Source organism: Paraglaciecola sp. QJM3NY_14 (assembly GCF_056173245.1).
In genome coordinates, this window is the sequence record NZ_CM149664.1 from 1,211,100 (window position 1) to 1,268,770 (window position 57,671).

The following is a 57,671-nucleotide window of genomic DNA, read 5'->3' on the forward strand; positions in this document are numbered from 1 at the left end:
CTTGGAAAACGTGAAAGGTAAAGCGAGTTCAATGAACAGCTATGAGCTGGCCATGATGTATAACTTCTATGGTTTTATTTACTATAACGTTGAGCGCTTTGATGAAGCGATTGCCTCGTTTGAAACCGTGGTAGAGCAACAGCCAATCCCAGAGTCATTTGAGCTAAGCACCTTATTTAGTTTGGCGCAACTGCACATGATGCGCGGCAATTTTGACAAAACAGTGGCCTTTTTAGAGCGCTGGGAAACGTTAAATGCCTCGGTTAATCCAAACTCTGAAATACCCGCTAAAAACTACGTGTTAAAAGCGCAGGCTATGTACCAGCAAAAGTCTTACGATAAAGCCGCGAGTTATATCGAAAAAGCGATTGAGATTGTTGAAGCACAAGACGATATTCCAGATGAAAATTGGTATGTATTGCAACGTGCGGTGTATTACGAACTAAAGCAATCTGAAGACGTGAAAGACGTGCTGCTGAAATTGGTCAGGCATTTTGATAAGCCCAAATATTGGGTGCAACTTGCTGGCATGTACGGAGAACTAGACGAAGAGCAAAAGCAATTAGCCATTCTTGAAACCGCCTATCAGCAAGGCTACATCGAAAGCGGCTCTGATATGTTTAACCTCGCGCAGCTTTATTACTACCACCAAATGCCGTTTAAAGGTGCTCGTTTAATTGAAAAGGGCCTTGAGAGCGGCGTGCTTGATAAGAACCTTAAAAATTTGAAGTTCCTTTCCCAGTGTTGGGTGCTCGCTAAAGAAAACGAAGAAGCGGTACCTGTTATGAAGGCTGCCGCTGATTTGTCTGATGATGGCGAACTAGATGCGCAGTTAGGGCAAATTTATCTCAACATGGAGAAGTGGCAACAAGCTATTTCAGCGTCAGAGGCGGCGTTAGGAAAAGGCGGTTTACGGAACGAAGGTACGGTGCATTTAGTTAAAGGCATGGCATTTTTTAACGTAGGGCAATACAACGAAGCATTGAATGAATTGGCCGAAGCCGAGAAATTTAATAGCAGTAAGGGTATGGCGCAGCAATGGTCAAAGTTTGTAGAAACTGAAAAAGCCAGCGCTGACCGACTCACTGTTTCACTTTCTCAGTAATGTTGTTTTAAGCTTTGAAATAACAAAGCATTAGGTTTTGCTCAGTATAATAAAATCTATAATTCTAGCGTGTCTTTCGCGCTAGCATAGAACCTCTCACCGCTCATACGTTGTCTTAATAGGCAGTGTTGAGCGGTTTTTTACGTTTAACCTCCCGTGACAAAACTGCCGTTAAAACTCACCCGCACATCTAATCTGAAAAATAGATTTCAATAATCGATTTTAATTAATTTAAACTTATCATCCTCCGTCATATTATTTTCCTCGAAGTCACCCACAATCAAATGAAACGAGGAATATTTCAATGACACAATCTCTTATCAATACCAAAGTTTTACCGTTTGACGCAACAGCATTCAAAAATGGCGAGTTTGTTGAAGTGTCAGAAAAGGACATTGAAGGCAAATGGGCAATCTTCATGTTTTATCCTGCAGACTTCACGTTTGTTTGCCCCACAGAACTAGGCGATTTAGCTGACCATTATGCGAAATTACAAGAACTAGGTGTTGATGTTTACTCTGTATCAACTGACACCCATTTTACGCACAAAGCATGGCATAGCAGCTCAGACACCATCAACAAAATTGAATTTGCGATGATCGGCGACCCAACAGGCAAAATTACTCGTAATTTCGGTGTCATGATCGAAGAAGATGGCTTAGCACTTCGCGGCACTTTCGTAGTGAACCCTGAAGGCGAAATCAAAATTGCTGAAATTCACGATCTAGGTATCGGCCGCTCTGCAAGTGAGCTTCTGCGTAAAGTGCAAGCTGCACAATACGTAGCAAATCACGACGGCGAAGTGTGCCCAGCAGCATGGCAGCCAGGCGAAGAAACATTGACGCCTTCACTTGACCTAGTCGGCAAAATCTAACAGTAGGCGTGCGTTAAGTAAGGGCTGGCTAGAGTGTTCAAGCCAGCCAATTACCATCAATTAGCAAACAATTGATGGCAAAAAAGACACCGCCCATCATCAGTCTATTGGAGTAACCTATGTTAGACGCAAAATTAAAAGGCCAATTGGCGACTTATTTAGAAAATTTAACTTCACCCGTGGAGTTACGCATTGCTGTTGATGAGCAACATCAAGCTAAGAAATCCGCAGAACTCACAGATTTGGCGAATGAAATAGCTGCGTTATCGCCGTTGGTCAGCGTTGTGGCGCAAAGTAAAAGCGACATTCGAAAACCGTCGATGGAAGTGGTTTCCATAAAAAATAGCACCTCAATTACTTTTGCTGGTGTACCTATGGGCCATGAATTTACTTCATTAGTGCTTGCGCTACTAAACAGTGGCGGCCACCCGGTGAAAATAAGTGAGCAGCAAGTGGCTGAAATTAAGTCGCTTTCAGGTTCGTACCAATTTGAGACATACGTTTCGTTGAGCTGTCAGACATGCCCTGGGGTAGTGCAAGCATTAAACGTGTTGTCTGTTATCAACCCAAATATTACTAATACCATGATTGATGGTTCACTGTTTCAAGAAGAAGTGAGCCAGCGCAATATCATGTCAGTACCAAGCGTGTATTTAAATGGCGAGCTGTTTACCCAAGGGGCAGTGACCATAGAGAAAATTTTAAGCAAAATAGACCCTCAGGCAGACGCCAAGAAAGCCAGGTCACTCAATGACAAAGCACCTTATGACATGCTCATTGTGGGTGGCGGTCCAGCGGGTGCAGCCGCTGCGATTTACGCAGCAAGAAAAGGCATTCGTACTGGTATTGTGGCCGAAAAGTTTGGTGGGCAAGTGACTGACACCATGGCTATCGAAAACTTTATTTCCGTTAAAGCGACTGACGGCCCTAAACTTGTGTCAGGCCTAGAACAACATGTTAAAGATTATGATGTGGACATCATGGCGAATAATAAAGCCGTGAAGTTAACAAAAGACGGCTTGCTTAATATCGAGCTTGAGAATGGCGCATTGTTATCCAGTAAAACAGTGATGTTAGCCACCGGCGCAAGATGGCGTGAAATGAACGTGCCTGGCGAACAACAATACCGCGGGGCAGGCGTTGCTTATTGCCCACACTGTGATGGGCCGCTATTTAAAGGCAAACGCGTCGCGGTGATTGGTGGCGGTAATTCAGGTATCGAAGCGGCTCTTGATTTAGCCAATATCGTTGAGCATGTCACCGTACTCGAATTTGATACAAAATTGCGTGCTGACGAGGTACTTCAGCGTAAAGCGAAAGCTGCTAACAATATCGACATTATCTTAAATGCCATGACGACAGAAGTGCTAGGCGATGGCAAACGTGTTACCGGTCTAACCTATCAAGACCGAGCTAGCCAAGAAAGTCATCAAGTCGAATTGGCTGGCATTTTTGTGCAAATTGGTTTGGTGCCGAACACCGAATGGTTAAAAGGTGATATTGCCTTAACTGCTCGAGGTGAAATTGAAGTAGGCCAGCGCGGTGAAACCTCGATTGAAGGTGTATTTGCCGCAGGTGACGTAACGACTTCGCCTTACAAGCAAATTATCATCGCCATGGGCGACGGAGCAAATGCTGCACTCGGTGCGTTTGATTACTTACTTAGAGCGCCGGCTGACGAAAATGCCCCGTCAGTTGAAAGTAATATCGGTGAAAAGGCAGCTTGATCGGCGAACGTTAGATGTAAGTGTACAACTCAAAGCGCTAATACCTAACACCTAGCTCATAACACCAAGTTTATTGTGTGACACCCTTTGCCGAGCATATCTGAGATATGTCTCGGCTTTTTTACGTTAGCAAATTCCCTCTGCGTACTTCTCTACGTCTATCGTTAGTTCGCTCCTTGAGCACTTTTTCGGCACGTTTCGGTGCTCTGTTCGGTATTTTCCTCAGCTTTTTCCTCGCTCGGTTTTTACGCAGTCTTACTTACGTTTTATGAAATATTTCTAAATGTAAAGTTTGTGTTAATAGCGGCGGTTTCTTTGTGTAGTCTTAATGACCATAAGGCGAGGCGAATGTTTGCTGGAGTAAGTAGACCAGCATTTTCAGCACCGCTTTACGCGCAATGCTCATACGTACACAACGCCGTTAGGCATCACCAGCACACTGATTACCTAATACGGCGACACAAAACACAACAAAGATAGAACATAAGAGGAAGCCGATGAAGACACTACTGATACTGACCTTATTATTCAGTTGCTTAAACGCCCATGCACTCATCATTAATACTGATGTAACCAAACTAGGCGAACAGCAATATCAAACTGACTATCAATTTTTTAATGATAGCCAAAATGCCATCGATGGGCTCACTGTGTATTTTCAATATGGTGTGTTCGACAATATAGGGTTGCTTTTTAGCCCTGCTGATTGGGACGTATTTGTTGCGCCGGCACAAAGCATATTTGGCCTAGAGGAAGACGGATTCGTCGATGCCTTAGCATTAGCCAGCCCGTTACAGGCAGGGGAAACATTAACCGGGCTATCGGTTGTGTTCGATTGGACCAATAACGCAGAGTTAATCAGCACCACACAGCGCTTCGAAACGTATGACGCCAACTCTTTCGACATAACAAGCGAAGGTGAGTATCAACTAAGCACAACGCGAGCCGTTAGTGCGCCAATGAGTGCATTATTCTTCATCGCGTTAGTTGGTGTAATGTGCGGTTGTTGGCGGATGAAAACAATGATTATTGGCATCAGACCGCTGCCATCAGTCGTCAGTATTTGGCGAAATCAGCTCATCCAGTTACGGGCCTATTCAGTGACTATGCTAGTCACGAAGGTGAGCCCCAGACGACTAGCTTCAACCCTGATAGTCATAAAAGTGCCTACGATTCATTCCGGGTGATGGGCAACATGGCTATGGATTATCACTGGGTAAGTCAGTCACCTGTTTTGCATTCTCTGGTCCAGCAGCAAGTTAACTTTTTTGCAGGCGAAGTTGAGCAGTACGGTGATTTAATTGCTGTGTATGAGGTCGGCGGAACACGTGAGCCTGGTATCGATTACCGTAGTCACGGGCGTACTGCAATGAATGGGGTAAGGGCCACAATAAGTGAAAACCCGTTTTCTACCGAAATGCTGAATTACTTATGGCAACAAGACGCGCCCGCAGGAATGTATCGCTATTACGATGGGCTACTGCATATGTTTGGGTTATTGCACGCAGGAGGCGAGTTTAAAATCTATAAGCCAAATGAAAACGAGCCCGAATAACATGCGCCTGAATAAGATGAGTCAATTAAAGTGTGGTGCACTCGGCTGTCGAATTAGGGGAGCATCAATTAGCTAAAGTCAGCTCATAGTAGACACAAAAACGCCGAGCAATTGCTCGGCGTTTTTTATTTAACTAAATGACCTATTAATAAACCCACGGGTAACGGTGGCGAGTATAATTCGAATATCCATCCACACTGACCAGCGGTGTATATAATCCAAATCGTATTCCACACGCTTAATCATTTTGTTGATGGTTTCAGTCTCACCACGAAAGCCGTTGATTTGCGCCCAGCCAGTGATGCCAGGGCGTACTTTGTGACGCAGCATATAGCCTTCAATCAACTTTCGATATTCTTCATTGTGCGCAACCGCATGAGGGCGAGGCCCAACGACTGACATACGGCCTTGTAACACGTTGATAAATTGTGGCAATTCATCCAACGAAGTTTTACGTAAAAAGGCACCAAGGGGCGTGATACGTGCATCATTTTTGGTCGCTTGCTGCACTTTATCGCCGTTGTCTTGCACCGTCATGGAGCGAAACTTATACACTTTGATTTTCTTGCCATCTAAACCGTATCGGTTTTGCTTGAAAATCACAGGGCCTTTAGAGGTTAATTTCACTGCCATGGCAATAAATAGCATGGGGATGGCGATCATCGTCAAAATTAATGACGACACAACAATATCTTCTAAACGCTTAGTGATATCGCCTGCACCTTGAAAGGGCGTATCAAATACGCTCAAGGTTTGAATCGAACCAACACTCTGCCAGCGAGCATTCAATAGGTTATACATAAAGAAGTTAGGGATGATATAGACCGTAGCGGTAGAGTCACTGCACATGTTTAAAATTTGCATGATACGCTTCTCGGCGCTCATGGGCATGGCAATATAGATGTAATCTACCTCGCCTTCTTTGGCTAGTTTAATGGCATCTTGAATGCTGCCCATCACTTGGTGCTGAATTTCATGGGGGATACGAGCCGGAGCACGGTCATCGTACATACCTTTGAAAATGATCCCTAGTTGATCATTTTCCATAATCTGGGTTGCTAAGTTGTATCCTGATTGCGTCGCACCAATTACAATCGCTTTACGGGTATTGTGTCCTTTTTTACGGTGCCTAAACAATATTTCACGAAACGCGACGCGCCAGCTAACTAATGTTGGTGCACAAAGCACTAACCAACTTAAAATAACAAAATTAGATGCAGCAATACTTTCTGGAAAGATAAAGGCGTAGGTCGTCGTCACCAACGATGATACTCCCCAGGCAATCATGGCCCACTTTATCATTAAGGTGTTTGGGGCGGTCCGCCAAGAGCGATATAAATCAACTGCTTCTGCGCACAACATATAAGAAATGATGCTGACAAAAAGTAACAATAAGTCCGAGGAATTAATCGGCAATCCTTGATATAACAACACAAGAAAATACACTAAGGTGATAATAACCATATCGACTAAACGATAAAGTGTAGAAAAACTACTTTGGTTACTCTGAATTATGCCCCCGGGGCTTTTATTATGCATGATGTCTCTACCATTAAAGTTGCGTACTACATTTAAATTTACAGTGCTTGTAAAAGAAATTACTCCAATATCGAGCGGAGTCTTAATTTTGCGACAGGTTAATGTCGCTAATTCCCAACATCTAAAAACCTATAAACCTAAAAAATTCCCTTTAGCTTCAATATCTTGAGTTGATATAGAAGTTAGTCTGCTCTGGACCGCAAACATTATATCACGCTATTCTGTTGTATAATTACGACATATTTTTGTTTTTTTTGTGACATTCAGAGAAATATTCGATATTTCTGAATGTTTTTGTTTCTGCACTTTTAGATATTCAGGCATTCCAGACTCGTTTAAGTCAAGCTACCAAGGTTTTTAAGCAACTATTAGGCCACTATTTTGCGACAGATTTAATCCAATTATTTCGTTAAAGGACATGATAAAAAGCAGTTGTTCGGCATGACTAACCTACTGAAAGTAGAGCGCTAAAATTGAAATATATTGAATCTCCATCTTGCGAGGGAGTCTCAGGATTAACATAATACGAGATTAGTGTATTAGCGCCGGAATGCGTTGAATCGACCGTATCTCATTGTACTTATTCCTGTAATGTCTTTGTGGAATGATCAAAATGAAATTATGCAGTGAGTACAAATTAAAACCCACACGCTTTACATGGTGCGAGCTTGGTTTAATATGCGCAGCTGAACAACGAACTAAATATCTAAAAATAGCACTTTAGTCATCACGGAATGGCACAAAATTCGCTTAGTAACGCCCTCAGCTGATTTTTATAGGGGTGTTTCACTGGGTTATTAGTAACTTTTTTTCAATTTAAGTTGTTAACTTTACGCTAATTTCATCAGATAATTGATACACTTAGATTAAGTAAAATCATATTTTAACTTTTTAGACAGAGATGATTGAATGAGTAAGACTAAATTAGCAAGCGCTATAGGAATGGCATGTGTATGTTCATTTTCATTTGCTCAAGACGAAGCCGGAATTGACCTTGGTGTTTTTGAATTAGTACCAACCTTAGCGACAACGGTTGGTTTTAACGATAATGTTACGCGCTCGAATGTAGAAGGAATAGACAGCTGGTTTAGTATTGTTACGCCAAAACTTACCTTGGTAAATAACTTCGGCTTGAACAGTCTACGTTTCGGTTATCAACTTTCCCGCGGTGATTATTTTTCAAGTTCGGCAGATAACTACACAGACCATTTAATATTTGCCTCAATAGATTATGAACTAAGTAGTCGCCATCGCATTAAAAGTTCTATCGAGTTTGAAGATGGACATGACGATCGCGGCGAGCGCTTTTCCTTAGGAAGGGGCAGCGAGCTTACGTCACCTGATGAATTTAAAGAAAGCGAAGTGGACTTTACCTATTCCTACGGTGCATTGAGTGCTCAAGCCCGATTAGATCTCAATGTTAACTATCGTGATTTGGACTACAAGCGTGACACAGAAGAATACTTAATTCGAGATAGGACTCATTCCGAACTAGGTGGAACGTTTTATTACAACATCGGTGCTGCAACCGACCTACTTTTCGAAACCACTATTACTGATGTGGAATATGCTTTTTCAGTAGATGAAGTAAACTCGTTCGATAGCGTAGAAACCAGCTATTTGGTCGGTGCTCAATGGCAGTCTACAGCATCTACTCAGGGGTATGCGAAAATCGGTTACCAAGACAAAGACTTTGATGCAGCCGGCCGTGAAAATTTTTCTGGTTCAACGTGGCAGGCGGGTGTCATTTGGGAGCCATTAGAGAGAGCAACCTTTCTGTTAGATACCCAAAATGAAGCCCGCGAAACCAATGGCGAAGGAAACTTTATTCGTCGTAAGGACGTATCTTTGCGCTGGCGCCATGAATGGTTGCAGCGTTTGCGTACTGAAGCTGGTATAGCTGTAGGCAGTGATGATTACGAAGGCAGCGGTCGTAACGACGATATACAAGACTTAAGTTTTGCAGTTATTTACGAGTTTCAACGTTGGTTAACTTTTAATTTAGGTTACACCTACAGCGAGCGAGACAGTAATAGAGATGTTGTAAACTATGACCAGAATATTTATCGCTTAACAGCGGAAGTGACCTTATAGTTATTATTTTATTTGGAGAATACATGAAAGCAAAATCCGTATTTTGGCTGTGGCTTATGCTTTTTAGTAGCGCCGCTTGGTCTTTGGACGCGAGTTTGAGTCAATACAAACTCGGCTCAGGTGATGTGATCAAGGTTACTGTTTTCGGGCAGCCAGACCTTTCGTTAACCACTAAATTACCTAACCACGGTGTGATTAATTATCCGTTTTTGGGTGATTTAAGAGTGATTGGATTGACGGGGGCTGAGCTAGAGGCAAAGTTATATTCGGGACTCAAGGGTGATTATTTGGTTGAGCCTTCTGTGTCGGTAACCGTTATTGAATATCGCCCTTTCTTTATCGACGGTGAAGTTAAGCGACCAGGTGGTTATCCGTATCAACCCGGACTGTCAGTCAATAAAGCCGCTGCGTTAGCAGGTGGTTACACTGAAAGGGCGTCTAAAACCAAAATATTCATTCGCCGAGACAATGAATCAGGAGAATCGGAGCAATTAAATGCAGATTCGAATGATGTGGTTTTACCCGGTGATATAGTTACCGTTCAGCAAAGCTTCTTTTAAAGGTATTCAGTTATATTATGTCAGCGCAATTAAATGGACAATTAGAGGCGAAACTACTGGACTCAGAAACGATCGACTTAGGCCAATATTGGCAGACAGTCCGACGTTATCTTTGGCGTATTATTAGCTTAGCTATTTTTATTACGGTATTGGTGGCTCTCATTGTGATGTCAATCACGCCGCAATACACAGCAACTGCCAAGTTATTGATTGAATCTAAACAGGCCAAGGTACTTTCTATAGAGGAAGTATATGGGCTCGATTCTTCCAGGAAAGAGTACTTTCAAACTCAATATGAAATACTCAAGTCTCGCCAGATTGCAGAGAAAGTTGTTGAAAAGCTCAAGCTTTATGAAAACCCGACTTTTGCACCTGGCTACGAAGCGAGCCAAGCTAACTTTGTAAGTAAGCAGTTATCCGCTTTAAAATCTGGAATCATCTTAGCCTTGCCTTTTTTACCACAAAAGGAAAAGACCGAACTTACTGCAGCTCAGCAGCTTAACTCCCGAAAAGGATATGCTACTTGGCAGGTGATGAAGTCCCTTAAAATCACACCGATCAGCAACACGCAGATTGTCGAAATTAGTTTCGAGCATGAAGACCGCAAATTTGCAGCTATAGCTGCAAATGCTGTTGGCGATGTTTACATTGAAAACTATCTCGAGTCAAAGCTCGATATGACGACTAAGGCGACTACTTGGTTAAACGAAAGTTTACAAGGTTTGCGCGCTAAACTAAGTACTGCCGAGAAACGACTATCTGAGTTTTACGAGACTGAAAAGTTAGTCAATATTGATGGTGTTGTTGGCCTAGCTGCCGAAGAATTACAGAAGTTGAGCCAGCAGTTGCTGGAGGCTCAGACCGCTTATAACCGCGCTGAAACACTCTACAATCAGGTTAATTCTGGGGCTACAATTTCAGAGCTAGGTGACTTGCCTGAGGTGATTAATCACCCTGCAGTACAAAACGTAAAACGCGAACAAATTGGCGCTCAAAGCCGAGTGTCTGAGTTGAGCAAAGTATACGGCCCTAAGCATCCAAAAATGATTGCAGCTCAAGCTGAGTTACGCTCGATACAAGACAGCCTTAATGATCAAATTCGGTCGCTAGTGTCAGGCGTTAATACAGAATTCAACACAGCCAAGTTAAAATTAGCTGCACTTAAGGAAGAAGTAAGCGTCAACAAAGAAGATTTTCGTAAGTTGACCAATCTTGAAAGTCGCCATAAGGCATTGCAGCGTGAAGTGGATATTAATCAGCAACTTTACAGTTCGTTTTTCACTCGCTTAAATGAAACCTCTGAGTTGGGCGGCTTTGAATCGGCCAATGCACGTATGTTAGATTTAGCTGTTCCCCCTGGTGCGCCATCTAAGCCGAGGAAAGGTTTAATAATCGCTGCAGCCTTTATTGTGAGTTTAGGCTTCGGAGTGTTTTTAGCTTTAGCCATGGACGCACTAAACAGCGGTATTCGCTCTGTAGAAGATGTTGAACGCAAACTAGGGCAACGCATGCTCGGACTTATCCCATGGGAAGCGCATAGCAAGAAGAAAAATTTATCTGTCAGGCACTTTTTCGACGGCAAGCATCATAGTTTTAGCGAGGCTGTTCGTACTCTCAGAACTAGCTTACAGTTACTGAACATAGATAAACCCTCAAAAACTATATTAGTAACCTCTAGTGTTCCCAGAGAAGGTAAAAGTACGGTATCTATTAACTTAGCGTTCGCGATGGGGCAGCTAAGCAAAGTATTGTTGATTGATACTGATCTACGACGCCCTACGCTTGCTAATCAATTCAGCTTACCTGGGTTTCAACCGGGCTTGGCCAATTTAATTGCAGGCACGCATACCTTTGAAGAGTGTATCGTTACTGACGAAATGTCAGGTATAGACTTGATATGTGCTGGTACTGTTCCTCCTAACCCTCAGGAGTTGTTGGCTTCTGATAGCTTTAAAGCCTTAATGCAAGACTTGAAAGGCAGGTACGAACACATAATTGTAGATAGTGCGCCAACTCAGGCGGTTAGTGATGCAATTGTGGTATCAAAAGTATGTGACTCTGTGGTCTATGTGGTCAAGGCGGATAGTACGAGCGACAAACTTATAAGCAACGGCTTAAGCCGTTTCTTGCAAGTCGGCCACCGCGTTGACGGCGTCGTGTTAAACCAAGTCGATTTGCGTAAGGCGAAAAAGCACGGTGAATACACGGGTTTTTATGACCAATACGGTTATAACAGTTATAACTATGAATCTAAAAGCAAGGCTGGCAGTAACAAACAATCTTGATTGATCTACATAGTCATATATTACCAGGAATAGATGATGGGGCCCCTGATTTGGCGGCCTCATTAGCCATGGCAGAGCAATCGGTTGCGGTTGGGGTAACACATATGGTGTGTACCCCACATATTCATCAGAGCTATTTCGACAACGACATGGCTACTATTTCTAAAACCTACCAAGCGTTAGTCGCGCATTTAGAACAAGCAGGTTGCCCTCTTAAACTTTCATTTGGCGCTGAAATCCGCATTACTCCAGATATCATGATCTGGCACAAACAGGGCCAAATCCCGTTCATAGGTAAGTGGGAAGACAAAGATGCAATGTTACTAGAGTTACCCCACAGCCACATTCCCCCTGGTACTGACAATTTACTGCGTTGGCTAATTAAAAATCAAATTCAACCAATTATTGCTCACCCTGAGCGTAACCGAGATATTATTGCTAGCCCAGATAAAGTTATCGCGTTGAAGCGGACAGGATGTTTATTTCAAGCCACGGCGGGAGCTTTCACTGGTCGTTTCTCTAAGCCAGTAAAGGATACTGTTGAACTATTATTAGCACGCGATTTTATCTCTTATGTTGCTTCAGATACTCATAGTATCAACCGGCGACCAAACGATATGGCGGATGCTTTTATTGCAGTGACTGCACTTAAAGGTAATGAATACGCAGAGCGTCTGTTTAGAACAACTCCTTGGCTACTCTCTCAAGGTAACGCATGGCAATAGCGTTTTTTGATAACATCTCACAAGTACGCGTCTTTATTAAGCAATATATGGCAGTGGTGAGTTTCGCAGTTATTGCACTGGTTTGCTTGTTTTTCGCAATGCGCTTCATCAGCGCCAGTTTCGACTTTTACAAAGTGCAAAACATAGTGACGTCTTGGCAAGAACAAGGCAATACGCTGACTATCGAAGAGTATCAGTCCGCCAAAACGGCCATAGAGTCTGCGGTTGATAGCCAACCAAGCCATCCGCTATACCAAGATTTGTTAGCGCAAATAGATGAGTGGGGGGCGATTGCTGGTTATGTGCCGACTGAACCCGCTCTTGATGCCGCGAAACAGCACTACCTACGCGCTACTCAGTTGCGCCCATTGTGGCCAGTGACTTGGGCGTCTCTAGCAATGGTCAAGTGGCGATTACAAGAGTTCGACGATGAAATGCTATTGTATCTACAACGAGCGAGTGAATTAGGGCCGCAAAAGCCGGAGGTGCATCTTTTATATGTACGATTAGGTATGGCGTTATACGCTAGTAATCATCCGATGTTGTTGACTATTAGAGAAGAGTTCTACCATCGAATCGCTCTTGGTTTACGAGCCTCTCAAAGCAGAAAGAAAGTACTCGGGTTGATAAAACAATACAAAGCAGGAAAGCGGGTTTGTCGATGGTTACGAAATGAGCCTGTGTCAGTGCAGCGCATGGTACCGAATTGCCCCCCTCGTAAGGCTAAGCGCTAGTAGATGCTAGCAATACGCATATAAATGCTGAAAATTTGTGGAGCTGGCTATTCATCTTAGCTTTTAAACCAATCCCATACGCCGAATGAATAGTCTGGTAACAAATCAATTCCCAGGGCTGATTTGAATAGATATATGAGTAATACACCAATCAATGCTGAAAACGTCATGAAGCCAGCGAGGAGAAACGCATTAATAAACCGGTTGGCCCGCAACTGTGAGCGCGTCATGCTGCGATGGTTCTTTCCCGCCAACAAAACATAATAGTAACGATATTTAAACCAAGGAATAGTACCTCTTAAGTCAACAGGGTGGTGACCCCACTGACGGCTACTCACAGCATTTCTGAGGTGAGATAGCTGCTCTTCACTAAATGATGCTTGAACGGATTTTGGCATGCGTTCTAGCAAGTTTACAATCGCCGGGTCTTGCTCTATTGGCCCACTAAACTTCTTGCTCATACCGCTACCTTTTTATTTGAATGTCGCTTTTTACCCCTTGTTATTTTTAACTGATTGATGGCTAAAGACAAAGCTAAAAAAACGACAAAATAACATGCATTCGCAGGTGCTTGCAGCGGGAAATCAACCGTCATGTGTAATGACATTCCCAGGATAGCCATACAGCACGCGAATGCGGATCCCTTTAAAATAGAGGGGCGACGTTTGCGCATAGCGCGCACGCTCTTAGCAAAACACCATAAAACAAGCAAAGCTAAAAATAGTGTCGCGGGGACTCCGTATTCAATCGCCATTTGCAGATAATCGTTATGCGCATGGTCGTAAAACGAGTGAATATTAGATATCTTGTAGCTAGGAAAGGTACTATAGAAACTACCACCACCACTACCGAATAAGGGGAAGTCTAAGAGCATAGGCATAGCGTCCGTAACAACATCACCTCTGCCTTCTTGAGATAGGTTGGTGCTCTCTAAACGCTCTTGCACTTTATCGAGTCCAAACCATGCGCTGACTATAAAAACATCAATCACGAACATACTAACAATTAAAATGGACAAGCCTCGGCTGCGGTTTTTAATTATCACCAGAGCCAAAACTCCTATCAGGGTCATAGCCGCAAAAAATGCTGCGTTCCCCATCCGTGAGCGAGACATAACCAGCGCAATTACCATGATGGCCAAACTAATGCGAATCAGTGCCTTACTCCCCAGTAATGTCGACAATATTGAGCGCATAATATCTCTAGGACTGCCACTTTGGTTACCTTGCAGGCTGGCTACCATTAAGCCTATACCAGCTGATAAAGTCAGCACCAAGAAATTAGCAAAGTGATTTTTGTAAACAAAGCTACCCGTCGCCACATCACTGACAGGTAAGCCGAAAATCATGCTGTACTCGCTGCCAGCTAGAATTTCTAGTGTGCCGTATAAGGCTTGAATCGCGCCACTGGCTAACATGGTCAGCAAAATCAATCGTAAGCGCTTTTCAGTATCCACTAACACTAATACAATAATGAGCAAGCAGAAATAGCTAAGGCTTTTGAGCAAATTGATATAGCTTTGACCAATATCTAACGATAGATGAAACTGCTCAACACCATAATGTAGTTGAGTTTCATAACTCATCGGGCTCAGCGCATTTATAATGGAGGCGGGTAAGGGGATAATCTGAATGATGGCGAATCCCAAGAAAACCAACCAGAGACCTATTGGCAGCCTGTAAGCACGTAACCCCATCCAAGGTCTTGTTCTTCGCAAATACGCGCACGCTAGAGACAATGATAAAATAACGACTTCCATCAAGCCCCAAGCCCAAGGACGGTTTGAGCCTAATGGGATAGGTAACCACACAAGCAAACCTAACAAGATATAAAACGAGTAGCTATGAAGTTTGGTATTCAAAGGATCCCTTTAGCTATTTTTGAATGCGTGGTAAACGGAATGAAAGTGACAACTGAATGATTATAAACAAAAAAGCCAGCGAAAATCGCTGGCTTTTAAAAATACTAAATCATTTAATTGGTTGAGGCAGTGGTATCCCCGCCGCCCGTACCACCTGCGCCGACACCTGTTCCAGCTGGCGTAGCTGTTACAGCAACGTTAGCACCTGCTGCGGTAGCTGCTGAGACGGTTGTTGGGTCAGCACCTGCCGCAATTGCGGCTAGTAGTGCGTCGTTAGGTTCAATTTCACCGGTCGTAATGGCTGAGTCAATAACGTCTTGAGCAAAGCTGGGGTAAAGTGTGACCGCCAATCGTACAATCTCACTAGCGTCACCAGGAAATGCTTCGATTGAACCTTTGGTTGAGTCGGTTAACGTGTTCAAATCAACCATGTTGCGCATGAAGTTTGCAGTAATTTTTGTGTTTAAACCAACGACTAATCTCACTGTGCCACTGATCAAAGCATCGTCTTCTCGCGTCACATTTGCAATGGTTTGACTTACCGCCTCGTCCAACGTCGCTCCGCCTTGAATCAAAGTGAGTATCGCGCTATGAATAGCGCGCCCAGGTTGATCTTCATCTCCGAAGAGAATGTTTTCCTGCTCAGTTAGAGCCGCGTCATTTGCACTCACCTGTTGAGTGGATACTGTCTGTTGAGCATGGGCGGGTGATAAAACCATCACGCTAGACAAAAATAAATAGGTTAAAAAATGTCGCATAAAAACTCCGAAAAATAGAGGAGTGAGTTTAAAACTCACAACGAACGCTGCAATCATAAGTTTAGACTGTCGAAAAAGCAATACTAGACTAAGGTCGACCAGGTAAAAAAACGAGTCTTATCAGTATTTTGCTGATGTAAGTTAAATACTCATTGGGTGAGGGGTAACTGACAACTTATGCCTTGTTTATATTGACTTAAGCGCAATTGAAACCCTTTAACATTACTACACTCATTTGCTTATTTAGTATCGACCGGCATACCAATGTAATAGCCCTGTAAATGGTCAACGAATAAATCAGACAAACATTTCGCTTCAGCTTCACTTTCCACCATTTCAGCGATGACTTGAATATTCAGACCGTGTGCGATATTGACCAAAGATTGAACGAATAATTGGTTGTCAGGCTCATTGTGAATATTGCGCACGTAACGCCCATCTAGCTTTAAATAATCAGGGCGAATTTTGCGAAGGTGTGTGATTGCAGCTAATTGTGCGCCAAAGCGCTCTACTGTGATCCTAACGCCGCGCGACTTCAGCTGCTGAATAAAGCGCATTAAGTCCTGTGTGCCATTAACCAAAGCCCGTTCTGGTATTTCAAGCACTAATTTAGCGCAGGCTGCACTATCTTGGGGGAGGGCGCTAATAAGCCACTGGTGAAAACTAGTTTGGCTGAGTGATAAACGAGATACATTAAGGCCAATCGCATGCTGCTGATTAGGCAACTGCGCCAATGCGCTCGCGATTAACAACTCATCAAGTTTTTGCGCGTAATTGAGCCTGACCGACGCGGGTACCAGTTGGCCCATGGGTAAGTAATCGTGAGCTTTATTGTCGCTATCAGTCTTATTATGTTCTGAGCTATCAGCCTTATTCGCAGATGCACCAGTACCTGAACTGAAACGAGCAAACCACTCGGCGTATAGTGTCTCGCCTTGCTTATTCTGAATTGGCTGAGCGACAAAGTCCGCGTGATTTTGCTGTAAAATGGTGTTCAGCTGTGCTCGCCATTCAGTGTTGCTGTGCTGTACGTCTTCCTGCTGCGCTAACTGCCATCTATCTGTACTAACACTCGCGCCAGAAAGAGCATTATCTGCTCGCTCCAATACATCCGTGCGGGTGTCGCCAAAACTAAATGAACCTACACCGACATGAGCAGTGCCTAGTCGATACTCGCTTTTTTCAATAGCATTGAGTTGGCTAATAATACTTTGCGCAAAGTTAACACTGGGTTGCTGTGCGGTATCTTCTAATAACACCACAAAATCAGCCCCTGAAACCCTAAACAGCGTGCCATTCAAGTCGTGTTGAACAAGCGCATTTTGCAATTCTTGGCTGACAAGTGCGACATATTCGTCCCCCGCTTGGTAACCCAAACTACTGTTAACCTCATTTAGGCTAGTTAAACGGATAAGCAATAAATAACCCTGTGAGTGTTGCTCGCTATCGGCGAGAAGTTGCTCGAATGCCAGTTCAAACGCCCGGCGGTTAGCCACCCCTGTAAGCGTGTCCTGATAGGCAAAATCGCGGTAACGTTCAGCTTGGCTCGACAGCTGAGTAAACAGTTTAGCTAGCTGAGCTGACATTCTATTTACCGCTAGCACGATACGTTTCAATTCAGGGGTGCGGGGGATCGTCGCAATTTGTTCAAATTGCTGTTTACTGATGGCGTCAGCCTGTTTCACCACAGCCAATAAAGGCGTAGTGATCATTTTGACCAAAGCATATAACAGGACTAGAGCACCGATAAATACGGCCAATATCATCCAAAAAGACTGCACCGCATTTTGCCACAATTGTTGATACCCAAACCCAGGGTGACTTTGCACTGCTAAAGTGCCTGCCATCGTCCAGCCGTCATTCAAATCAGTAACGCTTTCTGGTGGGGTAAGGGGCAATAACTCCCGAAACCACTTAGGCACACCTTCAACCGTACTTGGGTTGTGTTTTTCGAGCAATATATTTTGGTTGGCATCACGCAGCACCATGCTTTGGTAAAAACCACGGTCAAAAATAGCATTCATCATGGTATCTACCACAGGCAAGTCTTCCTGCACTGCCACGTAGGGGGCAATGGATAAACCGAGCGATGTCGCCGTGTCTTGTGCGTGTGACGCTAGTTGCTGGTCAACAAAATCTCGCGTGTTGTTAGTATTGATCCAAAGTGTGCCTATAAACACGAGTATCAACACAGCGAGCAAGCTTAAGCTCAATTGTCTAGACAGTGGCATAACGGGTTTCCTCAAGCATCATTAATCGCCTAATTGCATTCGTTGGTTTAAATCGTTCCATAAATTATTATTACCCCCTTGCTGTACTTTCTGGCCTCGGCCTTGTTCTTTAGCCAACCAAAGGCCGTCACCGTTAAAGCTGTAAACGGGTAATAAGTCGCGGCGGCGTGAAGCGGGTAAAATACGTCTATTAATATTATCGAGTACCAAAGGCACTGAATTTGATTGTTCGTAATAGGCCAGCACCATATGGGCTTGGCGCAGGCGGGTTGCAGTAACATACATCAAGCGTAATTTTTCGGCGGGAACGCCCAATTCTTTTAAGCTGAAATACTTAGCTATTACAAAGTCTTCGCAATCTCCGCCATCGGAGGCTAAAAACTCGACTGGCGTGGCCCAATAATCGTCTTTCCCCCAATGCTTGATGTCGTCGACAAATTCAAGCTCATTGAAGAAATTGTTCACCCTGTAGAGTTTTTCATCAACGGGAATATCGAGGTTATCGCTGAGGAGTTCCTGCCATGCTCTAACACGCTCTAGTGCTTCATTGTCGTACTCGCTGCGTACTTTATTAAATAACGCGTCGTTAAATACAATATTGCTATCGGCTGCCGCGCGTAACATGAATAAAATCAGCACTATCGTAATGAAATAACAAAAAAAACGCATGAACGAAATGAAATTCCTTGCTTGAACATAAAAACAAGTGGGCAATGTGAAATTACGCATAACCTCAATAGTCAGCGCGACAATGGCCAATCACTCATGTCATAATAATAAGATGATGCCATATTATGCTACATATTAAATAAAAGTAATTTTTGATGCGAAATGTCCTGTATGAGACGGAATTCGCCAATAAGTATCAAAGACGTTATTTTAAATGAACTCAGATACAAATGATTGGATTAAAAAGTCAATCTGAAATTTATTGATTCTCCTTGTTAATTGCAAAGGTAAAATATCCAGAACAATAAACAATTTTCCTTTTCAACTAACTTAAAGAGCACTTAAATATGAAATATCTAGTCACTGGCGCTGCAGGATTCATTGGGAATTACGTTGCTGAAAAACTGTGTTTACAAGGGCATGAGGTCATAGGGCTGGATAACTTAAATGACTATTATGACCCCAATTTAAAATTAGCTCGGCTAAAGCGTATAGAGCATTTAACCGGGTTTACGTTTGTTAAGGCCGATATCTCAGACAGAGATACAATTGCCACTTTGTTCGCTCAAGAAAAATTTGACCGCGTGATCCATTTAGCAGCGCAAGCTGGGGTGCGTTATTCGATTGAAAACCCAATGGCGTATATAGATTCAAACCTAACGGGTATGGCCACCATTCTCGAAGGTTGTCGTCACAACAATGTCGAGCATTTAGTTTATGCATCTTCTAGTTCTGTTTATGGTGCAAATAAAAAAATACCGTTTGCCGAAGGTGACCGTGTAGATTATCCGGTTTCACTTTATGCAGCGACCAAGAAGTCGAATGAACTCATGGCGCATACCTACAGCCATTTATATTCGTTGCCTACAACCGGTCTGCGCTTCTTCACTGTGTATGGGCCCTGGGGCAGACCAGACATGGCGCCATTCTTGTTTACTGATGCTGTGGTAAATGACAGAGCGATTAAAGTTTTTAATGACGGCAAAATGCAGCGAGACTTCACTTACATTGATGATATCGTCGAAGGAATTTTACGTATCCAAAACGTAATACCGAAACCGCGCGAAGAGTCAAACAGTAGCTCTGAATCTTCGCCTTTCTACAAGCTATACAACATCGGTAACAACACGCCTGTCGAATTAGAAGCGTTTATTGGCTGTATAGAGAATGCGCTAAGCAAAAAAGCGGTGAAAAATTACATGCCAATGCAGGACGGCGATGTCGTAAGAACGTTTGCTGATATTACAAATTTAGAAAGCGAAATCGGCTTTAAGCCCCAAACTGAGCTCCAAGATGGAATCAATAACTTTGTAGACTGGTTTAAGCAGTATTATTCGTAGCGTGTTGAATAATGAGCGTTTAGTTAGGAAAGGCCACTGGATTGCAAGACGATGTAACGGCCATGTGTCATAATGGCGGAATATCACTTTGCTAATGTGGCCGTTAATTGACTTATTCCAGATTAACCCAAGTGACAGTTTAAAATTTATTAGCTTTGGCGTTATTATTGCTTGGGTGGAAAAGAGTTAATCAAGTTATGCTGGGCACGCGATAGTGAGCCTAGCATCAATTTGTCAGCGATCAGGTGGCTCTCTCGTTATACAAAGCAGGGAATCGTATTGAAATAGTTAAACGAGATGAATCAATGAAATTAGAAGAAGTAGTAAGAACAAATGTCGGCGGACTAATTACCGCATGTGTTGACCGCAAACAGTTAGTTGATTTGATGGTGTGTCGCGTTTTGGATACACGGGCGGGTGATATCAAATCGCCTCTCGTTATTTTTTCATCAAATGGCCACAGTATCTCTATTGCCAATAGTGATCCTGAAATGGGCCGTATGCTTAATGAAGCCGATATACTGCATGCCGATGGGCAAAGTGTAGTGAGCTTTTCACGTTGGTTTAGTGAAAAGGAGATACCGGAACGCAGCGCTACCACAGATACCATTCATGACGTCCCTATGATGTCACCAGAAACCGTTAAACATTTTCTTCTTGGGGCGAACCAAGCAACCATTGAAAAATGCGGCAATATTATGTCAGAAAAATATAATAACTTTGACGTTGTCGGCACCCAACATGGGTATTTTAGCGAAGCAGACGAAGATGAGATTGTCGCCAAAATTAATGCTTCAGGTTGCGAAGTGCTGTGGGTCGGGTTAGGAAAGCCCAAAGAGCAATTGTTTATCTTGAGAAACAAAAGCAAGTTAACGGTTCCCGTCATTATCTCGTGCGGCGGCTGCTACAATTTTGTCACGGGCGATTACAAACGTGCTCCCGCCATCTTTCAAAAGCTAGGGTTAGAATGGCTACACAGAGCCATGACCGAACCTAAGAAGCTGTTATGGCGATATATCACGACCAACCCCCATGCCATATATTGTGTCATTAAACATCGCTACTTTGTTTAGGGAATAAACATGAGCCGTAACAATGTACTGTTTTTACACAAGTGGTTTTCGTTATCTGGTGGGGTTGAACGCGTTCACCAAAACTTATCGAATGCGCTGGCTAATGAGGGTATTTCCTCAGAATTCTACGTATACGATATAAAAGGCGATAAAAAAGCCGGTTATGACAAACTGATCGACTCCAAGAAGGCGACGCATCCGAATCAATCTGATAGTTTCTTCAAAAAGTTAAAGCACTTATTTGCTCATATTAAAGCTAACGATATCGATGTCATCATTGCCGCGACGGAAACGGCAAATATTTTAGCCGCATTCTGCGCGTTAAGATTTCCAAAATTATCGGTGGTATATACCAGACATTGCGCTTTCGATGTGAGCGATCAAAAGCTATCACCCGCGAAGATAAAATTGCTTTATAATTTCTACTCGTTGACGGGCGGGGCAATAGTGACCGTTTCTGGGTCACTTCAGCAGGAACTACTTCGCAACATTAAACTTGGCAGAAAGCACGTCGAATTTATTCCCAACGCTGTGGTCGACCAACAAGTGATAGCGAAATCTTTGAACAATACCGACGCATTTGAATCAACCGATTACTTTTGTGCTGTGGGGCGGCTAGTAGAGCAAAAAGGTTTTGATATGCTCATTCAAGCTTACGCGCAAGCCCGTCAGGCGAATAACAACCTACCAAAGTTGCTCATCGTTGGCATTGGTGAACTAGTAGATGAATTAACTCAACTAGCAGAGTCACTGAACATTAAAGAGTATGTTGAGTTCTACGGCTTTACTGAAAACCCATATTACATTATACGCAACGCCCAAGCGTTTATTTTGTCATCTCGACATGAAGGTATGCCCACGGCGCTAGTAGAGGCGATGTATCTAAATACACCGGTTATCGCTTTTGATTGTCCTACTGGGCCTTCTGAGCTAATCGAAAACGGTGTAAATGGCTTCTTGGTTGAAACTAACAATGTTGAAAAGTTGGCTGACGCGATAGGGCGTTATAAACAGCTCATTGGTAAAGATATTGCTGATAGCGTGAGCGCGTTTGAGTACCAAAGTGTCGCACGTCGTTACATCAAAGAATTCAGTAGGTAAATAATGGCGAAAATCAGTATTGTGTTGCATGATTTGCGTGGTGGTGGCGCAGAAAAAATGATGGTGCGCTTAGCGAACCAGTTAGCGCAAAATGGTGATACTGTAGAAATGATACTATTGACCGCAGGTGGGGTTAATAAATCATTTTTAAGTGAATCGGTAACACTCGTTGAGTTGAATTCGGCCCGCACTTTGTCTGCTTTTGCGCCCTTGCGTAAACACCTAAAGCAGTCAAATCCAGATGGCATATTATCCGCTCTCACGCATGTCAATGTCATTACCGCTGTCGTTTGCGCCAGTTTAGGTTGGTCAAAGCGATTATCTGTTAGTGAGCGAAATACGTTTTCACTCGATCGCAAAGTAAACAATGGCCTAGTGATGCGCATAACCTATGGCGTTGCGCCCTACATTTATCGCTTAATTCCCAACCCTGTTATCGCTGTATCAAAAGGTGTGGCTGATGATCTTGTCGATTGCTCAATTGCTAGGCAGCAAGATGTATGTACTGCATCAAACCCAGTGATCACAGAAGACACGCGAGAAGCGGCTAAACAAGATGCGAAACATCCTTGGTTAGTTAACCAAGAGTGCAAAACTGTCGTTGCAGTGGGTCGCCTTAGCGATCAAAAAGGCTTTGATATGCTTATCGATGCATTTTCTCTCGTATCAAAAGAGATAAAAGCACGATTAGTCATTTTCGGTGAGGGTGAACTAAGAACTGCGCTACAAGCGCAAATTGATCGACTGGACTTAACCGCACACGTTGACCTCGCTGGTTACACCGACAACCCCATTGCCGAAATACAACAAGCCGACTTATTCGTGTTGTCTTCACGTTTTGAAGGTAGCCCGAATGTATTGGTTGAGGCGATGTCAGTTGGCTGTAAGGTGGTTGCTTTTGATTGCCCATCAGGGCCAATGGAAACGCTCAAAGGCGGTGAAGTTGCCCCCTTGGTTGAATATAAGAATATATCAGCACTTGCAAAAACGATGGTGAATGAGCTTTCTACTGATAATTCTCAAGATAATCGTGACCGAATCATCCGTGCCGTAACGCGTTTTACTGCGGAAAATTCAGCTAAAGAATACAGAACGCTGATTTTCGCCCAGCTCAACGTCAAGTAAGCGATCATTTATCATGCAAATTACCCTGGATACTTTAAAACGTGCTTATCTGTTTACGACCATATTCTATTACTTAGGCTTTTTGGGTTTTACCTCACGGCTGTTAAAAGGGGGGCGAGCGGATGATCTTATGAGTGCCAATGCCTCTGGCAATGTAGCAAAGCAAGTGATTGGCATTTTATTATTATTGGCGGGTATATATTTACTTCTCAAAATAGACAAAAAATTATTGTTCGCAATGATCATGCGAAGTCTGTGGTGGTGGGTATTAATCGCTTTCTTTTTAGCTTCTATGTATTGGTCATATGAGCCTAGTATTACCCTACGACGCTGTATTGCTTTTATTACTCTGGTAGTCGCAGCATTTTGTATTGTAACTAACTTTAGTGCCGAATCGCTGATGTATTTCATCGCTAAGAGTATTTTTGTAATAGCATTATTGGGCTTGTTATATTTGGCTATTTCACCGAGTAGCGCCCTAGGGGGGCATGGCGAACGAGCAAACATGTTTGTTGGGATAATGGGGGATAAAAATGGCGGGGCTAGGCTCTATGCCTATGGCATTTTGCTGTTGGTCGGTCTAGGTAAGTATCACAGCCGAAACAACAGAATTATGCTAGCCATATTAGGTATTTGCTTAGTGTTTGCTAATTCAGCTACTGCCATTGTCATGGTGGTGGCTGGTACAGGGTTAATTTCACTGTTTAAAGTTATGCGCACCCGAAGCCCTAATATTAATTTGCGTCGAGTTATTATCATTACCTTATTATTATGCGCAGCAGCAGTTGCGATTTATTTCTTATATGCTTTCTTACTAGGTCTTTTAGGTCGAGACCCGACACTGACTAACCGTACGATAATTTGGGGCTTGATGGAACAATATATTGAAGCCGAGAGTACTCTCGGCTACGGTTTTGGCGCTTTTTGGGTCAGCGATGCCGTTCTAGGTTTCGTGGACCGATGGGGCTACATAGGTAACGCCCACAGCGGTTATTACGAAGCGTTATTAAACGGTGGGGTTATAGGCTTAGCATTGGTGATCATTCTTTCTCTAAAAATCATAAAAGATTTGGTGGCTGGCTATATTACCAGTCACAATAGCGAACTATTAGCCGCATTATTAGCCGTTATTCTATTGCAATGTGTAGTGAATTATATTGGTTTTATCATTATTAATCACAACAGTGCGGATATGCTTATCTATACAGTCATTTCTTTCATTGCATCGATCTCGCTTGTAAAACAAAACACACCGAGGAAACGTATTTAATGCCAGAGTTATATGATTAATAATAAAAGTGACTACAAGTATTATAAAAGTCAAGATGCTGAAAACAACTCCTTTAAGGATAATATTAAAGAGTTTATTTTTAATGATATTTGGCGTTTTACAAGGGCGCTACGATGTGCGGAGTATATTCTTAATTCTAAGAGTGGGCCGCTTTGGAAGACATACAAATTATATGTGAAATACAGATATAAGAGTATTGGTAAGAAGCTAGGTTTTAGTATACCCATGAACGTGTTTGGCCCCGGCCTGACCTTGCCCCATTTCGGGAATATCGTTGTCAGCAGTTATTCAAAAATAGGGGCGAATTGTAAAGTGCACGTAGGTGTCAATATCGGCTCTGCTTATAACAAACCCAAGGATGCCCCTGTGCTGGGTGACAATTGTTATATCGGCCCAGGCGCTAAATTATTTGGCGTCATCACATTGGGAGACAGTATTCAAATAGGGGCTAACGCAGTGGTGAATAAAAGCTTTATAGAAGAGGGGGCCATTCTTGTAGGCGTGCCTGCTAAAAAGCTAAATAAATCAAATTAGTTTGTTAACATTAGAGCGAAGAAAATGTCCAATACCCCTTTAGATATCTCAGTCATTATTCCTGCGTACAATTGTGCTAAGAGCATAGAAAATGCGCTTGCATCTGTGTTCACACAAAGCGCTGCACCTAAGGAAGTTATCATTGTTGATGATGGTTCAACAGACACCACGCAACAAGTGATTAAGAAAAGCAAATACGCTTCGCTCGTAACCTACGTTAGGCAAGAAAACGCAGGGCCTTCAAAGGCGCGTAACCACGCAATTTCGTTAGCCACCTCAACCTGGTTAGCCTTTCTTGATGCTGACGACCTGTGGGTGCATAAAGACAAACTGCGCTTACAAATGGAATTAGCGTTGCAGCACCCTGAAGCATTATTGATAGATAGTTATGCCACCGTTGATTGGCACGGCGAGCGAGAAATCACTATTTCGCGTGATAAGAAGGGCAGGGTTTTTAAGCAGTTTTTATACAGTAATGTCATTAACGCTACTTCATCGGTACTGGCTAAGCGAACTAGCGTGAATGAAATCGGTGGTTTCGTAGATGACCTCCGATTTGGTGAAGACCGTTTATTATGGGCGCAATTGGCAAAAGCGGGTGATGTACATACGTTACCAGTTGTCACTGTACGTAAATTTAATGAAGAAGGAAATTTAACCTCAAAGGGAGATAAAAACTATCATCACCGTGTTGATCTAGTGCATCGTTTATTGAACTTAACAAATGTTTCCGAAAATGAATTAGCTGATATTTGGTTTATGAACGTTAAAGACTTTTTGAGGTTAAGTTTTAAAGTAAATGATACGAATAGTTTTCTTAGAGTGTTTTCAGCTACATTAAAGTATTCAAAAATGAAGCTTTGGTTCTCAAAATATGGCGTTCTAGCAGTGTACGCAAAAATATTTAAAAGTTTTAAGCCGTTAGTTTGAACCGCAGTAATTTATTTAGGATTAGCATAACCAGAGGTCAATTGTGAAAAAAGTCGATATCACCATTTTATCTTGGGATAGATTAGAAGATACAAAGCAAGCCATGTTGAGCGGCTTAGCGCAGCAGAATGTAGTGACAAAGGTTATCGTTATAGACCAAGGCTCTCAACTTGAAAATGTCGCCAAATTACGAAAATTCTCACAGGATAAGAATAACTTAACCATCGTTTATAATAGTTGCAATCTCGGCGTGCCCGGGGGGCGTAACCAGGCAGCTCTGCAAGGGGATGGCGATTATATTATTGGCTTAGACAATGACGCAGAATTTGTTGACGAGTTCCAAGTGCAAAAGGCTGTAGAGATTATGGAGGCTGACCCCTCGATTGGTGTGTTGGGGTTTCGGGTATTACGCTTTGGTACCCAAGAAGATGATCGTAGTAGTTGGTATTACTCAAAAAGTGTTGATCAATATGGCGACAAGAGTTTTGCAACCACTCACTTCGTCGGGGCTGGCCATATGATACGTCGTAGTGCCTTTGAAGAAGTGAAAGGCTACGACGATATATTGTTTTTTATGCAAGAAGAAATCGATTTGTCAGAGCGTATAATCAACGCCGGCTACAAGTTAGTGTATTCCCCTGAAGTCGTTATAGGCCATAAAGTGTCAGCCGAGCATCGCGTCAACTGGACTGGTATGCGTTGGGAATACAACGTACGTAATGCTTTTTACTTGCATGTAAAGCGCGGCACGCCTATCCCTAATTTAATTTTTCATACGTTATTACTTGTTCGTAGAGGGGCAAAAGCGGGTATGTTTTTCAAGTCTTTGTCGGCTGTATGGCAGGGCGTTAAGTTAATACCGACGGCAAGACGAGAGCGTAAACATAATTCAAGTAACATTATAACGCCGATGGCGCGTGAGTATAGGGCCTCATGTTCATCTAGTAAAAGTAAATCAAACTGGCAGCGCTTTAAAATGCGTATCACTGCATCAAACGTAGCACCAGGCGAAAGTGCAAAAAAATCTAAGAAAGAGGCAGCAAAATAAATGAATGGATTTATTGCAGAGCGTAAACACCTAGAAGGCTTAGCTGCCTTAGTCAAAGACAGTTTTGCTGAAGATATAGCGGGCAAAAATATCTTATTTATGGATTATCCCCTTCATAACAATGTTGGTGACTGGCTTATTTATCATGGGACGATGAATTTATTAAACAAGCTTGGTTGCAATGTAAAAGCGCAATACAGCACACACAACTATAAGAATGCGTTCAATAAAAAAGTACCAGAGGATTGGATTATTTTGCTTCACGGCGGTGGTAACTTTGGTGACATTTATGACGTTCACCAAAACTTAAGACGAGATGTGATTCAGCACTTTACTGAGCATAAAATAATTGCGATGCCACAATCTGTGCACTTTAATGACCCGAAAAACTTTGAGCAAGAAGCGCCTTTGTACCTGCAACATCAAGATTTAACCGTGCATATTAGAGATCAAGAGTCTTACTCTTTTTTAAAGCAGTACCTTCCTGAAACCATGTTACGTTTAACACCTGACATGGCGAGTACCTTAATCGGTCATTGGTCTTGGCAAGCGGGGGCCAAAGATACCTTATTTTTCAGACGTAAAGACAAAGAAGCCCCCGCGATTCAAAATAATTTAGAAGATTCATTCGATTGGGTCGATATGTTTTCAGGTTTAGATCGCAAAATAATGGGTAAAATAATGCGGTTAGCGAGACTTGAAGGGAAATATGATAAGACGTTTGGTGCCGCTTTCCTTTGGCAACACTACACTCACTTTTTACTTAAAAAGGCATGTTCAACGTTTGCACCTTACCGTAAAGTCGATACTGACCGGCTTCACGGAATGATTTTCGCTTTGCTATTGGGTAAAGAGGTAATATTGCGCGATAATTCCTACGGTAAAATTAAACGCTATGTGGGCGTTTGGTTTAAGTAAACTCGCCGAGGCTTAGTGAATAGTATGTTATATATACAGGTAAAGGGAATTTGTGAGTAAACACAGAGTAGTTCGACTGTTATGGATTTTTTTTGAGAAATTTGGTTTAGTTTTTCTTTCGATTTTTTCGTTTTTCATTTACGCACATCTGCTATTGCCTGAGGAGCTAGGGCAAGGAGCGCTTGTGCTCGGGGTTGTCGAACTTATCACTTTGATTTTTACTTCAACTGTTGACAGCTCATTTGTGCGTTTAGATAAAACAAGCATTAAGCAAGATGCGACTCTCTTTTGGGCGGGGAATATATTTAGCATTAGCTTCATGGCGTTTATTAATATAGGTACCTACTTATACACTACTGATGCAGAAACGCGCTTATTGATGAGCGTGGCCAGTTCACTATTGCTGTTACAAATGGCCAGCCGCGTATATGTTGCCCATATGCGTCGCAATGGCAATTTTAAAGCCTTAGCCATGAGAACTTTGTTGGGTAAGATAGTCGGTATGGCTGTTGGTATTGGGGCAGCATATAAAGGTATGGGGGCCTGGGCTATTATTTTGCAGGCAATATCCATGCAGTTTGTTTCGACTGCTATGTTAATGCTCAGTGATAGGCGTTCTTTACCTTTTACTATGGACATTAAGTTTTTTTGGGGCTTAGTGACGGTAGGGGCCCCTATTGCCTTAAAAGCGGTTAACGCGAGTGTCTTAAGTAAGGGGATCATTATTGTGTTAGGTATTGTTGCTGGGCCTGCTGCCGTTGGGTACTACAATATGGCGAACCGCTTAGTCGATTTACCTCGAAGTGCTATCTATGGCGGGATCATGAGTTATGCATTGCCCGTATTATCAAGGCGGAAACATGATACAGGCCTATTAAACCTATTCTACCAGCACGCTACACTAATTTCATTCTTCCTGTTAGCACCATTATTTGTTGGTCTTTCAATTTTCGCCAGCGACGTCATTTTGCTTATTTTTGGCGAAAAGTGGCGTCAGTCAATTCCGGTCTTGCAGTTACTATCAATCAGCGCAGCGTTGAGTTTTCTGTTTTTATTTACCAGTAGCTTATTGGCCGCAATGAATAAGGCCAAGTTAACGGTGAAAGCTGAAGTACTAAGCACAATTGTTGGGTTGTTGTGTGTTTATATTGGGGGCCTTGAGTTAGGTGCCATTGCAGGGGGGATAGCAGGGCTTGTCAGGTTATTAATCGTTGCTCCAGCCAATATATGGGCGCTAAATAAGGCCGTTGGCTATTCATACATTGAGTTCTTGATGACGTCATACCGCTGCGTTATTGCATGCGCTTTGATGTATGCTTGCTCGCTGCTTATGGATTTTTATTTGCCGTTGTCGGGTTGGCTGCATTTGCTTGTCGGCGCGCTGCTTGCTGGGTTTTGTTACACCGTGAGCTATAGCTTGTTGCATCATACTTGGGTGAAAGACATTCAAAATTTCATGAAAAAAAGCTAATGAACTCTGTCAATCTATACTGTGGGTCGCCTTATACGAATGATTTAACAATGATGAACTACCCCACGTGAGCTTCAGCGGATTTTTAAAATTTAAAATTATAATCCCGCTGAGAAATGGATTATTGCGATGCTGCTACAAGCTTAGCCTCTTTGATGAAGTTGTTTGGCTTATTGGTGATGCTCGCAGTGGAACGACGTGGGCAGCCAATTTAATAAACCATCATGGGCGTTATCGCGAGTTATTCGAGCCTTTCAATCCCTTCTTAGTAAAAAAAAGCAGTTTTTTAAAACCGCATCAATATCAAGCGGTAGCTTCAACAAATAAGCAGCTTGAAACAGTCGCAGGCGATATCATTCAAGGAAAATATATTGACAAAGGCGTTGAGCAAGATAATTCCTTAAAACGATATGTAGGCTTACTTATTAAAGATGTTTCAGCTAATTTGTTTGCTTATTGGTTAACCAATAAGCATCCGCACATAAAGGTAGTGCTATTGCTACGAAATCCTTTTGCTGTAGCCTTATCCAAATCGAAAAAGTCTGATTGGATGTGGGGGGACGACCCCTTGATGCTCTGGGAGCAGCTCGCGCTAAAAAATGATTTTTTACAGCCATACGAGCAGTTGCTATTTCGAACATTAAGCAAGAAGGATTACATTCTCAATCAAGTGTTGATATGGTGCATTATTAATTATGTTCCACTTAGACAATTTTCCGCAACGAATTTACACGTTGTCTTTTATGAAAACTTATTCACTCAGACAAATAGTGAAGTCGCTAAAATTGAAGGTTTTATTGAACCAGCGGCAGCGATGGGCGTGTCTATTTCACAAGACGTTATTTCTACGCCAAGCCGAGTAGTGGGTAGTCAAAGCAATTTGCTTTCAGGTAAGTCACCTTTAACCTCTTGGAAAAATGAAATTACACCCGCGCAGCTTTCTGAGGGGAAAGAAATTATGGCTGCATTTGGCTTTGCAGATTTATACAGCGATGATGGTATGCCTAATATGTCAGTTATTTCAGCAATAATGAGTAAAAGCAAGGAGACTACAGCTGTTTGTGGTTAACCCGCAGACGCCCTGACTGTATGGATATCTCACTTATTATTTGTACTAGGAATCGTGCAGACTGTATAGATAAATGCCTAACTTCGCTGGAGAATTTGGAATTTACTGGCGATTGGGAGTGTATATTAGTTGATAATGCATCAACTGATTCGACCTTTTCATTGTTACAAGCATGGGCTGAGTCAGTTCAGTTTCCGGTGCGTGTATTACACGAACCGAAAGTGGGTGTGTCGAATGCTAAAAATCTAGGGGTTGCACATGCGCAAGGAGAATTAATTGCCTTCACCGATGATGATTGTTACCCCGCCATGGATTATCTTGAGCGAGTATGTGATTCATTCAATAACAACGCGTTAGCATTCGTTGGGGGAAGGGTATTACTGTTTGATAAAAGTGACTACCCCATAACTATACAAACCTCTTCTACTTATAAGGAAATTCCGCCTCGAAGTTTTATTCGCACAGGCTTAATTCATGGCGCTAATTACAGTTTCCGTCGTGAGGTGTTAATTTCAACTGGCGGCTTTGACACTGATTTTGGCGGTGGTACACCTTTCCCATGCGAGGACGTTGACATACTGGCTCGGATATCAGCTAAGGGCCTTGGTGGCGCGTATGATCCTCGCCCTTTAGTTTGGCACCACCACAAACGTAAGTTAAAAAAGGATGCTGATAAGTTGATGACCTATTACGATGTGGGCCGCGGTGCGTATTACGCTAAATGTCTGGCCAACCCACATATTCGATGGTCTTACCTTAATAACTGGATCCGACTAATTCATAAAAATTACTTCCGATTTTTCAGAGAAATAAAAGGTGCGTTCTATTTTATTTTTTTTAAATTACGGCAAAAAAAGTAATCAAACCTATTACATTGACGAATCACATCAATTAGACCACTTCATGACATATTTTACGTTCCACAGTTTATAAGCAAATTTTAAGTTACTTCGAGATACTCAGGAGAATAATAATGGCACACACCCAAAAAGTGAGGGAAACATGGATCGATATTGTAAAGGGGGCCACTATTGTATTGGTGGTGTTTCACCATGTGTTTTCTGGGATAAGAACCTCAGTGGGTTTCTCAGATTTTATCAATGAACTATATGTTTTAAGTTCCCCCGTTCGAATGCCGCTATTTTTCTTGGTTGCGGGTTTGTTTGCTAAAAAAGCGATACACGGTCGGCTATCTAATTTTATCGATGGTAAGGTACTTCACTTTGCTTACTTCTATATACTTTGGAGTGCAATCAGTATAAGCATAAGGGCCGCTCTTGGTCGTTTCACTAACAATGAAGTAACGTTTAGTGATTTTTTTACTATCCTTTGGCAACCGACTTTTACCTTGTGGTTCTTATATTCGTTATTACTCGCGTTTGTGTTGGCCAGGCTCATGCGAAATATCCCGTTTTTGCTTCAGCTATGCTTTGCTGTGGTTGCTGCTATTTATGTTATGTTAACGATTCCTGAGAATGAACTCATACTCATCAAGCGTACGTTACGTTTGTTCCCTTTCTTTTTAGTTGGGGTGTATTGTTCCGTCAATATCAGGACCTGGGTAAATCGAGCATCTCTTCTGAGAGTCATAATACTAAGTCTGGGCTTCTTAATTTGCGCTGTATTGGCATATTTATACGGCTCCAGTGGCCATCCTAGTTACTTCTTTCCAATGTCGTTCTTCGCCATTGCAGCAATAATGTCTGCTATGTACTGTTTGCGCAAAACTTACTTCGCACTAATCCTGACTTACATAGGGGAGCGAAGTTTGTATATTTATTTAATGCAATTTTTACCCGCAGCCGGTTTTCGTGTCATTCTGCTCAAATTAGGTCTAAATATACACCCATTATTGCTGGCTATAGTATGCACAATCGCTTCGGTCATTACTTGTATAATCGTTTATGAGCTTTTTAAAAATACGCGATGGGTCAAATACTTGTTCAAACGCCCCAGTGTTCTTAAATTGAAATTAAGCAAAGAGTAGTCGCATTGGAACGCGACTTATTAAGTGCAGTAACGCAGCCGTAAGGCAGTGCTATTCGACATACGTAAATAATAAAGCTTTACGGTTGTAACTGGCCAATACGCAATAACACATTAGCGTCATTTGTGGTGTTTAACTTTTCAACAGTGACAGTATCTGACTTGTTATATATTCTGAAGTTGCTGAAGGAAGCCGAAATATCGGTAGTGGGCTTTTCGTCTTTATCGAGGATAAAGACAACACGATCGATTCTACCGGATAAGTGCTTACCTAATTCAATTTGATATCTGGTTTGATACTCTTGTGCATCGAAGTTATCAATTTCTTCAAAAGCATGAACTACACCGAAATTAGTTTGCGTACCCTCAATTATGAATGTGCGAGAATCTGTAATGCTATTGTTTGTTTCAAAAGCGATCCCTAATATCTCACTTTTGCCAAGTGAACTGATTTGAACTTCAGCGATAGTATCGTCTTGGATCTGATATCTAAAGGGGATTTGCTTCCATGTGTTGCCTTTTAGAGTCAACGTTCTACTTTCATTTTCGACTAGATATTTCCCATCACTATCCTGATTTGAAAAGGGATTGATAAGCACGGTTCCAAAATTAATGAAGCGGGGTAGTTCGTTATTTTTTATAGCTTTATCATAAGAATTCGATGTACTAGAAAAGTTCGGAATAAAATAGCGTGCAGGAGTGCTCAGCTCTACAACTGTATTCTGTTCGGTCAACTGATTGGCCACCTCAGCATTAACTAGGCTAATATCCCAATAATCCTTGGTTAATACTGCATTGTGGCGTGAATCATTTGTTACGCTATTAAAAATATAATTATTGATAAAGGTTGAACCGCCATAATATTCAAAGTCGCGAATACCTTGTCCCATATTTGCCCAAGCTACATCGTGGAGCAGGACATTGTTTTGAACGTTGACCCAGTAGGTGTAATCACCTTGAAAGCTTGAAGCGGCAATGCCATTACTACTTGTCTTAATAAAATTATCGAAAATATTCACTAGTCCTGCTGGGGCTGACATTAAACCCCCTAGCTTTATTGCCGCCCATGCCTTTTGCCGTTCATCGCCTAAGTTGTGAATAAAGTTATTAAAAATATAGCTAGGGCCAAGCATATTAGGTATTGCGCTGACGCCGACATAGCCTTGCTCTATGTCATTGTTATAAAATAATACATTGCTCTGCCCACCATCTAGCTCGATAATATCATCGTTGGCGTATGCTAAATAATTATCATGTATTGCGGAGTCGCGAACGAAGCCTCCTGTTGAGCGACCATTTGACAATCCCTCGATAACATCATTGAACCTGTGTTGGTCTGTTCCATAGAAGCGGTTGTTACGTATCACGATTTGGCCGCTATAAGCTTCGTTCTTATGGTTACCAGATGCCATAAATGCAGTTGGCCCTTGCGGGTGACCAAACTCCCAACTATTCGCATTGCTATTCGGCGAGTGAACATTACAGTTTTCTACCACCACGACGCCTGTTCGCTCTAAAGAAAATGCGGCATCGTAATTTATTGGCTTAGAATCGCTCTCTTTCTCATAAGCTTTGCCATTTTTAATGAAATTTGGTTGGCGCCCCCACTTGGACACGTCACAACCGTTGAACCATAAATGGTGAGCGTTCTTGCTTCTAATTGCCGACCAACTACCACCCTGAACCGTTATATTTTCGAAATAAATATATGCATTGTCACCGATATATAACGCTTGTCCTCCTGATTGAGGCCCAATTATGGGAGTATTGCTGTCGCCAATAATTTTCGCCCAACCCTCTTTAGTACCTTCTATACCTAAAGCTTCAAGATCGAGGGTACCCCCATGATATATGTCTCTTAGGTAATATATTCGCTCAGGATCGATTGGTGGAGAATTTGAGCGCGTCTTAAATGTATGCAATTGTTCTTCAATTACATCCCCATTATCAGAAAGCGTAAGTTTTAAGTCGTACTGCATATCTGGCGCTAGATGCACAACGCTGCCAGACTTGGCGCTATTGATTGGATCCCATTGTAAAGGTAACCCGTTTTGCCACTCATGCTTATTCATCGGTTTGAACAAAACACCTACCTGAGTGCTTTCATCTAGGTCATACAGCGTGATGCTAGCTGAATTAAATAATGGTGTTATTCGAATGTTTTCGCCAGCGGCGGTCGGCGGATAAATTATAGCGGGATCAAACCCAGCCCTTAAACTTGCGGTCGTAATAATGTCCGTTTCAACACGATTTTCTTTATAAAGCGTTTTTGTAATTTGTTTTGCATCGATCGGAAACAAAGTGAGTATTAAGTATAGTGTGTTTTCTTGCTTATTATTTAAAGCTTGTATGTAATCAATCAGATTACGTGTGGTGATATTTTTTTTGGATAAATCGAGCAGTAAGCTTGCAGCTTGGTTAGGGTATTTTGCCAGTGCACTTCTGGTTCTCTTTGGGAAAAAGGTTGATTCTTCAAATATGTCTATAAGTGGCAGTGGTTTGGTTATTGTGTGGGTAATTATTTCTTGAGATAGATAATGTCCTGGCTGCAACTTTACTTGTTGAACTGGAGCATGAAAGATACCACAGCCCGATAAAGTGAAAATGATGAATATATTTAAAATACGTCTCATGATGTCTCCTAAATTAGAGCTACACCCTAATATCAAGGGGATGTTTGGTGACATAAAATCTAATTCATTTTCTGTCCTACTTCAGTGTAGCTCAACTTTACGGGTAATTATATGACCGTAAAGTTGAGGCTTTATCGTCTAAATTCACGAGAGTGAAATCAATGGCAAACTAAAACTCCGTGTCTCGTAAAAATGCAGCTACAAGAAACTGGCTACCGGCATGAGACAAATGACCGCGGTCAACCACCATTAACCTGCCATTTTTAAATATACTGCACGCATCCGTTGGACAAAATAATTTGAATGCATTAAAAATTTTTGTGTCAGGCAGGACCCGCAAAATCTCATTGCTCATGGCTAAGCCATCATCTGGTTTTATAAAGTAATCGTTATTCGGCTCGTCTCTGCTAGCTAAGCGAGCGGCGAGGTATTGTGGATTGCTAACGGGATAAAGAGGTAGCTGATTGATTAAGATAGCGGAGACGCCATTTTTCCTTAATGTTTCAATGGTTTCAGGTAGCTTGCTAATTTCTAATTTGTCTACTTTTTCAGAATACGCCCAATTTCCAGCAAGAATAACTTTTTCTATATTCAAGTTTTTAATGATATCAAGCACGTGAAGGTTGTTCCGCAGACAATTTGGTCGGGAAGGGAGACTCTGCTCTAGAATAGGAGGGCAACCAGCAGAAGAATATAACAAAACGTTATAGGGGAGGATATCGCTATTTGCTTTTAAGCCAGCGACTAAATGATTGGCGTGAGAGTCGCCCCATAACAAAACTGTTCGGTCTGATTTTGACGATTTAATAACGCATTCCTTTGCATCCCAAAGCGTGAAATCTTCTTCAGTATTCAGGAAGCAGTGATTTTGACTACTTTCTTTTCTGGTGTCTGCTAAGGTTTCAATTTCTAGATTTGGGAAGCGCTGCGGCAAACCACTTTGCTGCCAAACAATTAGGCCTACTACTAAAATTATCACCGTCGAACTGAAAGCGTAGCCATAAACTTGCTTAGGTTTGAATCCTTCTGCTTTTGTAAGCCTGAAAGGTGACTCTATGTACCGCCAAGATAGCCATGATATTAGAAAGGTTACGGCCATCATCGCAAATTTTTCCCATATTTCGAACTCTCTAATGGTCCAATAACCATAAAATACAACAATGGGCCAGTGCCAGAGGTAGAGAGAATAAGAAATTTTTCCTGTAAATCGCATCGCTGGCAGAGTGAGAATTCTATACACGATAGTATATTTGTCTTGTGTCCATAATAGGAGTGCAGCGCCTATACATGAAGGCAGCGCAGCGAAGCCAGGAAATTGACTATGCTCATCAAGACTAAAAATAGGAGCGACGACGAGCAGTAGGCCTAGGTATTCTAAATATGGACTGAGTTTTTCGCTTGGGGACCAACTTCGTCGCAGTGCTAACGCTACAATCGAGCCAATAAGTAACTCCCAAAACCTGAAGGGAGATAAGTAAAAAACCCCACTAGGAATCGCGTTAATTGATAATACAGCGAGTAGAAATGAAACAATAAATAAAACAATTATTGTTGCGTTCATCGCTAATCTACTGTGTTTATAACTTAACCAAAGTATGAAAGGAAATATAAGATAAAACTGTTCTTCTACTGAGAGTGACCATGTGTGTAGTAAAGGTTTTAGCTCTGAAGGGCCTGAAAAGTAGTCACTTTTATACCAAAAAAATACATTTGATAAATAAGTAATGGTGCTCACCATACTTTGGCCAAACTCTTTGAATTCGTCAGGCATAAAGATGAAGTATGCAGCAATAAATGACACAGCAACGACTGCAATCAATGCAGGGTAAAGGCGCCTAATTCGCTTTTCATAGAATTGTAAAAAGGAAAAGTGCTCGTCATCGATTTCTTTTAGTAGAATTCCTGTAATAAGATAACCAGAAATTACGAAAAATATATCTACTCCTGCAAAACCGCCTGACAAACTGACAAAACCGAAATGAAACAATAAGACGCATAAAACTGCGATGGCACGTAAGCCATCGATATCTTGGCGGTAACGCATTTAGAACTCCTAGGGATATGCGATCTGTTGAATACTATTTTGAATATAAATGCTTCATTCAAAGCTATAATTAAATAGTTCTATCTCTTCACGATAATACTGCGCAATAAAGTCGATACTTTCCTGATCAAAATCCTTGCTAGGATCGCTTTTCTGGCCTTCAATTTTATGAGGTAGATCTATATTACTTAAGCCTAATTTCGGACAGAGTTGATGAAAATCACTGGCTAGTGTTTCGAATTTACCTACAAAATCCATAGGAATATTGCCTTTATAGTCTTTCAACCAATACGTTTGTGGGCGTAAAAAACCAGTTCCAGCAAATTTCTTCATAAACTGTGCAAATGTTAACGTAGGATCTATTTGGTAGTTCTTCTGATGAATAGGATCTCGCATAGCGTTTTTGTACCATGAGTGTGCACGGTGCCAAGGGTTTCTCACAAACGTAAACTTGACGTAAGATTCATATTGTCCTCTGTTTACGGTCAAGCCATTGTTTGGGTTTGCGTGACTTCTAAAATTTTCTCTAACACGACGTATATAGTCTTTTACATTCTCGCTACTTTTGACTACGGCAGGCTGTAGCCCCGGTTGCTGAATCATTCTAATACTTCTATGGTCTTGTCCTGAACGGCCTTCATGTCCGTCAAAATGTCCGAGAACATTTTCGATACTCGTACCTGCACATTTAGGTATATGTATGAAGATGCATTTGTGTTGATGAGAAATCATCGGTAATCCTTTTCAAAATAAGTAGATTCAAGCAGTAATCAGGCCAAATTTTTGCAATTAAATAATGTCTGTGTGGCGGAAGTTCTTAATAAATATAAGAAACAGTATCAAGGGTATTATTACTTTTTTACTTAGATAAAAAAAGTGAGGGAATAAATTAAAGGGCTATGCGTTTTGATTTGTGGCGGTTAAAAATCCAGTTGAAGTATACATTCAACTGGATTTTAGTATTTGTTTTTGTTTGCGCGCATAGGTGATGCGCAAATAGCCAGCTTATTTACGGCGCAATCTAAATGCGGCAGCCGCAGCACCTAGCAATACTAGCAATGTACCTGGAGCCGGAACGTTAGTTGGTGCGGCAGGGGTAGCAGCAACGAAAGTGAATCGTACCGCATCAGCAATGATGTTTTGGCTTGATGTGGAATTGCTGTCGTCAATCTTCACTGAAGCACCAGTAAGATCAAAACTGTACTCACCTAGATCATTCCAAACCGCACCATTAAGCAACTGATTGATAACCAAACTAGCGGTAGCTGAACCTGAGTCAACGGTTACAGCAGCGTTATTTGCTCTTGTAGCGCCAGAGGTCCAAAGCATTTCTACTTTCCAAATACCAGCAACCCACTCACTGTCGCCTGTCGGGTCCCACATTCCGAAATCACCCAAAGAGTTGCGCGAATCGGCCATGTAGTTAGCGCCGAAATAACCTGTCTCGTATGTACTAAAGTTGAGTCCACTAGAGGTGAAACCAGCATCAGTGTTGTCGACTGTAATGACCGCAGCGTTAGCAGCAACTGATACTGTTAATAGCGCACATGTAGCTAAGCGGGTAAATAAACTTCTTAATTCCATATTCTAGTGTTCCTACTGGGTGAAAATACGATACTTCTCATTTATCAAATCATTTGAGATTACTAAATTTGACAAAATTATACTTTAGTCTAGGAAAGCAAAATTCAGGCCGATAATATTTAATTGTTATATTTCAGATGGATACTGGTTTATCAAACGATACCTAGAATTACATTGTAAATAAAGCTGACACTTTTTTATTGCAGTGTATGTAAATTGATATTGAATTGAGTAGTAAAGTACTCGTTTCATTTGTAATGAACGTAAGCGCTTTAATTACAGGCTCGCTCTGCTATTGACTTAAAGCATGGTTCAGATTAATTCAACTCTAAGCGAGTCATTTGTGCTCTTTTAAGGAAAGGCTAACAATTATCTTTGTCCACCCGCTGTATCTAATACTGACGTATTCACTTCAATCTAATACGCCCACCGTATATTGGCTTCTGAGCTGCTGGTGTCAGTGCATTTAGCGTAAAAAGAGTTCTGAGCAAAGGAGTTACTGACTACAGGGCTGGTACCAGCTGATATGCTAGGCTCAGTGATCAGTAACAGGCGATTATTCGAATCTCTTAACTTTTTTAAAATTGTAATACAATTGGTGCTGTGTGATAGTTGCGTTCTAACTATCTGAATATTCGGGAATTTATATGGGTGGAGTGAAACAATATCTAATTATGATTAAAGTTGTTGCTAGTCTCTACTTTATTCGTCTATTAAGCAAAATTACGCCTATACGTTTTACATCACCCTCTATTTTACTATTGTCTTACCCTAGAAGTGGCTCTTCATGGGCGGGGGAAATTCTGGCTACATCAAAACAATTAGCCTATTTGAGGGAGCCCGTTACTCAGCCTTACTTAAAACGATTTGGTGGTGAACAAGCGGTGTTTAGAGCTGAAGATAACCACAAAGACATTAGTATTTACCAGACATTGGCTGATGACGCCTTTGGCGGTATACCGAGTGTTCACAGAGGCATTGTGGACAATAAAAGAGATTTTCTGCCGTTTTCAAATTCAACACCGCAAAAATTACTGATTAAAGAGGTGAATCCAGCAGCGGCCAGTTTTTACTGTAAGCATTACAAGCCTTTTCTATTAATATTGTTGCGTCACCCTGCGGCGGTGGCGTTAAGTTTTCACGAAAGAGGTTGGTTAACAAGACACGCTGAGTTACTAGATGGTGAGTCTGAGCTTGATGAATGGGGGCGTTTCGGTCAGTTATACGGCACTTTTTTGGCTGAAGCTGTTGATGCAGTTCATCATTACCAAAATGCAAAAATCATTAAATACGAAGCGCTAGCGAATGATCCTAAGCAACAGTATTTGGATATTTTCGCAGATTGTGGCGTTCAAGCACCGGATGATTTTGATTCAGTTATCGAGCAATACTGTTACTCAAAAGTTGATTTAAGCAGTGGTTATCAAACCGAGCGGAATTCAAAACTAACAGCCGAAAAGTGGAAGAATAAACTCTCCAATGAACAGATAAATTCCCTGCGTAAAGGTTTTTTAAATACTCGCTTGGATTTCTACCGAGAGCCTAGTGATTGGCTTCTTCAACGGTATTAAACGTTAATCAGAACGTTTTGGTCAAATAGAAGAGCTTCGAATTTAAAGCTCTATTGATTACCTAATCGTAATAGTGATGAGTAGCTTAGCGGCGCTTACACTCCGATTTTTTCAATCAGCTCAAGTTTCATCATTCACGTGTGCACCGAAGAAGTTCTTAGGTTCTAGTTGGCGATAATCGCGCAGGCTATACCCTATGTTATTGAATCTTTGTTCCACTTTATCAGTAAGCGGAAAATGCATTCGCTTAATTAGGTTTGCTCGGTTTCGTTGCCATCTTGCATAGTATTGGTCATTTACTTCGGTCCGAATTTTATGCTTGACGGTCAACGGGGCTAAGCCTAAAAAATCAAATATGCTGTTGATCTCGTTTTGGGGATTTTGGACAAAGTCTTCGTAACGCAATACATATACGTTTTTTAAATGGGGTAAGTCGTTTAACAGTGTTTCGTACCCCAGAAGTGTATGTTCTATCAATGACTTGATCGTCGTTTTGCTCCACTTCTGTGTCGCATACCCAACCGCTAATGGATGGCGGAATATTACGACAAACTTACTGTCTGGATATAATTTTTGAAAAAAACGTGTTCGCACAATATTCGGCGGGCTTTTTTCAATGTAGTGAGTACAGCTGTTATCCAAATATGCTTCCCACTGAGTTAATATTGCTTCAGCTGATACGGGGGTTGCAAGAGGGTGGCTTTCGTTCATATGAGATTGTTTGTCGAAAATATACTTTCCAGGCCCCCCATAGGCACGAGCGGGTTGATATACATTCTGCAAAAACATGCCTTCATCCTCGGGCACTCCTGTGTTAGAAAAACCACTAATCGCATCATGCTCTCTGATAATTTCATGCAATATAGACGTGCCACTTCTGTGATGTCCAGCAAGAAAAATGAATTTTTTATCAGTCATGTTACAACCATATATCGACGCATGTAATTCACCTTATTATGTTTTTGTTAGTCAGGCTGAGATAACGAAGTTAGGTCTATAGCCCTATTTATTAGGGACTATTAACCCTTCTTAAGCATTAAATTGTCATTCATATCGCTAGACTGTTAGCGGTAGAGAATTCTCTTCGCTACCCTATCGATCATGGTATCAGGCAGGATTTTTTTGTTAAATGAATAATTATAGTAATCTTCGGAGAACCTCTGTATCCATTCATCATTGATATTTGTTGACTGTTTTTTGATTGTTTTTGAGTCGTCTTTAGTAATGGGAATGATCAGATCATTTATTACGACGTCATTGTTTGAAACGAGCTCTTCATAAGTTAGCAGTGTGTACTTGCTTTTGGACTTACAGAGAAAGGCTAGTATTAGGGCGTTTTGTGCTTTTATTCTCTCGAGTTTTTCTAGTATCAGCCAAAAATTGTATTTGGGCTTATTTAAGGAAGAAAAAAAACTGCTCCATTTACCCGTTTGATCTGCTATGTCATAAGACACCGCTTGGGCTATTTCATCATTACGTTTCAAAAATACATATCTGACATCTACAGAGTCGTCAAAATTTCCTTTGAAGGCTTCGAATTCATCTAGATGGCTACCATGTAAATTGATTCCAAGTATGCCTTTGTCGCTAACGCGATGCTTTATCAGTTGCGCTACATATTTACTTTTGTTTATGAATCCGTCTTCAATACACTGCCAACGAAATGCTAGGTATTGTAGGTATTGATAGGGCTGAAAGTACTCATGTGCATTACATATATTTTCTTGTCTGAGTAAATCGCATAAATATGTACTACCGCTGCGCTGGGTGCTTAAAATAACAAGTAACTGTTTAACTTGAGTTGTTTTGACGGGATTATTGTCATAATCCTCTGAAGCAAAATCACCCGTTGGAAAATCACTCACTAACTGCTCAAGCTTATTCATATTTACTGGATGGGATTCACCGTTCAAATTCATGCTACTACAACTACGCTAATCACTAATGCCATTATGTTACGTGGTTCTTATAATATAAGGAAGCGAGTATAACTTCCTAAAACTGATTGATAGTTCCGATAATAAAAACCTAGCACATTAAAGCAAGTTTTTTTTATAAAATATAGCGGCTTAATTTTTAACTTATTGAATTTTTGTATTATTTACAGATATAACGTTTTAGTTATTGGTAAATAAATGCACCTTTTATATTTGCATTACGCTTAGGGTCTTAGCGTATTACCATTATAGATATCTTATTGTGCAATTTGTATAAAATTTAGCATGGTAGCCTCAAGTTCATGTAGCGGTTATAGCACTATCAGGTGACGCAAAGTATCAGTCATAGGGAAATTGCTCGGATAACGCGCCGATGGAAAGAGTATTTAGAAGCTTGAAGTCAGAATGGTTCCACCTACTGGCTGTAATTCTCTTGAAGAGGCAAAGTATAGTATCAGGCGTTACTTGATAAATTACTAATTAATACTAATAAATCAATAGCTTTTGACGTTCTTTCAACCCGCCACACCCGTTTGATATCACCCCGAGATCTACTTTATTAGTGATTGGTTTGTATCGATTACACGTTCACTGCGACGGTTCAACTGACTAATCGATTTAACGCGAGTGCTTTAATTCAATTTGATCTTTCAAGATCCACATTGCTTTTTGTTTACATTTAATTAACAATCTTGATTCGCGTTATCGTTTCAAGGATTGAAATATGTCTACCCAGCTGCGATTTTCTAAGCAATTTTTACTTTCATCTACACCGGTTTTAAATCCGTTTCTCGACAATTGGATTAAGACTACGCTCAGTTCGAACTATTTCTTTTATGCTCACCCAAAGTTGAATGTGACTCAGGTTATCAGAGAACATCAACAATACATTGCGATGGGGGACTTTCTTGATCCCGTTCATGTAAATGCGTGTAACGAAGACGTAATTCAACGTCTCGCTGATGAGTGCGATAGTTTTGCTGCCTTAGAGCTAGCTTTGAACTCTTTGAGTGGGCGGTGGGCTTTGATTGCCACAATAAATGGGTGTAGTCGTGTTTACCACGATGCTGCGGGGCAAAAGTCGGTTTTTTACCATACATCTGTAACCGGCGATCGCTTCATTTGTACACACCCTAGTTTATTGAGTTCATTGGAAATCGTGGTCAAAGATACTGAATTACAAAACGAATTTGAGTCTTTTACCCACTCTGGCAGCTGGCCAATTTATGCATTGCCGTATCGCGATTTACATCAGTTATTACCCAATCATTACCTTGACTTGCACGAGCTAGCTGCTGAGCGCTATTGGCCGAATGGTCAGCTTGAGCCACTGACGGTAGAGGCGGCTGCGGAGAAAATGGCTCATTTGGTAAAGGGGGCTACCGAAGCTGCAGCGGCACGAAATAGCTGCGTTTTGAATCTAACCGGAGGGTATGATTCTCGGCTTATTTTAGCCAGTGCGATGAATATTTGGGAGCAATGCGAGTTTTTCACAGTGAAAAGGACGGATTCACCTAAACACGATCAGTCGATACCGATTAAGCTAAAAAATAAGTACAAACTTAAACATCATTTTGTGCAATCTTCCGTGAAATCTGCCGCAACTGCAAAGCAGAATGATGAATTAAATAAGCAGTTACAAATCAATGTTGGCGGAATGCGTTATGACCCATCGTTACAAGCGACGCTAGCGGTTAAAAATACAATAAACGATAAAACGCATCTTCTTGGTTTGATTTCCGAAGTGACACGTTGCTATTACTACGAAGATGGCGTGCATCCTGATCGTCTTACACCTGAATTTTTAGCGCAGCGCTCGGGGTTCGGTAGTAACCCGATTGCGATAAAAGGATGTAAGCATTGGCTCGACAGCTTACCTGATGACTTACCTGTAAATATATTGGACCTGTTTTACTGGGAACATCGTTTAGGTGTTTGGGCGGCTTGTGGTATGGCGTTTTCTGAGGCGGTGATGGATCAACTGTCTCCAATGAACTGCAGAGCATATTTGGAAGCAGGATTATCGACTGATGTCAGTTATCGTAAATCACCTTATGCGCTCATCACTAAAACAATTGAGGTGCTAACCCCCAGTTTACTTGAGTTTAAATTCAATTATGACTTGGCGGATTACTTACAGGAATTAGGGGTAGGCAAATGGCCGCTCCCTTGGCGTATCAAAAAGGCGGTTGGTCTGGTCTAGTATCCATTTTTAAGCCCTCCCACGCGCTGAATCAGCGCCATGGATCGCGTTCAAAATCTCACTTTTAAGGTAGTAGCTAACGGATTTGCTAGCTAAGAGCGAAATGCGGTACGCGTTCTGATATAAAATTTAGCCATCTTTTAGAGCCAAGATACTTATCTTTTTTTGCAGAAGCGAGTGTTGAGTGTGTTGACTCATCGCAAGGTTTTACGACTTACTTTTAATAAATCTGCACGCATTTCTCTCATGACGCTTTTGATAAAAGTAAAAACTCGCTAATGTATTGCCAAGAATAACTATAAAATCAAACCAATAATTATATTCATGTTCATGTTCATGTTAAAAGGAGCGCAGATGCTGTTATTAAGGGGAAGGGGCGTTGTTTTTTTATTAAGCACGCTAATGTGTTTAATGGCTGGCGCGGCGAACGCACAGAGTATTGCTGAATTCACCGATGGGATGGAGCACAAAGCTGGCTTTTTTGATTTTTATTACGACGGCGAGAACGACAAGGTCTATCTACGCATCGATAAGCTGTCGCAGCCGTTCTTATTTCAAAGCAGCATGCCCCAAGGCATTGGCTCGAATGATATCGGCCTTGATCGTGGTCAGTTAGGCAAGACGCGTTTGGTCGAGTTTCAACGCTTTGGGAACAAAGTGATGCTCAAACAATTAAATACAGCGTATCGAGCGACATCGACTAATCCCGCCGAACAGGCCAGTATCGATGAAGCGTTTGCTGACTCCGTATTAGTAGGATTGCCTGTTGTCGCCTCTAACGCAAAGATTGTGCTGGTGGATTATACGGATTTTCTACTGTCTGATATTCACCAGATTAGCGATCGTTTAAACACGACCAAGCAGGGCAGCTATAGCCCTGATGCTACCCGAAGCGGTGTATATTTAGCGCGCAGCAAAGCCTTTGTGGATAATACCGAGCTTGAATCACTGGTGACGTTTGCTGGTAGCCAGCCCGGGGAGTATGTAAAACAAGTGACGCCTGCGCCAAAGAGTATTTCGGTGCATTTGCACCACTCGCTTGTTCGCTTACCTGACAATAAGTACCAACCACGCGAGTTTGTCCCGTTTTCAGGGTATTGGGCGTTGGGTTATCAAGACTATTCAGCGCCGCTTGATCAAAGCATGACGACGCAGTTTATCCCTCGCCATCGCCTAAGTAAGAAAAACCCCAAGGCTAAAACCAGTGAAGCGGTTGAGCCTATCGTGTACTACCTAGACCCAGGTATTCCTGAACCCGTTTTAGGCGCATTACTTGACGGTGCGCGCTGGTGGAACCAAGCCTTTAGTAAAATTGGCTACAGAGATGCGTTTCAAGTGAAGGTGCTACCAAAAGGTGCTGACCCAATGGACGTGCGCTACAACGTGATCCAGTGGGTACACAGAGCCACTCGCGGTTGGTCTTACGGCAGCTCAGTGGTTGACCCTCGCACCGGGGAAATCATCAAAGGCCACGTAACGCTTGGTTCGTTGCGTGTTCGCCAAGATTATTTAATCGCTCTTGGCTTAACCAGCCCCTTTACCAAAGCGGAAGGCGTTACTGACACGCAAGCGCAACAAGAGATGGCGCTGGCGCGTATTCGTCAATTGTCTGCCCATGAAGTGGGGCACACCTTAGGTATTTCCCATAACTTCGCTGCCAGCGAGTATGGCCGTGAGTCAGTAATGGATTATCCGCATCCGCTTATCACCTTAAAAAACGACAGAATCAGTTTAGAAGGTGCTTACGCGACAGGCATGGGTAAATGGGATGACTACGTGATTGCCTATGGCTACCAAGCCTATGCCAATACTCAAGATGAAACGACAGGCTTAAACGAATTGGTGACACAAGCACGTGCCAGTGGCATGCGTTATCAATCCGATCCCGATGCTCGGCCTCTACACGCGGCTAACCCATCAGGCAGTTTATGGGATAACGGTGAAGATGCCGTGGCTGAGTTAAAGCGAATTAGCGATGTTCGCAGCGTTGCAATGCAGCAGTTCGGTATTAACAGCATTCCTACTGGCGATACGTTATCTTCATTAGAAGAGCGTTTTGTACCAATATATTTACTTCATCGTTATCAGTTAGATGCAGCGGCAAAACTGATTGGCGGGGTGGAATATGAGTATGAAAGTAAGGGTGATTATAATAAAGCTAAAGGTGCAAAGCCGGTTGACGGTAAAGCGCAACAAGCAGCATTAAATGCGATTTTGGATACCATGCAACCTGCCTTTTTGAGTGTGCCTGAACATATCGTAAAATTAATCCCGCCTAAAGCCTATGGTGAATCACGCAACCGTGAGAGCTTTAAAGGCCGTACTGGGCTTACGTTCGACCCGGTATCGGCTGGGGAATCAGCGGCAAATTACAGCTTGTCCTTGTTACTGCAACCTCAGCGTTTAAATCGATTGGCGCAGCAACACAGTATGAATAAAGAAGCCCCGAGCGTTCATAGTGTTATCTCCACTTTGTTGGCACGCAGCTTAAAACAAGACAGCGCTAACCAACTTGCACAGCGGATCAATTATGTGGTGCTCGACGGTTTAGTCAAATTGTTGGCTTCGCCTGAATTAGCACCGGAAGTGGCAGGCGCGATTGAATTACAACTGCGCGATTTAACCCAGTGGTTAGGCAGCTTGAAAAAGCGTGGGCAAAACCGCGTGTTAGCGGAACAGTTTAATCAGTTTTGGCAAACTGGAAAATGGCCAACGCATTTTGAACCTAAGCCTTTGCCACCAGGCTCACCCATTTAACACCTCTCGCAATAAGCTATTAAGTGCGCTTAATAGCTTATGCTCAAGTCATTCGTACTCAAGTCATTCGTTCTCAAGTTAGAAAGGAGAGGTTGATCACTGCAAGTAAGGCAAGGTGTAAAGGATTTGCGTTGTCGATGACTTCTAAAGCGTCAACGACATATGCATTAAGGGGATTTATTTAAAAGCTAAAAGCGCAGGTTCTACTGTGACTGGGCTGCGTTTAATTCTTCTTTCAGCCATTTTTTAGCGGATGTTTCATCGTCAAAAAATGCGTATTTTAAGGAAGTACGTTGATATATGCTTTCCCAAAACTGCTCTGCTATAGATTTGTATTGTACATCATCAAACACAATTGCTGTGGCCACAAGGTTCATATGCTCAGCTTGCTTGATTGATTCAACCATCATCCCTGCCGCTTCAGGTGGCAATAAGGGCTCACCACTCAGTACAGTCAAACTGGTCCATGGTTTGTCACATAACTGCTCTCTGTATTGATTTATTTCGCGCTGGTATTGCAACACCATTTCAGTGTTAGCTGGGCCGCGAGCACGAATAATCATTAACTCTAGTTCTACGCATATATACAAACTTCCATGAATAGGAAAACTTCTGTTGACCATCGAGTCTATTCCTTTGATTTAACTCAAAATACACCTAAGGTATAACACAGATCTTCCTTGATCACATAGCGTAGTATTTTACTATATCGTCGCTGAAAACTTCTGCTGTGTATCGAGACCCAGATAGGCATCAAATGCCATGCAAATGCTGCGTAACAAGAGTTGGGCTTTTGGCTGAACGTAAAGTGCGTGGGGTAAATTTAGCATCAAACCATCTTGAATAAACATTGTTAATCCGCGCAATTCGCTAGCAAAGTACTCATCAAAATCTATATCAAAGCACACAGAGATTGCGGTTTTATCAACCATGGAATTACACATAATGTCGCTAATCACTCGGCGTCGAATACGGTCGTCTTGGCTGAGTTTCAACCCTTTCTCAAGGGCGCATTTCTGGTGTTCGATGGCGTAGTAGTAATCAGCAAGTCCTTTTTGGTTCTGGCTGTAGCTCTCGCCCACGGCGCTAATTGCAGATACTCCTAACCCTAGCAGGTCGGTATTTTGCCCTGTGGTATAGCCTTGGAAGTTACGCATTAAACTGTTGTTTTGTTGGGCTAGCGCTAATTCATCATTCGGCAAAGCAAAGTGATCTATGCCAATGAATTGATATCCAAATTGGGTAAGTTTATCCACAGCTAGATGCATTAACGCCAGCTTTTGCTCTGTGTCCGGTAGGGCGTCTACTGACAATTTTCGCTGTGCAGCAAAACGCTCTGGTAAGTGGGCATAGCTAAATAGTGACACCCGCTCCACTTGCATCGCATGTACGGCGTCTAATGTATTAGCAAAACTTTCAGGGGTTTGAAAAGGCAGGCCGTAAATAAGATCTAAGTTGACTGAACGAAAGTGACGCTCTTTGGCACGAGCCACCAAAGACGCTATTAGTTCCGTCGACTGCACCCTATTGATCGCTTTTTGTACTTTAGGATTTGTATCTTGTAAACCGATACTCAAACGGTTGAATCCCATGTCTGCCATGGCATCAATACGCCCAACGGTCATATCTCTTGGGTCTATCTCGATACTTATTTGTGCGTCAGTGGTGAAATAAAAATGCGTTTTGAGCTCATTCATCAGTTGCAGTAACTGATCGTCAGTTAGAAAATTGGGTGTTCCGCCGCCGAAGTGTAAGTGAGTAACCGCTTTCGCCCCAAAGTGCTTGGCTTGCTGCTTTATTTCTTCAATTAGATGCTTAAGGTACACATTTGCTTTGGTTTGTAACTGGGTCACAATTTTATTGCAGCCACAGTAGTAGCAAAGATAATGGCAAAACGGGATGTGTACATATAAAGAGAGGTTTTTGTTATCACTTTGCTCTGCAGCGTTTAAGAAATCGGCTTGCTTGAATAAGGGGGTGAAGTTTGGCGCTGTCGGATAAGACGTATATCGCGGTCCACGAAGTGGATATTTTTCAAGTAAAGCAGGATCTAACGTAACAGATGGGTGCATGAAGTGTGCTCGCAAGTTAACTCAGTGAAATAAGGGGTAACGAGCGCAGTATAAATAACGTACAGAAATCAAAATTGATCTAGAACAATAAACCACAAGGCTGAAATATGAGTCAGCCTTGTGATCTATTGGTAGGCGGGAATTAGAATTTAACCTTTAAATCCAAAAAAGCTATTTTTCATAATTTCTTCGACCGCGCCTTCAGGCAGGGCATTTTCCCACTCACCTCTACCTTTGGTCACCTGTTTCAGTACGTCTCGGGAGAATATCTTGAACAAGTTGGGGTCGCTGCAATCGATGCCCTGAATAAAGTTATTTTCTAATAAGTGGCGATATAAAAAGCGCAGATGATCAGGTACTTTCACCGAAGTAAAGTCGTTTAATTCACCTTCGCTATCCAGTTCAGGGTAAACAAATAGTCGGGTGTTATCCGGGAATAATTTACCAAAGCCCTCTAGAATTCCGCCTTCAACCCCGCGGTAAGATTCCTCGTCAAAAATTTGTTTGATGTTGATCATACCCACCACTATACCAATCTGTAACTTGGTATATTGCCTGAAATAAGCACGTAGCGAGAAGTAACGGGTGTAATCCGAAACCATCACGTTGTAACCCAAAGAGTTAAGCAATTGCACTCTGGCGATAATGTCTTTAGAGGGGACTTTTGCGTCATTTCCTCGGCTGTCGTTCAGGGTGATTTCGGCAATAGCAACCGTATTGCCTTTTTCAACCCCGGGTAGCTTGCCAAAAGCCAGTTGCCCTTGCTCTATCATGTCTACATTCAGTTTGGTGACTGGCCTAAACGAACCACGAATGGTCAGTACGTTCTTTTTGTAGAGCATTTCAGCAGGAACCGCCACGGTACCATCAGGTTTAAACATGATGGCGCGGGTCTTCCAGCTTCTGATCAGATGAATGTTTTTCGCGCGGTTATCAACATCTTCAAAGTAGGGGCCCTTGAATTCAATTGAGTCTATTTCGATTCGATTGGCTTTGATGTTATCCGTTAACGAGTCGATAATTTTTTTCGGATTTTCAAAATAGTAGTAAGCAGCATAAATGAGGTTTACACCGATTACACCTAACGCTTGCTGCTGGGCTTCCGCGTTATCGTCAAGCATGCGCACGTGAACCGTGATATCAGATGGTTCAGCACCAGGATACATTTGTACGCGAACACCACACCAAGCATGGCATTCATTCGCACGATTGAAACTCTTTGCCGCAACAGTGGCGGCATAGGCAAAATAACGAGACGAGCGAGAACGGGTATCGCCGACGCGATCAAGTACCAGCTCGAACTCCTGTTCCATCATGGCTTTGACTCGGGCTTTACTTACGTAACGTCTGTCTTCTTGTACGCCGTAAATAGCATCAGAGAACTTCATATCATAAGCAGACATGGTTTTAGCGATGGTACCCGCCGCCGCACCCGCTAAGAAAAACTGCCTCGCGACTTCTTGGCCTGCGCCAATCTCTACGATCGTGCCGTACTTTTTCTCGTCTAGGTTTAGGCGTAATGCTTTGGCGCTGGTATTTCGCGAACTGGTCTGTTTGTCCATGGTCTCTCCAAAATTGTAGGGGATGTACCAACATGGTGATTGGTTTGTTAGTTGCCATTATACGCAATAAAACCCTTATTGCGTAAGGTGTTAGCGTTTTTAGCCTAAGCTAACTCAGCGTTCTGCCAAGCATGATTGTTTCTCGGCACTTAAAATGTGTCGAACATTCGACATCTTGCCGTCGTTTTGGGCGGGTTTTATGCCCAGCGCACAAGCAATTAAGTTATACACTTCGATGTTATCGAAACGAGTGGAAGTCGTCTGTTTAGCAAAAGCTGGGCCGTTGGCAATAAAGGTCGCTGCCATTTCTGGTGCTTGGTTATCATAACCATGGGTTGCGGTGTGTGTTAATGTCGATGCATTCGGTTGGCTTTTATCTTGACTGGCATAAATACTCCAGCCAGGGTCTGCTAACAGCATAAGATCAGGGCCGCGTTGAGGATGATTGAACTGATATTTTTGTGCGAGTGCAGGGCGCTTTATCACGCGTAGATGCGCAATGTGGTTCATCGTTAGTGCTTGATATGCACTGTCTACGTGCGAACGTTCACCATATAAGTTCAAGAAGGGGGAAAATACTGAGGAAGTGTCTTTATGCCAGTCTGAAACGACAAACTCTGACCAGTTTACCAAAGCGTCTAAGTTAATGACTCGTTCAGAGCTCAAGTCAATCATGCCGTGATCGGAAACCACCACCACATTTATGTCTTGATAAGCCTTTAGTTTCTGCAGCCCAGCGAGCAACTCCGCAATATGTTGGTCAATGCGTGCAAGTGCACTTATTTCTTCTGTAGAATTGACGCCGAAATCATGAGCCGCGCTGTCCACTGCGGAAAAATACAAAGTAACAAGATGTGGTCGTTGCGCTTCGGGAAGCGACAACCATTGCAACACTTCAGTAACTCGCTCAGCGTAATCCTTGTTTTGATTGTAGGTCTTTCGATAAGAAGGGCTGACTCCATTAATATCCACTTCTGAACCGACCCAAAAATACGTGGCAGCCTTCAGCCCCTGCTTTTCAGCGGTGATCCAAATGGGCTCTCCTCCCCACCAGTAAGGATCTGTTGCATCCGTATTGCGCGAAAATTTGCGATTGAGCGGCCTGTCAAACGGGTAGTTAGATACTATCCCATGATGCTTTGGATGCAGCCCGGTGGCGATAGAATAGAAATTGACAAAGGTCTTCGTTGGCATCGCTGGCGTCATGCTTTTTGCAGTGACGCCTTGCTGCCCAAGGGCGTATAAATTCGGCATATTTTTTTGGGTAACGCTAGCAGGGCGCAAACCATCAACACCCACCATGATGACATAAGGCTTGGCTGCTTGAGCATGGGCAAAACTACTCAGTGTCAGTGAAACCAGAGCGATTAACCAGCGAGAAAGGGGCATACAATTTCCTACAAAGTGGTAACTGAAAGTTGTTAAAACAGGTATTTTCACAAGCTAACGAATAACACGCTTAATAGCCTCATTTTCAGGGCTCACTATAGCGGATAAATGCTGACGACTACACAAAGGTGCATGAACTTTTCATGGCAATGTATACCTTGCTCGCTTGAATGGAACGCGGTGTAGCAAAAGTACGCCGAATTTTTAACGTCATTGCACTTTCAATTAACGGCTCCTTAAATTAACGGCTGCTTAAATTAGCTGCTCCTAAAATTCACTGGGCCAGTATTAGTAATCTTGCTAGCACGCCACCGTACTTTCCTTTCATCGTATTTCTAGATTGCCACAATCTTGTTTAATCATTTTATTGATTTTCCCTTTCTCAGCATACTTCAGTCCAGCCCAGAAATAGGCCGTTAAAAGTAGTTCGCAACAACACATAGCGGCTTGCTTTCAACTCACGTAACCAGAAGTACTTGCCCTTTAAGGCGTCGTCTTCTGGTTATAAAAATAATAAAAGTTGATTAAGTACCGAACACACAAAGGCGCTTGGGATACTTAAGATTTCCTCGGAGAACTAAAATGAAAATAAAAGCTTCACTTCTTATTGCGGCTACGCTTTTTAGCGTTGCTACCATGTCCAGCGCAGAAACGCTGACTCGCCAAAATGGTGCGCCAGTGGGCGATAACCAAAATTCACAAACTGCTGGACCATGGGGCCCAGTGTTATTACAAGACAGCCATTTAATTGAAAAATTAGCTGCGTTTGACAGAGAGCGCACACCAGAGCGCGTAGTGCATGCCCGTGGCACCGGCGTTCACGGCTACTATGAAAACTACGTTGACCTGTCAGACATAACGGTTGCAGCACCGTTTCAAAGCGAAAACAAGAAAACAGACGTATTTGTGCGTTTCTCTGCGGTTATCCATGGTCATCAATCTCCTGAAACCTTGCGCGACCCTCGTGGATTCGCAGTCAAGTTTTACACCGAGCAAGGTAACTGGGATTTAGTCGGTAACAACTTCCCGATTTTCTTTATTCGTGATGCAATCAAATTCCCAGATATGGTGCACAGCCTTAAGCCGTCACCCGTGACGAACAAACAAAGCGCAGCACGTTTGTTCGATTTTTTCTCTCATGTGCCTGAGTCCACTCACATGCTAACGCATTTGTTTTCAGACATGGGTACGCCAAAGAGCTACCTGAATATGGATGGTTCAAGTGTTCATGCCTTTAAATTTGTGAATGCCAAAGGCCAAGTGAAATATTTCAAACTAACGTGGAAAACCAAGCAAGGTCAGAAGAACTTTACCGCCCAAGAAGCGCAAGAAATGCAAGGTAAAGACTTTCAGCCGATGACGACGGATATTTACACCCGTATTGGTGAAAAAGGCGAAACCGCTTCTTGGGATCTGTACTTACAAACGATGGAGCCCCAGCAACTTGATGACTTCGACTTTAACCCGTTAGATACCACCAAAATCTGGCCTGAATCGCTTATTCCAGCCAAGAAAATCGGCAAGTTAACCCTTAACCGAGTGCCTGATAACTTTTTTGAAGAAACAGAACAAGCCGCGTTTGCACCAAGCAACTTGATCCCTGGTATTGAGCCATCTGAAGACAGAATGCTACAAGGTCGTTTATTCTCTTATGCTGATACGCAGCGTTACAGAATCGGCGTAAACGCATACCGAATTCCGATTAATGCACCACGTAATGCTGCGATCAATAACCACGAGCAACACGGTAAATTGCGCACCACCAACAGCACACGTGATGTGAATTATCAACCAAGTCGCCGCGTAGCATTAGATGACGACAACCAGTACAAATATGCACAAACGCCTTTGTCGGGAACGACTCAACAAGCGCCGTTCTACAAACAGCGTAATTTTGCCCAAGCCGGTGAGAAATTCCGTTCATTTAGCAAAGTCGAGCAGCAGCACTTGATTGAAAACTTAGGCACAACCTTAGCGGGTGTTCCTGAAGAAGAAATCCGCGTGATTATCAGTGCATATATGTACAACGCTGACAAACATTACGGAACAGGCGTGGCTAAATTAGCCAGTGCACCAATAAGCAAAGTGAAAGCGACCGCCAAGCAATTGATGGACAACCAAGCTGCACTTGAAAAGCGTGCCAAGAAAGTCGCTGATGATTTCAGCCGTATTTCATACAAGGCTGAGTTGTAAGCCGTTCACATCTAGCATCTAGCCGCTGATTGCATGTCATCACAAATATGCGCTCAAGCAAGATGCGATGTGTAAAAGCAAGGCTCAGGTAAAATCAGTAATAATGGCGTGTTAAGGCTAGAACACCCGGCACGCCAATTTTTTTGCTAAACATTATATTTTAGCAAGCATAAGAGGAATAAGGCATGAATCGCATCATCCATTTACCACTAAAAATTTTAATGACATGCTGCTTTTTGATATTAGCGTCAACATTAGCCTTTGCGGGCCAAGCACAGCCTGTTGATGGCACACACCTACAAACGATTTACTTTGATGCAGCACGGCAAGGTGATATCCCCACTTTACGTGCGTATTACACTGCCGGGCTAAGCCCAAATGTTGCAGACCAAAAAGGCTACACCGCGCTTATTCTAGCGGCCTATCATGGCAAAACCGATGCGGTAGAATATTTGTTAGCTCATGCTGATGTAAATGCTTGTCAAGAAGACAACTCAGGAAACACCGCTTTGATGGGCGCTATCTTCAAGGGGAATTTCGGTGCGATAAAGGCACTTATTAGCGCTGATTGCGATATTGATCAAGCCAATAGCAACGGCCAAACCGCCGCTATGTTTGCTACGCTTTTCAATCGCACGGATACTATCTCAGCGTTAACCGAAGCGGGAGCCAATTTAACGGCCAAAGACAGTTCAGGCAATAGCTTGGTGGATATAGCGTTAAGCCAAGGTAATTATGAATTGGCTGAGGCGTTGATGGAAAAAAGAACAACGAACTAAACCTGTCGAACAGCGCTGTAAGCCCTGTGTATACTCACTCGCTGTAAATATAGGTCTTACCAGTTTATATGTGTGCTTAATAGTTAGGCATAAATGCAACTTAGTTACATTTTCTTGTGATCAACGTCTGAAATAGTCTCGTTTATCATGTTTTGTTTTAACGGACTTTGTTATTATCTCGCGCTCAAATTAACGTTCTGTTAATCAATGAAACAACTTCATGGAATGAAAAGCGGGGTGCGCTGGGCGCGCTCTAATTCGAATCACTTTGAACAGAGATACGCGCTGTTATGATCATTTTTTTTATTTGTATCACTATCTTGATCCTCGGTTATAAGTTTTATAGCCCCTTTGTTGAAAAACAAGCAGGGATCGACCCCACGGTTGCCACGCCACAAACTCGCTTTAGCGAAGGCGTGGATTATGTGCCTATTCACCCGGTACGTGCGTTTCTCATTCAGTTTTTGAACATCGCCGGTGTTGGGCCTATCTTCGGGCCGATATTAGGTGCTTTATACGGCCCGGTCGCATTAGTGTGGATTGTGATTGGTAATGTGTTAGGCGGCGCTGTGCATGATTATTTCTCAGGTGTGATGAGCATCAAAGAAGATGGCAAGAGTCTGCCTGAGATTGCTGGGCACTATTACAATGTGGTCTTTAAGGGATTCATGTTGATATTTACCGCTATGCTCTTATTTTTTGTGGGGGTGGTGTTTATTATGAGTCCGGCGGGTCTATTAAGTAACTTAGACTCGTTTCAAGGGACCATATTGGCGGACAATACCTTCTGGGTATTAGTGATTTTGGGTTACTACTTTTTAGCGACCTTGTTACCTATCGATAAAATTATCACTAAGTTTTACCCAATCTTTGGTTTATTGATGATTGTAATGACCAGTATGATTGCCGTGGCCCTACTGATTGATGCGCCGCACCTGCCGGTTACCGGCGATTTCTGGGCATACTTCGAAGCGGATCATGCCCATGATTTCTTAGCTCCTAATCCTGATGGGTTGCCAACTTGGCCCCTGTTATTCGTTACTATCACCTGTGGTGCGATCAGCGGTTTTCACTCTACCCAAGCCCCTATTATTGCCCGTTGTTTAACTAACGAAAAGTACGTGCGTCCAGTCTATTACGGCGCCATGGTGTGTGAAGGTATAGTGGCCTGTGTTTGGGCACTAGCAGGTATTGCGGCCTTCCCCGAAGGATACGCTGGTCTCAAAGCTATGCTTGATACAGGCGGACCAGGTTTGGTCGTTAATCATGTAGCCAATAGTTACTTAGGTGTATTTGGCGGAATCATGGCTATTGTTGCGGTCGCGGTGTTCCCGATCACTTCTGGTGATACTGCGTTTCGCTCGCTTCGTTTGACGGTGGTTGACGCGTTTAACATTCCCCAAAGTATCCGTAACCGCTTGTTGCTAGCACTGCCTATTTTGACCATTGCCTATTTTATGACAAAGTTAGACTTCACGGTGATTTGGCGTTACTTCGCGTTTTCCAATATGTTGCTTTCAACCAGCGTGTTGTGGTTAGCGACCAAGTACTTGTTTGACAGAGGCACCTTCCATTGGATTGCGAGTATTCCAGCTGTGATCACCACTGGCGTTACCATTTCTTATATTATGACTGCGGCTATCGGCTTTAACTTATCACCAGATTTAGGCAAGCCAATCGGTGCAGTCGTGGTGGTGATTGGTTTGATTTTGTTAGTGCTAGCACATAATAAACATAAACAGGTTGCGGCTTAGCTGCCTCGTGCATAGGCTTTAACTAACAATGACTAATTAACAAAGCTAACCCGAAACGGCTAGCTTTTTTTTATGGGAAGCTAAGGCTGATTTGGACAAAACTAACCCTTAAAAAAGGGATGCCGCGGCATCCCTTTTGAGTTAGATAAAACGTAAATGCTTTTCAATATTCAGCGATTAAAACTGGTACTGAGCACCAATGTAACCCGCCGCACCTGAGGTGTTATAAGCTGCAATATCTTGGTAGTTCGCATCAAAGGCATTTTCAATACGGGCGGTCAGGCTTAAATTTTGATTAACCGTATAACGTGCGCTGATATCCATCACTTCATAGCCTTTGAGTGCTACGCCATCGACCGAATCATGAGATGAGCGCAGGCTAGCGGCTAACTTCCACGTGTTATCGTCGTAATACACGCTGACGCTACCTGAGTTACGCGGGCGACGGCGGCGCTGATCGCCAGCGGTATCTTCAGTATCGTTGTAGGTATAATTAGCGGTGACACCAATAGTATCGGTAACAAGCACGTCTGCAATGAGCTCGATACCCTTGGACGAGCTTTCGCCTAAGTCTTGTAAGTAACCTGAAA

The 57,671-nt window shown here is 42.5% G+C and carries 46 protein-coding genes and 1 pseudogene (2 of these 47 cut by a window edge); 30 read left to right on the forward strand and 17 right to left on the reverse strand.

Annotated features, from left to right (window positions below; translation table 11 throughout):
* From AC0VYA_RS05120 to AC0VYA_RS05140, 5 genes are all read left to right on the forward strand, one after another.
* Window positions 1–1,105, forward strand: partial view of a tetratricopeptide repeat protein gene (locus AC0VYA_RS05120; RefSeq protein ID WP_475490261.1) — the 3' portion only. It extends 239 nt beyond the left edge of the window; 1,105 of the gene's 1,344 nt are visible here — the last part of the coding sequence; the start codon falls outside the window, past its left edge; the stop codon is at window positions 1,103–1,105.
* Between the two features lie 304 nt (window positions 1,106–1,409).
* Complete coding sequence (gene ahpC, locus AC0VYA_RS05125; RefSeq protein WP_475490262.1) at window positions 1,410–1,979, forward strand: alkyl hydroperoxide reductase subunit C; 570 nt, start codon at window positions 1,410–1,412, stop codon at window positions 1,977–1,979.
* A 119-nt stretch (window positions 1,980–2,098) separates the two neighbouring features.
* Complete coding sequence (gene ahpF, locus AC0VYA_RS05130; RefSeq protein WP_475490263.1) at window positions 2,099–3,706, forward strand: alkyl hydroperoxide reductase subunit F; 1,608 nt, start codon at window positions 2,099–2,101, stop codon at window positions 3,704–3,706.
* A 497-nt stretch (window positions 3,707–4,203) separates the two neighbouring features.
* A complete protein-coding gene (locus AC0VYA_RS05135; protein WP_475490264.1) occupies window positions 4,204–4,893 on the forward strand; it encodes a hypothetical protein in 690 nt (229 codons plus the stop codon).
* Between the two features lie 8 nt (window positions 4,894–4,901).
* Complete coding sequence (locus AC0VYA_RS05140) at window positions 4,902–5,261, forward strand: hypothetical protein (protein ID WP_475490265.1); 360 nt, start codon at window positions 4,902–4,904, stop codon at window positions 5,259–5,261.
* 129 nt (window positions 5,262–5,390) lie between these two features.
* Here the strand turns inward: AC0VYA_RS05140 and AC0VYA_RS05145 are convergent, their stop codons facing one another.
* Window positions 5,391–6,800: an undecaprenyl-phosphate glucose phosphotransferase gene (locus AC0VYA_RS05145; RefSeq protein ID WP_475490266.1), complete on the reverse strand. Its 1,410-nt coding sequence runs from the start codon at window positions 6,798–6,800 to the stop codon at window positions 5,391–5,393.
* 909 nt (window positions 6,801–7,709) lie between these two features.
* Between AC0VYA_RS05145 and AC0VYA_RS05150 the strand changes: the two genes are divergently transcribed.
* Genes AC0VYA_RS05150 through AC0VYA_RS05170 form a run of 5 tightly spaced genes read left to right on the forward strand, consistent with a single transcriptional unit; the run spans window position 7,710 to window position 13,198 of the window.
* On the forward strand, window positions 7,710–8,894 hold the full coding sequence (locus tag AC0VYA_RS05150) for an outer membrane beta-barrel protein (RefSeq protein WP_475490267.1): 1,185 nt from the start codon (window positions 7,710–7,712) through the stop codon (window positions 8,892–8,894).
* Window positions 8,895–8,917: 23 nt separating this feature from the next.
* Window positions 8,918–9,454 (forward strand): polysaccharide biosynthesis/export family protein, encoded by a 537-nt coding sequence (locus tag AC0VYA_RS05155; protein WP_475490268.1) that lies wholly within the window; start codon window positions 8,918–8,920, stop codon window positions 9,452–9,454.
* 17 nt (window positions 9,455–9,471) lie between these two features.
* Complete coding sequence (locus AC0VYA_RS05160) at window positions 9,472–11,739, forward strand: GumC family protein (RefSeq protein WP_475490269.1); 2,268 nt, start codon at window positions 9,472–9,474, stop codon at window positions 11,737–11,739.
* The gene (locus tag AC0VYA_RS05165; RefSeq protein ID WP_475490270.1) at window positions 11,736–12,464 is read left to right on the forward strand and encodes a tyrosine-protein phosphatase; all 729 of its coding nucleotides are present in this window, start codon (window positions 11,736–11,738) and stop codon (window positions 12,462–12,464) included. Before AC0VYA_RS05160 ends, AC0VYA_RS05165 begins: the two co-directional genes overlap by 4 nt.
* Entirely contained in the window at window positions 12,455–13,198 is a 744-nt protein-coding gene (locus AC0VYA_RS05170; protein WP_475490271.1) for a VpsP family polysaccharide biosynthesis protein, read from the forward strand. Before AC0VYA_RS05165 ends, AC0VYA_RS05170 begins: the two co-directional genes overlap by 10 nt.
* Window positions 13,199–13,254: 56 nt before the next feature.
* Here AC0VYA_RS05170 and AC0VYA_RS05175 read toward each other — a convergent pair whose 3' ends face one another.
* From AC0VYA_RS05175 to AC0VYA_RS05195, 5 genes are all read right to left on the reverse strand, one after another.
* Entirely contained in the window at window positions 13,255–13,659 is a 405-nt protein-coding gene (locus tag AC0VYA_RS05175) for a 3-phosphoshikimate 1-carboxyvinyltransferase (RefSeq protein WP_475490272.1), read from the reverse strand.
* Complete coding sequence (locus AC0VYA_RS05180) at window positions 13,656–15,059, reverse strand: O-antigen ligase family protein (RefSeq protein ID WP_475490273.1); 1,404 nt, start codon at window positions 15,057–15,059, stop codon at window positions 13,656–13,658. Before AC0VYA_RS05180 ends, AC0VYA_RS05175 begins: the two co-directional genes overlap by 4 nt.
* A 113-nt stretch (window positions 15,060–15,172) precedes the next feature.
* Window positions 15,173–15,817, reverse strand: coding sequence for a hypothetical protein (locus AC0VYA_RS05185; protein WP_475490274.1), 645 nt, complete (start codon window positions 15,815–15,817; stop codon window positions 15,173–15,175).
* A 239-nt stretch (window positions 15,818–16,056) separates the two neighbouring features.
* Window positions 16,057–18,048 carry a bifunctional diguanylate cyclase/phosphodiesterase gene (locus AC0VYA_RS05190; protein ID WP_475490275.1) on the reverse strand — a complete coding sequence of 664 codons (1,992 nt, stop codon included), beginning with the start codon at window positions 18,046–18,048 and terminating at the stop codon, window positions 16,057–16,059.
* Window positions 18,049–18,069: 21 nt separating this feature from the next.
* Window positions 18,070–18,717 carry a transglutaminase-like cysteine peptidase gene (locus tag AC0VYA_RS05195; RefSeq protein ID WP_475490276.1) on the reverse strand — a complete coding sequence of 216 codons (648 nt, stop codon included), beginning with the start codon at window positions 18,715–18,717 and terminating at the stop codon, window positions 18,070–18,072.
* A 347-nt stretch (window positions 18,718–19,064) separates the two neighbouring features.
* On the opposite strand from AC0VYA_RS05195, the gene AC0VYA_RS05200 reads away from it, so the two are divergent.
* From AC0VYA_RS05200 to AC0VYA_RS05260, 13 genes are all read left to right on the forward strand, one after another.
* Window positions 19,065–20,057, forward strand: a complete 993-nt coding sequence (locus AC0VYA_RS05200) for an NAD-dependent epimerase (protein WP_475490277.1) — start codon at window positions 19,065–19,067, stop codon at window positions 20,055–20,057.
* A gap of 305 nt (window positions 20,058–20,362) precedes the next feature.
* A complete protein-coding gene (locus AC0VYA_RS05205; protein ID WP_475490278.1) occupies window positions 20,363–21,130 on the forward strand; it encodes a WecB/TagA/CpsF family glycosyltransferase in 768 nt (255 codons plus the stop codon).
* A 9-nt stretch (window positions 21,131–21,139) separates the two neighbouring features.
* Window positions 21,140–22,231: a glycosyltransferase gene (locus AC0VYA_RS05210; protein WP_475490279.1), complete on the forward strand. Its 1,092-nt coding sequence runs from the start codon at window positions 21,140–21,142 to the stop codon at window positions 22,229–22,231.
* A gap of 3 nt (window positions 22,232–22,234) precedes the next feature.
* Window positions 22,235–23,356: a glycosyltransferase gene (locus tag AC0VYA_RS05215; protein WP_475490280.1), complete on the forward strand. Its 1,122-nt coding sequence runs from the start codon at window positions 22,235–22,237 to the stop codon at window positions 23,354–23,356.
* Between the two features lie 13 nt (window positions 23,357–23,369).
* Window positions 23,370–24,626, forward strand: coding sequence for an O-antigen ligase family protein (locus AC0VYA_RS05220; RefSeq protein WP_475490281.1), 1,257 nt, complete (start codon window positions 23,370–23,372; stop codon window positions 24,624–24,626).
* A 12-nt stretch (window positions 24,627–24,638) separates the two neighbouring features.
* Window positions 24,639–25,181, forward strand: a complete 543-nt coding sequence (locus AC0VYA_RS05225) for a serine acetyltransferase (RefSeq protein ID WP_475490282.1) — start codon at window positions 24,639–24,641, stop codon at window positions 25,179–25,181.
* Window positions 25,182–25,205: 24 nt separating this feature from the next.
* Window positions 25,206–26,111, forward strand: coding sequence for a glycosyltransferase family 2 protein (locus AC0VYA_RS05230; RefSeq protein ID WP_475490283.1), 906 nt, complete (start codon window positions 25,206–25,208; stop codon window positions 26,109–26,111).
* 43 nt (window positions 26,112–26,154) lie between these two features.
* Complete coding sequence (locus tag AC0VYA_RS05235) at window positions 26,155–27,159, forward strand: glycosyltransferase (protein WP_475490284.1); 1,005 nt, start codon at window positions 26,155–26,157, stop codon at window positions 27,157–27,159.
* Window positions 27,160–28,077, forward strand: coding sequence for a polysaccharide pyruvyl transferase family protein (locus tag AC0VYA_RS05240; protein WP_475490285.1), 918 nt, complete (start codon window positions 27,160–27,162; stop codon window positions 28,075–28,077).
* A 52-nt stretch (window positions 28,078–28,129) separates the two neighbouring features.
* Window positions 28,130–29,548, forward strand: coding sequence for an oligosaccharide flippase family protein (locus AC0VYA_RS05245; protein ID WP_475490286.1), 1,419 nt, complete (start codon window positions 28,130–28,132; stop codon window positions 29,546–29,548).
* 67 nt (window positions 29,549–29,615) lie between these two features.
* Window positions 29,616–30,617 carry a sulfotransferase domain-containing protein gene (locus AC0VYA_RS05250; protein ID WP_475490287.1) on the forward strand — a complete coding sequence of 334 codons (1,002 nt, stop codon included), beginning with the start codon at window positions 29,616–29,618 and terminating at the stop codon, window positions 30,615–30,617.
* Window positions 30,618–30,637: 20 nt separating this feature from the next.
* On the forward strand, window positions 30,638–31,477 hold the full coding sequence (locus AC0VYA_RS05255; RefSeq protein WP_475491032.1) for a glycosyltransferase family 2 protein: 840 nt from the start codon (window positions 30,638–30,640) through the stop codon (window positions 31,475–31,477).
* A gap of 113 nt (window positions 31,478–31,590) precedes the next feature.
* Window positions 31,591–32,604: an acyltransferase family protein gene (locus AC0VYA_RS05260; protein WP_475490288.1), complete on the forward strand. Its 1,014-nt coding sequence runs from the start codon at window positions 31,591–31,593 to the stop codon at window positions 32,602–32,604.
* Window positions 32,605–32,683: 79 nt separating this feature from the next.
* On the opposite strand, the gene AC0VYA_RS05265 is transcribed toward AC0VYA_RS05260, so the two are convergent.
* From AC0VYA_RS05265 to AC0VYA_RS05280, 4 genes are all read right to left on the reverse strand, one after another.
* Complete coding sequence (locus AC0VYA_RS05265) at window positions 32,684–35,236, reverse strand: right-handed parallel beta-helix repeat-containing protein (RefSeq protein WP_475490289.1); 2,553 nt, start codon at window positions 35,234–35,236, stop codon at window positions 32,684–32,686.
* Between the two features lie 169 nt (window positions 35,237–35,405).
* Complete coding sequence (locus tag AC0VYA_RS05270; RefSeq protein ID WP_475490290.1) at window positions 35,406–37,223, reverse strand: acyltransferase family protein; 1,818 nt, start codon at window positions 37,221–37,223, stop codon at window positions 35,406–35,408.
* Between the two features lie 111 nt (window positions 37,224–37,334).
* Window positions 37,335–38,012 (reverse strand): sulfotransferase family 2 domain-containing protein, encoded by a 678-nt coding sequence (locus AC0VYA_RS05275; RefSeq protein ID WP_475490291.1) that lies wholly within the window; start codon window positions 38,010–38,012, stop codon window positions 37,335–37,337.
* A gap of 273 nt (window positions 38,013–38,285) precedes the next feature.
* On the reverse strand, window positions 38,286–38,864 hold the full coding sequence (locus AC0VYA_RS05280) for a golvesin C-terminal-like domain-containing protein (RefSeq protein WP_475490292.1): 579 nt from the start codon (window positions 38,862–38,864) through the stop codon (window positions 38,286–38,288).
* A 647-nt stretch (window positions 38,865–39,511) separates the two neighbouring features.
* Here AC0VYA_RS05280 and AC0VYA_RS05285 point away from each other — a divergent pair.
* Window positions 39,512–40,435 carry a sulfotransferase domain-containing protein gene (locus AC0VYA_RS05285; protein ID WP_475490293.1) on the forward strand — a complete coding sequence of 308 codons (924 nt, stop codon included), beginning with the start codon at window positions 39,512–39,514 and terminating at the stop codon, window positions 40,433–40,435.
* 120 nt (window positions 40,436–40,555) lie between these two features.
* Here AC0VYA_RS05285 and AC0VYA_RS05290 read toward each other — a convergent pair whose 3' ends face one another.
* Window positions 40,556–41,353: a sulfotransferase family protein gene (locus AC0VYA_RS05290; RefSeq protein WP_475490294.1), complete on the reverse strand. Its 798-nt coding sequence runs from the start codon at window positions 41,351–41,353 to the stop codon at window positions 40,556–40,558.
* A gap of 146 nt (window positions 41,354–41,499) precedes the next feature.
* Window positions 41,500–42,348 carry a Stf0 family sulfotransferase gene (locus AC0VYA_RS05295; RefSeq protein ID WP_475490295.1) on the reverse strand — a complete coding sequence of 283 codons (849 nt, stop codon included), beginning with the start codon at window positions 42,346–42,348 and terminating at the stop codon, window positions 41,500–41,502.
* Window positions 42,349–42,692: 344 nt separating this feature from the next.
* On the opposite strand from AC0VYA_RS05295, the pseudogene AC0VYA_RS05300 reads away from it, so the two are divergent.
* The 3 genes and pseudogenes from AC0VYA_RS05300 to AC0VYA_RS05310 all read left to right on the forward strand — a co-directional run.
* Window positions 42,693–42,849 (forward strand): annotated as a pseudogene (locus tag AC0VYA_RS05300) (integrase core domain-containing protein); the annotation flags it as partial.
* Between the two features lie 247 nt (window positions 42,850–43,096).
* Window positions 43,097–44,575 (forward strand): hypothetical protein, encoded by a 1,479-nt coding sequence (locus AC0VYA_RS05305; RefSeq protein WP_475490296.1) that lies wholly within the window; start codon window positions 43,097–43,099, stop codon window positions 44,573–44,575.
* Between the two features lie 354 nt (window positions 44,576–44,929).
* The gene (locus AC0VYA_RS05310; RefSeq protein WP_475490297.1) at window positions 44,930–47,332 is read left to right on the forward strand and encodes a zinc-dependent metalloprotease; all 2,403 of its coding nucleotides are present in this window, start codon (window positions 44,930–44,932) and stop codon (window positions 47,330–47,332) included.
* 203 nt (window positions 47,333–47,535) lie between these two features.
* On the opposite strand, the gene AC0VYA_RS05315 is transcribed toward AC0VYA_RS05310, so the two are convergent.
* The 4 genes from AC0VYA_RS05315 to AC0VYA_RS05330 form a co-directional block, all read right to left on the reverse strand.
* A complete protein-coding gene (locus AC0VYA_RS05315) occupies window positions 47,536–47,955 on the reverse strand; it encodes a hypothetical protein (RefSeq protein ID WP_011573964.1) in 420 nt (139 codons plus the stop codon).
* Window positions 47,956–48,036: 81 nt separating this feature from the next.
* A complete protein-coding gene (gene hemN / locus AC0VYA_RS05320) occupies window positions 48,037–49,404 on the reverse strand; it encodes an oxygen-independent coproporphyrinogen III oxidase (RefSeq protein ID WP_475490298.1) in 1,368 nt (455 codons plus the stop codon).
* A gap of 149 nt (window positions 49,405–49,553) precedes the next feature.
* Window positions 49,554–50,966 (reverse strand): TonB-dependent receptor, encoded by a 1,413-nt coding sequence (locus tag AC0VYA_RS05325; RefSeq protein WP_475490299.1) that lies wholly within the window; start codon window positions 50,964–50,966, stop codon window positions 49,554–49,556.
* A gap of 114 nt (window positions 50,967–51,080) precedes the next feature.
* Window positions 51,081–52,355 carry an alkaline phosphatase family protein gene (locus tag AC0VYA_RS05330; protein ID WP_475490300.1) on the reverse strand — a complete coding sequence of 425 codons (1,275 nt, stop codon included), beginning with the start codon at window positions 52,353–52,355 and terminating at the stop codon, window positions 51,081–51,083.
* Window positions 52,356–52,937: 582 nt separating this feature from the next.
* On the opposite strand from AC0VYA_RS05330, the gene AC0VYA_RS05335 reads away from it, so the two are divergent.
* The 3 genes from AC0VYA_RS05335 to AC0VYA_RS05345 all read left to right on the forward strand — a co-directional run bounded on the left by AC0VYA_RS05335 (window position 52,938) and on the right by AC0VYA_RS05345 (window position 57,081).
* Window positions 52,938–54,548: a catalase gene (locus AC0VYA_RS05335; protein WP_011573968.1), complete on the forward strand. Its 1,611-nt coding sequence runs from the start codon at window positions 52,938–52,940 to the stop codon at window positions 54,546–54,548.
* A gap of 185 nt (window positions 54,549–54,733) precedes the next feature.
* Window positions 54,734–55,327, forward strand: coding sequence for an ankyrin repeat domain-containing protein (locus AC0VYA_RS05340; protein WP_475490301.1), 594 nt, complete (start codon window positions 54,734–54,736; stop codon window positions 55,325–55,327).
* 290 nt (window positions 55,328–55,617) lie between these two features.
* The gene (locus AC0VYA_RS05345) at window positions 55,618–57,081 is read left to right on the forward strand and encodes a carbon starvation CstA family protein (protein WP_475490302.1); all 1,464 of its coding nucleotides are present in this window, start codon (window positions 55,618–55,620) and stop codon (window positions 57,079–57,081) included.
* Between the two features lie 177 nt (window positions 57,082–57,258).
* Here AC0VYA_RS05345 and AC0VYA_RS05350 read toward each other — a convergent pair whose 3' ends face one another.
* Window positions 57,259–57,671: the 3' portion of a TonB-dependent receptor plug domain-containing protein gene (locus tag AC0VYA_RS05350; RefSeq protein ID WP_475490303.1), read on the reverse strand. 1,465 nt of this gene lie beyond the right edge of the window; the window shows 413 of its 1,878 coding nt (coding positions 1,466–1,878); the start codon falls outside the window, past its right edge — the gene reads right to left on this strand; its stop codon occupies window positions 57,259–57,261.

What these genes read in the sequence shown, in the direction of transcription:
- AC0VYA_RS05150 (WP_475490267.1), top strand. Translation starts at nt 7,710, where the DNA reads ATGAGTAAGACTAAATTAGCAAGCGCTATAGGAATGGCATGTGTATGT.
- AC0VYA_RS05230 (WP_475490283.1), top strand. Translation starts at nt 25,206, where the DNA reads ATGTCCAATACCCCTTTAGATATCTCAGTCATTATTCCTGCGTACAAT.
- ahpC (WP_475490262.1), top strand. Translation starts at nt 1,410, where the DNA reads ATGACACAATCTCTTATCAATACCAAAGTTTTACCGTTTGACGCAACA.
- AC0VYA_RS05240 (WP_475490285.1), top strand. Translation starts at nt 27,160, where the DNA reads ATGAATGGATTTATTGCAGAGCGTAAACACCTAGAAGGCTTAGCTGCC.
- AC0VYA_RS05325 (WP_475490299.1), bottom strand. Translation starts at nt 50,966, where the DNA reads ATGGACAAACAGACCAGTTCGCGAAATACCAGCGCCAAAGCATTACGC.
- AC0VYA_RS05205 (WP_475490278.1), top strand. Translation starts at nt 20,363, where the DNA reads ATGAAATTAGAAGAAGTAGTAAGAACAAATGTCGGCGGACTAATTACC.
- AC0VYA_RS05160 (WP_475490269.1), top strand. Translation starts at nt 9,472, where the DNA reads ATGTCAGCGCAATTAAATGGACAATTAGAGGCGAAACTACTGGACTCA.
- AC0VYA_RS05335 (WP_011573968.1), top strand. Translation starts at nt 52,938, where the DNA reads ATGAAAATAAAAGCTTCACTTCTTATTGCGGCTACGCTTTTTAGCGTT.
- AC0VYA_RS05200 (WP_475490277.1), top strand. Translation starts at nt 19,065, where the DNA reads ATGAAATATCTAGTCACTGGCGCTGCAGGATTCATTGGGAATTACGTT.
- AC0VYA_RS05155 (WP_475490268.1), top strand. Translation starts at nt 8,918, where the DNA reads ATGAAAGCAAAATCCGTATTTTGGCTGTGGCTTATGCTTTTTAGTAGC.
- AC0VYA_RS05140 (WP_475490265.1), top strand. Translation starts at nt 4,902, where the DNA reads ATGGCTATGGATTATCACTGGGTAAGTCAGTCACCTGTTTTGCATTCT.
- AC0VYA_RS05215 (WP_475490280.1), top strand. Translation starts at nt 22,235, where the DNA reads ATGGCGAAAATCAGTATTGTGTTGCATGATTTGCGTGGTGGTGGCGCA.
- AC0VYA_RS05265 (WP_475490289.1), bottom strand. Translation starts at nt 35,236, where the DNA reads ATGAGACGTATTTTAAATATATTCATCATTTTCACTTTATCGGGCTGT.
- AC0VYA_RS05185 (WP_475490274.1), bottom strand. Translation starts at nt 15,817, where the DNA reads ATGCGACATTTTTTAACCTATTTATTTTTGTCTAGCGTGATGGTTTTA.
- AC0VYA_RS05280 (WP_475490292.1), bottom strand. Translation starts at nt 38,864, where the DNA reads ATGGAATTAAGAAGTTTATTTACCCGCTTAGCTACATGTGCGCTATTA.
- AC0VYA_RS05175 (WP_475490272.1), bottom strand. Translation starts at nt 13,659, where the DNA reads ATGAGCAAGAAGTTTAGTGGGCCAATAGAGCAAGACCCGGCGATTGTA.
- AC0VYA_RS05345 (WP_475490302.1), top strand. Translation starts at nt 55,618, where the DNA reads ATGATCATTTTTTTTATTTGTATCACTATCTTGATCCTCGGTTATAAG.
- AC0VYA_RS05315 (WP_011573964.1), bottom strand. Translation starts at nt 47,955, where the DNA reads ATGGTCAACAGAAGTTTTCCTATTCATGGAAGTTTGTATATATGCGTA.
- ahpF (WP_475490263.1), top strand. Translation starts at nt 2,099, where the DNA reads ATGTTAGACGCAAAATTAAAAGGCCAATTGGCGACTTATTTAGAAAAT.
- AC0VYA_RS05290 (WP_475490294.1), bottom strand. Translation starts at nt 41,353, where the DNA reads ATGACTGATAAAAAATTCATTTTTCTTGCTGGACATCACAGAAGTGGC.
- AC0VYA_RS05330 (WP_475490300.1), bottom strand. Translation starts at nt 52,355, where the DNA reads ATGCCCCTTTCTCGCTGGTTAATCGCTCTGGTTTCACTGACACTGAGT.
- AC0VYA_RS05145 (WP_475490266.1), bottom strand. Translation starts at nt 6,800, where the DNA reads ATGCATAATAAAAGCCCCGGGGGCATAATTCAGAGTAACCAAAGTAGT.
- AC0VYA_RS05285 (WP_475490293.1), top strand. Translation starts at nt 39,512, where the DNA reads ATGGGTGGAGTGAAACAATATCTAATTATGATTAAAGTTGTTGCTAGT.
- AC0VYA_RS05195 (WP_475490276.1), bottom strand. Translation starts at nt 18,717, where the DNA reads ATGCGTTTTTTTTGTTATTTCATTACGATAGTGCTGATTTTATTCATG.
- AC0VYA_RS05310 (WP_475490297.1), top strand. Translation starts at nt 44,930, where the DNA reads ATGCTGTTATTAAGGGGAAGGGGCGTTGTTTTTTTATTAAGCACGCTA.
- AC0VYA_RS05275 (WP_475490291.1), bottom strand. Translation starts at nt 38,012, where the DNA reads ATGATTTCTCATCAACACAAATGCATCTTCATACATATACCTAAATGT.
- AC0VYA_RS05225 (WP_475490282.1), top strand. Translation starts at nt 24,639, where the DNA reads ATGATTAATAATAAAAGTGACTACAAGTATTATAAAAGTCAAGATGCT.
- AC0VYA_RS05255 (WP_475491032.1), top strand. Translation starts at nt 30,638, where the DNA reads ATGGATATCTCACTTATTATTTGTACTAGGAATCGTGCAGACTGTATA.
- AC0VYA_RS05190 (WP_475490275.1), bottom strand. Translation starts at nt 18,048, where the DNA reads ATGCCACTGTCTAGACAATTGAGCTTAAGCTTGCTCGCTGTGTTGATA.
- AC0VYA_RS05220 (WP_475490281.1), top strand. Translation starts at nt 23,370, where the DNA reads ATGCAAATTACCCTGGATACTTTAAAACGTGCTTATCTGTTTACGACC.
- AC0VYA_RS05340 (WP_475490301.1), top strand. Translation starts at nt 54,734, where the DNA reads ATGAATCGCATCATCCATTTACCACTAAAAATTTTAATGACATGCTGC.
- AC0VYA_RS05210 (WP_475490279.1), top strand. Translation starts at nt 21,140, where the DNA reads ATGAGCCGTAACAATGTACTGTTTTTACACAAGTGGTTTTCGTTATCT.
- AC0VYA_RS05305 (WP_475490296.1), top strand. Translation starts at nt 43,097, where the DNA reads ATGTCTACCCAGCTGCGATTTTCTAAGCAATTTTTACTTTCATCTACA.
- AC0VYA_RS05135 (WP_475490264.1), top strand. Translation starts at nt 4,204, where the DNA reads ATGAAGACACTACTGATACTGACCTTATTATTCAGTTGCTTAAACGCC.
- AC0VYA_RS05170 (WP_475490271.1), top strand. Translation starts at nt 12,455, where the DNA reads ATGGCAATAGCGTTTTTTGATAACATCTCACAAGTACGCGTCTTTATT.
- hemN (WP_475490298.1), bottom strand. Translation starts at nt 49,404, where the DNA reads ATGCACCCATCTGTTACGTTAGATCCTGCTTTACTTGAAAAATATCCA.
- AC0VYA_RS05260 (WP_475490288.1), top strand. Translation starts at nt 31,591, where the DNA reads ATGGCACACACCCAAAAAGTGAGGGAAACATGGATCGATATTGTAAAG.